Consider the following 53,028-nt stretch of genomic DNA (forward strand, 5'->3'; position numbering starts at 1 on the left):
TCGTCAAGGAGGACGGAACGACGTGCGCATCCTACTGGTCGAGGACAACGAAGCCCTGGCGGACGGCCTGTCCGCCATCCTCAAGGGCACGGGCCATGCGGTGGACGTGGTGCGTGACGGCACCTCCGCCGATGCCGCGATCGCGTCGGAAAACTTCGACCTCGTCATCCTCGACCTGACCCTGCCCGAGATGGACGGTCTCGACGTGCTGCGCGCCATGCGCGCCCGCAGCAGCAAGGCCGCGGTCCTGATCCTGACGGCCCGGGGCGCGCCGGAGGAGCGGGTGCGCGGCCTCGATCTCGGCGCCGACGACTACATGATAAAACCCTTCGACATTTCCGAGTTCGAGGCGCGCGTGCGCATGCTGCTGCGCCGGCAGGCGGGCCTGCGTTCTTCGGCCATCACCTTCGGCGGCGTCGCGCTCGACCTCAATTCGCGCACCTTCTCCGCCGAGGGCGCGCCGCTCGACATCCCGGCCCGCGAGCTCGGCCTATTGGAAATCCTCTTCATGCGCGCGGGCAAAGTGGTCGCCAAGGAGGCGATCATGCAGTCGCTCGCCGCCTTCGACGACGATCTTTCCGCCAACGCCATCGAGCAATATGTGAGCCGGCTCAGGAAGCGGCTGGCGCCGCACGGCCTTACCGTGCGCACCGCCCGCGGCATCGGCTACTATCTCGACAAGGCGAGCGCCGCTTGACCCTCTTTCCGACCTCCTCGCTCCGCCGGCGCCTCCTCCTCTGGCTGCTCGTCTCGACGGCGGTGATCGGCGTCGTCGCCCTCCTCGACACCTACAACGAGGCGGTGAAGACGGCGAACAACGTTTCCGACCGCGTGCTCGCCGGCTCCGCGCTCGCCATCGCCGAGCGCGTCGTGGTGACGGAAAACGGCGCCCTCGAGGTCGATATCCCCTATGTCGCCCTCGAAATGCTGACATCCGCCGCGCAGGACCGGGTCTTCTACCGCGTCGACGGGCCGCCCGGCGCGTTCATCACCGGCTACCAGACCCTGCCGACCATTGCCGACATGGCCGGCCGGCCGATCGGCTTTGCGGACGCGGTCTTCCGCGGCGAGCCGATCCGCATCGCCGTGCTGCAGCGCTCCGCCTCCACCGGCATCAATTCGGTGCCCTTCGCCGTGACGGTGGCCGAGACCACCATCGCCCGCCGCCAGCTGACGCAGACGATCCTGCTGCGCTCGGCGCTCCGTCTTGCGATGATGATCGCCGGCGCCGCCATCATCGTCTGGATCGCCGTCACGGTCTCGCTCCGCCCGCTCTATCGCCTGAGCGACGCCATCGCAGAGCGCAGCCCGAACGATCTCCACCCCATAGAGCAGCGCGTGCCGAGCGAGGTGCAGGGCCTCGTCGACACGGTCAATTCCTTCATGGTGCGCCTGCAATCGGCGCTCGATGCGCTGCGCCATTTTTCCGGCAATGCCAGCCATCAGCTGCGCACGCCGCTTGCCATCATCCGCACGCAGCTCGCGCTCGCCGGCCGGGCCGGCACGCTGGAGGAGGCGCAGGAGGCCGCCCGCAAGGGCGACGCCGCCGTCGCCCATGCCGAGCGCATCCTCGCCCAGCTGCTGCTCATGGCGAAGATCGACGCCGCCGGCTCCAGCGAGCCGCAGAAACCCGCCCCGATCGACATCGCGGCGCTCGCCCAGCAGTTCACCGCGGACCGCGTTCCCGCCGCCGCGGACGCCGGCATCGATCTCGGCTACGAGGGCGAGGGTCCGGCGCTCGCCCGTGCCGAACCGCTGCTCTTCGGCGAACTGTTGCGCAACCTCGTGGAAAATGCCCTTGCCTATGCCGGCCGGGGCGCGGAGGTGACGGTCAGCGCGCGCGATGCGGTGGACGCCGTGCTGCTCACCGTCGAGGACAACGGCCCCGGCATTCCGCCCGACCGGCGCGACCTCGTGCGACAGCGCTTTTCGCGCGGCGAGCATCGCGACGCGCCCGGCATGGGCCTCGGCCTGCCCATCGTCGAGGAGATCGCCGCCCTGTTCGACGCGACGATGACGCTGGAGAGCGGGGCGGGCGGGCGGGGTCTGCGCGTGACGATCCGCTTTCCTGCGGTCGAAGCCTCGGCTACGTGATCACCGGAAACGCAGGGAAGTGCCGCCGGTCTGGGCTAGGGCCGGCGCCAGCCGAGGAGCCCGGGCGCGGCGTGCCAGACGGCCTGCGCGGCAAAGCCCATGAAGAGGAGGCCCGACAGGCGCACGATCTTGAGCTCATGCCGGCGGTAGAAGCGGCGCACCATGCCTGCGCCGATGATGGCGATCAGGATGACATCCGCAAGGAGGAAGCCGAAGAAGGAGACGCCGAGAAGCGTCGGCAGCGCCTCGAAGTCCAGCGCATTCGAGGAGCTCGCCAGGAGCGCGGTGAAGGTCGCGAGCGCCACCGGATAGCCCTTGGGGTTGGTGAGGCCGAAGATCAGCCCGCGGCGCAGCGGCCGCTCGACCGTCATCACCGCCCCGCCGTCCGCGCGCGGTTTCGCCCTCAGCGCCGACCAGCCGATCCAGGCGAGATAGAAACCGCAGAGAAGGCCGAGCACGTCGAAGACCATGGTGCCGATGGTCCTCGCGCCGACGATCGCGACGAGCGCCAGCGCCGACCAGAGCAGGTCGCCGGCAAGATGCCCGCCCATGAACAGCGCGCCGGCCTTGCGCCCCTGCCCGGCGCCGATGCCGAGCAGGGCGAGGAACGCCGGGCCGGGGATGAGCACATAGAGAAGGGCGGCCATGAAAGCGCCGAACAGCATGGAGGCAGTCATCGGAAATCCCCGCGGAACTCTGGGCATTCCAGCGCCTGCGCCGGCACGCGTCAAGGTGGCGCCGGGGAGAATTTTGTCAATTCGCAAGGCAGTCATGCATTACGGCGGTAGCTTGGCGGTTGTCCATTCCGGCCGCACATAGTAAGCTAAGCTTATAATAAGCCCAGAAAGAGATCATGTCCCTTCGTCCCGATCCCGATGCCCTCGGTTTCGTCCTTATCGACGTTGCCCGCATGCTGCGCAGCGCCTTCGAGCGCCGCATCGCCACCGCCGGCCTCGGCCTCACGCCGGGCGAGGCCCGCACCCTCGTGCGCGTCGCCACGCTGGAAGGCAGCCGCCAGCTCGAGATCGCCCAGCGCATGGGCATCGAGCCGATGACGCTCTCCACCTATCTGGACCGCCTGCAGAGCCTCGGCTTCATCGAGCGCCGGCCGGACCCGGCCGACCGCCGCGCCAAGCTGATCTTCACCACACCGGCCGCCGAAGACCTCATCACGAACATTCGCATCGAGCAGATCCAGCTGATGCGAGAGGTGACGAGCGGCATTGGCGAGGCGGACCTGGAGCTGATGCGCGACCGGCTGAAGCGGCTGCGCGCCAACCTTTGCGCCATCGAGGAGGACGGTTCCGCGCTGGCGCTCGTCAAGGAGGCGGGGCAATGACCCGGCCGCGGATGAGCGAGCGCCGCACGAGCATCATCAGCGCCTTCCTCGTCGCGCTCGGCCCGATCTCCATGGCGCTCTACACGCCGGCCATGCCCGAGCTGGTGCATGCCTTCTCCTCCACGGAATCGGCGATCAAGCTGACGCTCTCGCTCTACTTTGCCGGCTTCGCGCTGTCCCAGCTCGTTTCCGGCACCATGTCGGACGTGCTCGGGCGGCGCAAGACGACGCTCGTCTTCATGATCATATACCTCGCCGGCAGCCTGATGGCGGCCTTCGCGCCCACAGCCGGCGTGCTGCTGGCAGGCCGCCTCGTGCAGGGCATCGGCGCCTCCGTCGGCATGACGGTCTCGCGCGCCATCGTGCGCGACCAGTTCACCGGCACCGAGGCCGCCCGCATCATGAACATGGTGGGCATGATGCTCGCCATCGGCCCGGCCGTCTCGCCGACGCTCGGCGGCTTCGCGCTCGGCCTTTTCGGCTGGCAGTCAATCTTCTTCCTGATGGTCGGCTTCGCGCTCACCGCCTGCGGCGCGGTCTATTTCTATATGGCCGAGACGACCACGCCCGACCCGGCCAAGGGCCATATCCGTCCGATCCTGCGCGGCTATCGCGAGCTGGCGGCGAGCAGCCGCTTCATCTCCGCCACGCTGGTCATGGCGGGCGCGGTCGGCGCACTCTACGGACAGGCGACCATGCTGCCCTTCGTGCTGATCGACAGGGTCGGCATGACGCCCACGCAGTTCGGCGTCGGCATGCTCATGCAGTCGGGCTTCTTCTTCGCCGGCACGGTCGCCATGCGGCTGCTGATGCGGACCTTCGCGCCAGCCCGTCTCGTCCTTCCCGGCCTCGGCTTCATCGGCGTCGCCAGCATCCTGATCGCACTGACCTCGCACCTGATGCAGCCGACCTTCCTCAGCGTCATGGGCCCGGTCGGCATCTATGCCTTCGGCATCGCCTTCGTCATGCCCTACATGATGACCGCCGCCATGGAGCCCTTCCCGCATATCGCCGGCTCGGCATCGGCCGCCATGGGCTTCATCCAGATGGGCGCGGGCTTCCTCGCCGGCCTCATCGCCGCTGCCATCGGCCTGCCTCTCTTCGCCTTCGGCACGATCATCCCCGCCATGGGCCTGATCGCCATCCTCTCCCACGCCTGGTATCGCGCGGTCTGCAGCCGCGACGCGCAGCTCGCGACGGAACCGGCGGAATGAAAAGGCCCGCCGCCGTCTCCGGCAGCAGGCCCTTTCATTTCAGATACGAACCGATCAGCCGCGCCGGTTGCGGGCGGCGAGCGTGCGCAGGCGCAGCGCGTTCAGCTTGATGAAGCCGGCGGCATCCTTCTGGTCGTAGGCACCCTGGTCGTCCTCGAAGGTGACGAGCTTGTCGGAATAGAGCGACTTCGCAGACTCGCGGCCGACGACCATGACATTGCCCTTGTAGAGCTTCAGCGTCACCTCGCCCTCGACATGCTCCTGGCTCCTGTCGATGAGGGCCTGCAGCATCTCGCGCTCCGGCGAGAACCAGAAGCCGTAGTAGATGAGCTCCGCATAGCGCGGCATCAGCTCGTCCTTCAGGTGCGCGGCGCCGCGGTCGAGCGTGATCGATTCGATGGCGCGGTGCGCGGCGAGCAGGATCGTGCCGCCGGGCGTCTCGTAGACGCCGCGCGACTTCATGCCGACGAAGCGGTTCTCCACGAGGTCGAGCCGGCCGATGCCGTTGTCGCGGCCGTAATTGTTGAGGGTGGCGAGCAGCGTCGCCGGCGTCATGCGCACGCCGTTGATCGAGACCGCGTCGCCGCGCTCGAAGCCCACCGTGATGACCGTCGCCTTGTCGGGCGCCGCTTCCGGCGAGATGGTGCGCATATGCACGTATTCCGGCGCTTCCACGGCCGGATCCTCCAGCACCTTGCCCTCGGAGGAGGAGTGCAGGAGGTTCGCGTCGACCGAGAACGGCGCTTCGCCCTTCTTGTCCTTGGCGACCGGAATCTGGTGCTGCTCGGCGAATTCGAGGAGCTGCGTGCGGCTCTTGAACGACCAGTCGCGCCACGGCGCGATGATCTTGATGTCCGGGTTCAGCGCATAGGCCGAAAGCTCGAAACGGACCTGGTCGTTGCCCTTGCCGGTCGCGCCGTGCGCGATGGCGTCGGCGCCGGTCTTGGCGGCGATCTCGATGAGGTGCTTGGAGATCAGCGGGCGGGCGATCGAGGTGCCGAGCAGGTAGACGCCCTCATAGACCGCATTCGCCCGGAACATCGGGAAGACGAAGTCGCGCACGAATTCCTCGCGCACGTCCTCGATGAAGATTTCCTTGATGCCCAGCATCTCGGCCTTCTTGCGCGCCGGCTCCAGCTCCTCGCCCTGGCCGAGGTCGGCCGTGAAGGTCACGACTTCCGCTCCGAGCTCGGTCTGGAGCCATTTCAGGATGATCGAGGTGTCGAGGCCGCCCGAATAGGCGAGCACGACTTTCTTCACGTCTTTATGTGATGCCATGATGATGAGGTCCGTTGCATGGAGGACCGCGGCAAACCCGCAAGGCCCGGTGTCGCGGCACTTTTAGCGAGATTGGCGCGTGACGCAAGGGCGAGACCGGAGGCTTGCCGGCGCAGACCGGATTTGACAGCGCCGAGCGGCAACCCATATTCGCTCAGTGGACCATTGAAGAGGTGATTCCATGACGAGCATCCGAGACATCATCAAGGAATCCAATGTCGCCGTCATCACCGGAGGCGCCTCGGGCATCGGCCTTGCCGCCGCCCGGCGCTTCGCCGAGGCCGGAATGTGCGTCGCCATCGCCGATCTCGATGTCGACAGGCTCGGCGAGGCCCGCGCCGAGCTCGAGGGCATCGCCGGCGAAGCCAATGTCATGGCCGTGGAAACGAACGTTGCGCACAGGCACGAGCTGGAAGCGCTGGAACGGGCGGTCCTCCAGCGTTTCGGGCGGGTGCATGTGCTGATGAACAATGCCGGCATCCAGCCCGACACCTCGATCTTCAGCGCCGAGGCGAACTGGGACCATATCCTTGCGGTCAACCTGATGGGCGTCATCCACGGCACGCAGACCTTCGGGCCCAACATGCTGGCCCACGGCGAGCCCGGCCTCATCATCAACACCGGCTCCAAGCAGGGCATCACCACGCCGCCCGGCAACCCGGCCTACAACGTCTCCAAGGCCGGCGTGAAGGTCTTCACCGAGGCGCTCCAGCACGAGCTGCGCAACACCGAGGGCGCGAAGGTCTCCGCCCACCTGCTGATCCCCGGCTTCGTCTTCACCGCGCTCACCAGGGGCGACCGCACGGAAAAGCCCGATGCCGCCTGGACGCCCGCCCAGACCGTCGAGTTCATGATGGAAAGCCTGGAGCGCGGCGACTTCTACATCCTCTGCCCGGACAACGAGGCTCCCCGCGCGCTCGACGAGCGCCGCATGGCCTGGGCGATCGGCGACATCATCGAGAACCGCCCGCCGCTCTCGCGCTGGCACAAGGATTATGCGGAAAAGTTCAGGGCCTTCGTCGAGCAGCCCTGACACGACCGCAGCGGGTATCGGGCAGGTCCCCGGCTCAAGGCCGGGATGCCGGCAGCGGGCGGGAAGCGTCGGCAGACACCGCCATGACAGCACATCATAGACTTTGATTGGTAATCTTGCGAAAGGCGGATTAGACATCTTCCATCTTCTCCGGCTTTTCGAGACATCGCCATGGATTTCCTGCCCACGCTCCCGACGCTTCTCGCCTTCACGGCCGCAAGCCTGCTGCTTGCCGCCACGCCCGGGCCGGACATGACGCTTTCGATCAGCCGGGCGCTCTCGCAGGGCCGCGGTCCGGCGCTTTTCGTGGTGGTCGGCACGAGTCTCGGCATTGTCGTGCACACGCTGCTCGTCGCCTTCGGCATCTCGGCGCTCATCACCGCCTCGCCGACCGCCTTCCTGGTCCTGAAGACGGGCGGCGCCGCCTACCTGCTCTGGCTCGCCGCCCAGGCGATCCGTTACGGCTCGAACTTCTCGGTCAAGACCGCGGCCGGCCCGCGCGGCACGGCGCTCGCGAACATCTCCACGGGCTTCTGGGTCAACCTCCTGAACCCGAAGGTCATCATCTTCTTCATGACCTTCCTGCCGCAGTTCATCTCGGCCGGCGACCCAGACGTCACCGGCAAGCTGATCTTCCTCGGCCTGTTCTTCATCGTCGTCGGCATGCCCGTAAACACGATTGTCATCCTGGCCGCAGACAAGCTCGCGGCCTGGCTGCAGCAGAACCCCAAGGTCCTGCGCGGCATCGACTACACTTTTGCCGGCGTGTTCTCCGTCTTCGCGATGAAGATCTTCTTCACGCAGGCGAAGTGACTACCCGATCAGGAGCGCGTCGTCGTCCAGCGTCTGGCCGCGCATCTTGCGGAACATGGCGATCAGGTCCTCGACCTCGAGGTTCTTGCGGTTGTCGCCGGCCACGTCCAGCACGATCTCGCCGCCGTGCAGCATCACGGTGCGGTGGCCGTAGTCGAGCGCCTGGCGCATCGAATGCGTCACCATCAGCGTCGTCAGCTTGCGCTCCGAGACGATCTTCTGCGTGAGGTTCATGATGAACTCCGCCATGCCCGGGTCGAGCGCCGCCGTATGCTCGTCGAGCAGCAGCACGTCGGAGCCGGCAAGCGTCGCCATGACGAGCGAGACCGCCTGACGCTGGCCGCCGGACAGGAGGTCCATGCGGTCGCGCATGCGGTTCTCGAGGCCGAGGTTCAGTTCGGCGATGCGCTCGCGGAAATGCGCGCGGCGCTGCGGGCCGAGGGCAGCCGCAAGGCCGCGCCGTTCGCCGCGGCGGGCCGCGAGCGCAAGGTTCTCCTCGATGGAGAGCGCCCCGCAGCTTCCCGTCAGCGGATCCTGGAAGACGCGGGCGACCCGGCCGGCACGCGCCGCCGTGCCCTGGCGGGTCACGTCCGTCGTGCCGATCCGCACCTGCCCCTCGGTGGCGATCACGTCGCCCGCCAGGACGCCGAGCAGCGTCGACTTGCCGGCGCCGTTCGAGCCGATGACGGTGACGAACTGGCCTTGCTCGATGGTGAGGCTGACGCCGGCGAGCGCCTGCTTCTGAAGCGGCGTGCCCTTGCCGAAGAAGACCTTGATATCGGAAACGGAGATCATCAGACGGCTCCCCCGCGGCGAAGGCGCGGCAGAACGAGCGCCACGGTGACGAGCAGCGCCGTCACGAAGTTGAGGTCGGAGGCCTGGAGGCCGAGCACGTCGGAAGAGAGCGCGAGCTGGATGGCGATGCGGTAGAGAATGGAGCCGAGCACGCAGCCGATCAGCGCGATCAGGATGCCGCGCGCGCCGAACAGCGTCTCGCCGATGATGACGGCCGCAAGGCCGACGACGATGGTGCCGACCCCGGAGGTCACGTCGGCAAAGCCGTTCGTCTGGGCGAAGAGCGCGCCGCCGAGCGCGACGAGCGCGTTGGAGAGCGCGATGCCGAGGTAGATCTGCCGGTTGGTGTCGACGCCCTGCGCGCGGGCCATGCGGGCATTCGCGCCCGTCGCGCGCATCGAAAGACCGGCATCGCTTTCCAGGAACCGCCAGACGAGAACGACGGCGACGGCCACCAGGATGCCGACGAAGAGCGGACGGACGTAGAAGTCGCGCAGGCCATGGCCGAAGAAGGGGCTGATCATCGTCTCGGCATTGATCAGCGCGACGTTCGGCTTGCCCATGACGCGCAGGTTGACCGAGAAGAGCGCGATCATCGTCAGGATCGAGGCGAGCAGGTTGAGGATGCGGAAGCGCACGTTCAGCATCGCCGTGACGAGGCCGGCGATGGCGCCCGCCACCATGGCGACGGCCGCGGCCAGCCAGGGGTTCACGCCCGCGATGATCAGCACGGCCGCGACGGCGGCGCCGAGCGGAAAGGACCCGTCCACGGTCAGGTCCGGAAAGTCCAGCACGCGGAAGGCAAGGTAGACGCCGATCGCGACGAAGGCATAGACCAGCCCCAGTTCGACGGCACCCCAGAAGGCAATCAGGCTCACGGCTCTTACGCTTTCTCTTTTCACCCGTTCCGCGGCGTCCGCGGGAAAGGTCTTTCTAACAGATCAACCGCTGCCGGGCGATCCGGCAGCGGTTGATTGCGGTTTCAGCTGTTCGGCGGTCGGCCGCTTATTCGATCACGCGGGTCGCGCGGCCGACGACGGCCTCCGGCAGGGTGACGCCCATCTTGGCGGCAGCGCCCTTGTTGACGACGAGGTCGGTGCCGGCGGCAACCTTCACGGCGATGTCGCCCGGGTTCTCGCCCTTGAGAATGCGCACGACGACCTCACCCGTCTGCCTGCCGACATCCTTGTAGTTGAAGCCGAGCGCTGCGATGGCCCCGCGTGCGACGGAATCCGTGTCGGCGGTGAAAAGCGGCAGCTTGGATTCTTCCGCGACGGCGACCGCGCCTTCCAGCGCCGAGATGATCGTGTTGTCGGTCGGGATGTAGATCGCGTCGGCGCGTCCGACGAGCGCGCGCGCGGCCCCCTGCACCTCGGCCGACTTGGTGGCGGCCGATTCGACGACCGTGAACCCCGCCTTCTCCGCCTCTTCCTTCAGCACGGCGAGCAGCGAGACGGAGTTCGCCTCACCCGAATTGTAGAGGTAGCCGATGGTCTTGGCTTCGGGGAGGATTTCCTTGATCAGGGCCAGGTGCTCGGCAACCGGCGACATGTCGGAAAGGCCGGTGACGTTGCCGCCGGGCTTGTCCATGTCCTTGACGAGCTGCGCGCCGAGCGGGTCGGAAACCGCCGTGAAGACCACCGGAATGTCCTTCGTCGCGGAAACGACGGCCTGCGCCGAGGGCGTGGAGATCGGCACGATGACGCTCGGGCCGTCGCCGGCGAACTGGCGGGCGATCTGCGCGGCCGTCGCGGGGTTGCCCTGCGCCGACTCGTAGAGGAACTTGAGGTTCTCGCCTTCCTTGTAGCCGGCCGCTTCCAGCGCTTCCTTGACCCCGTCGCGGGCGGCATCGAGCGCCGGATGTTCGACGATGGCGGTCACGGCAACCGTGACGTCTTGCGCCCTGGCGGGCAGCGAAATCGCGAGCGTTGCCGCGACGGCAAGCAGAATATGGCGCATGGATGGTCTCCCTAGAATGATTTTAGGCTGTTTCTAGGCAAAACGGCCCTTCAAATCAATTCTCGCAACCCGCTGCTCCAATCACATTTTCTGATGGGAGCGTGCGACAAAACGGCCGTCAGTCGTCCTCGCCGTGGCCGACGATCATCATCGCCTCGAAGGCCATGCGGTCGACCTTGCGCATGCGCTCGGATTCCGACTTGAGCTGGCCGCAGGCGGCGAGGATGTCGCGGCCGCGCGGCGTGCGGATCGGCGAGGCATAGCCGGCCTGGTTGATGAAGTCGGCGAAGCGCTCGATCTGCTCCCAGTCCGAACACTGGTAGTTCGTGCCCGGCCAGGGGTTGAAGGGGATGAGGTTGATCTTCGCGGGAATGCCCTTGAGCAGCTGGACGAGCAGCTTGGCGTCCTCCAGCGTGTCGTTGACGTCCTTCAGCATCACATATTCGAAGGTGATGCGGCGGGCGTTCGACAGGCTCGGATAGGCGCGGCAGGCGTCGAGCAGCTCCTTGAGGGGATACTTCCTGTTGATCGGCACCAGCATGTCGCGCAGGTCGTCGCGCACGGCATGCAGCGAGATGGCGAGCATGACGCCGATTTCGGAGCCCGTACGGTAGATTTCCGGCACGATGCCGGAGGTCGACAGCGTGACGCGACGCTTGGACAGCGACAGGCCGTCGCCGTCCGTCGCGATCAGGAGCGCCTGCTTGACGTTCTCGAAATTGTAGAGCGGCTCGCCCATGCCCATCATGACGATGTTGGAGACCTTGCGGCCCTCCGAGGGCACGATGGCGCCGGCCGGCGTGTCGCGGTCCGGGAAATCGCCGAGCCGGTCGCGGGCAAGGAGAAGCTGCGAGAGGATTTCCTCGGCCGTCAGGTTGCGCACCAGCTTCTGCGTGCCGGTGTGGCAGAAGGAACAGGTGAGCGTGCAGCCGACCTGGCTGGAAATGCACAGAGTGCCGCGCCCTTCCTCGGGAATGTAGACCGTCTCGATCTCGACCGGTCGGCCGGCCCCGCGCGGCGGGAAGCGCAGCAGCCACTTGCGCGTGCCGTCGCTGGAGACCTGCTCCTCGACGATCTCCGGCCGGGCGATGGTGAAATGCCTCTTCAGCATTTCGCGCATGTCCTTGGAGACGTTCGTCATGTCGTCGAAATCGGAGACGCCGCGCACGTAGAGCCAGTGCCACAGCTGGCTGACGCGCATCTTCACCTGCCGTTCCGGCACGCCCTTCTCGACGAGCGCGCGGCCCATGTCCTCGCGCGAAAGGCCGATCAGCGACGGCTTCTCGGCGGCCGGAATGTTGCGGACGACCGGCGCCTTGACGGGCGCGGCCGTGTTCAGGAAGTCCATGCTTGCCATCGGGCCATTCCTCAAGACCATGGGGCGCCGGCGCAGGCTTCTGCGCCGCAGGCGGTCCATGCTCGACTGAAGTTCATGCGGGGGCCAGGAGCGCCGATCGATGCGGCTTACGGCCCAGTCGCCGGCCCTTTAGCATTGTTCCGGCGCAAAGTCACCTGTCCCGGTCCGCACCCTCGAAACGGAAAGGCCGGCATCTCTGCCGGCCTCTTACCAGAATTACGGAACATGCCGGGTCAGCGGCAGCTTTCGATCTGCTTCAGCGCCGCCGAGATGCCCGACAGCGAATAGGAATAGGATGTGCCCGTGCCGCGGCGCGACTTCGCCTGGACCTGCATGTCCCTGCCGCCCTTCATGGCCGCCACGAGCGCCGGCTCTTCCGCGGCGTTTTCCACCCAAGCCGAATTGCCCTTGGTGAACATCACGAAGGTGCGGCCGTCGATGGTGACGTTGACCTTGGAGTTTTCCTGCAGCGGATAGCCCATCATCGCCTGCGGCTCGTAGCTGATGTTCTGGCCCGGACGCTGCGACACGAGGAAGAAGACATCGCCGTGGTCGACGCCGGCCGGGTTCTTCTCCTTCGGCACCGAGAGCACGTAGCAGACCTTGCCGCTGTTCGCCTGGTAGGAATAGGCGCCCCAGGCATTGAACTGCTGAATGCGCGTCGGCGTCTGTGCCGAGACCACGCCTGCGGTCGTCAGAACGAGGGCGAGTGCGGTTGCGAGCTTTCTTGCGAACATGTTTTCCTGCCGGTTGTCTTGCCATTGGTTTCCGGCCGAAGGCAAAGCCTTCGAAGCCGGTGTCGGCCACGCGTGATGACGATTTGATTTATTTTGACTTAATTCAGGTTACCAAACCGTCAACACACGATCATTTTACGAAGGTCTTCCGCGCCGCACCGGGACAAATCTGCGTCGAAATCCCGCCGCTGCCCATCATTAGGAAAAGCGGGCGTCCCCAGTCCCCATTTGGTGAGAATAGAACCCGTCGACGCCTTAAAGGCACAAGGAATAGGGCAAGAATTTGACCCGCATTCCCGCAGGTCCGGTCAGCGGAAGGCCTGGCCGGCCGGCTGCATGTCCGGCTCGTCTGCCATGGCCTTGTCGGCGGCCACATAGTGGTCTGGACGGATATGGCCGCGGATCGCGGCGAAGGCCGCCGTCAGCACGGCGATGTCGTCGGAAAAGCCGACGAGCGCGAAGAAATCCGGCACGCCGTCGAGCGGCAGCACGAAATAGGCAAGCGCTGCGAGCAGGATGCCGCGCACCTTCGTCGGCGTGCGGGGATCGAGCGCGCAATAGTAGGATGCGACGAGATCGCGGGAGAACGGCACCTGCCGCATGGCGCGCTTCAGAACCGGCCAGAACCGCTTCTTCACGCGCTGGCCCTGACGCTCCTGCTCGGCTTCGTCTCCCGGCAGAAGAATCTCGCCGATCTTCACATCGTCCATGCATGGCCTCCTTCAGGTGGCGATGCCGGCATAGCCCGGCGGGGAACATATGGGAATGCGTTCACGCGCCTTCAACTCTTCGTGCGAAGGGCGGCCGCCGCCTCCAACGCCCCCGCCAGCTTGAAGTCGAGTTCGGTGAGACCGCCGGCGTCGTGATTGGTGAGCCGCACGTCGACGCGGTTGTAGACGTTGGACCATTCGGGATGGTGGTTGAACTTCTCCGCCGCGAGCGCCCCTTCCGTCATGAAGCCGAAGGCCTCGCGGAAAGACTTGAACTTGTAGCGCTTCTCGATGGCGATGCCGTCGTCCGAGCGGGACCAGCCGTCGAGCGCCGCCAGTGCTTCGGATATGGCTTCCTCGCCCAATCGTTCCTGTTTCATGATTTCCTCTTTTCGAAGGGTGGCGCGCACCGTGCGTTCCCGAACGATAGCACACATGAAAACGGCGCCCGAAGGCGCCGTGTTCCGTTTCCTGAAAAATGATGCCTCAGACGAAGAACTGGCCGCCGTTCGCCGAGATCGTCGATCCGGTGATGAAGCCGGCGTCGTCCGAGGCGAGGAAGACGACGATGCGGGCGATCTCCTCCGGCTCGCCGAGCCGGCCGACGGGGATCTGCGGGATGATCCGTTCGTTCAGCACCTTTTCCGGGATGGCGCGCACCATTTCCGTGCCGATGTAGCCGGGGCAGATCGCGTTGACCGTGATGCCCTTGGCCGCCCCCTCCTGGGCAAGCGCCTTGGTGAAGCCGAGGTCGCCGGCCTTGGCGGCGGAATAGTTCGCCTGGCCCATCTGGCCCTTCTGGCCGTTGATGGACGAGATGTTGATGACGCGGCCGAAGCTGCGGTCGCGCATGCCCGACCAGACCGGATGGGTCATGTTGAAGAGGCCGGTCAGGTTCGTGTTGATGACCGCGCCCCACTGGTCGGGCGTCATCTTGTGGAACATCGCGTCGCGGGTGATGCCCGCGTTGTTGACGAGGATGTCCACCGGGCCGAGGTCCGCCTCGACCTTGCCTATTCCCTCGACACAGGACTCGTAGCTCGAAACGTCCCACTTGTAGACCGGAATCCCGGTTTCCGCCTTGAAGGCGTTGGCGGCCTCGTCGTTGCCGGCATAGTTCGCAGCCACCTTGTATCCGGCCGCCTTCAGCGCCACCGAAATGGCTGCGCCTATGCCCCGCGATCCTCCCGTCACCAATGCTACCCTGCTCATGCGGCTCACTCCCCTAAGGCTTGTTTTTGAGTCGACCCGTCGCCCTGCCGGCGGCAGGTCATGGCAAAGCAGCTTGCAAGCGGATGCTTACATGCGCTCAACGCACATCGCCACGCCCATGCCGCCGCCGATGCACAGCGTGGCGAGGCCCTTCGAAGCGCCGCGGCGCTTCATCTCGAAGAGGAGCGTGTTGAGGATGCGGGCGCCGGATGCGCCGATCGGGTGGCCGATGGCGATGGCTCCGCCATTGACGTTGACGATGGACGGATCCCAGCCGAGATCCTTGTTGACGGCGCAGGCCTGCGCGGCGAAGGCCTCGTTCGCCTCGACGAGGTCGAGGTCGCCGATCTTCCAGCCGGCCTTTTCCAGCGCCTTGCGCGAGGCCGGGATCGGGCCGGTGCCCATGATCTTCGGATCGACGCCGGCCGTCGCCCAGGAAACGATGCGGGCGAGCGGCTGGATGCCGCGGCGCGAGGCCTCCGCCTCGCTCATCAGCAATGCGGCAGCCGCACCGTCGTTGATGCCGGAGGCGTTGGCCGCGGTGACCGTGCCTTCCTTGTCGAAGGCCGGCCGGAGCTTGGCCATCGAATCGAGCGTCGCGCCGTGGCGGATGTATTCGTCCGCATCGACGGTGACGTCGCCCTTGCGGGTCTTGACGACGAAGGGGACGATCTCGTCCTTGAAGCGGCCCTCCTTCTGCGCCGCCTCGGCCTTGTTCTGCGAGGAAACGGCAAAGGCGTCCTGCTCGTCGCGGGAAAGCTGCCACTGCCGGGCGACGTTCTCGGCGGTGATGCCCATGTGGTAGCCGTAGAAGGCGTCGGTCAGGCCGTCCTTTATCATCGTGTCGATCAACTTGAAGTCGCCCATCTTCACGCCGCCGCGCAGATGCCCGCAGTGCGGTGCCATGGACATGGACTCCATGCCGCCGGCGACGATGATGCCGGCATCGCCCGTGGCGATCTGCTGCATGCCGAGCGCGACGGCGCGCAGGCCCGACCCGCAGAGCTGGTTCATGCCCCAGGCGGTCGCCTCCTGCGGCACGCCGGCCTTCATGGCGGCCTGGCGGGCGGGGTTCTGGCCCTCCCCGGCCGGCAGCACCTGGCCGAGGATCACCTCGTTCACCTCGTCCGCCGCAACGCCCGCGCGCTCCAGAACCGCCGAGATGACCGTCGCCCCGAGCTCATGGGCGGGCGTATTGGCGAAGGCGCCGTTGAAGGAGCCGACCGCGGTGCGGGCAGCGCTGGCGATGACGATGGAGGGGGTGCTCATTGGTGTGTTCCTCGCTTCTGCGACCTTGCGGCCGGCCTTGGAACCGGGCTTGGCGCGCGAACGGCGCGAGCCCGGCGGTTCTCCCGAAATCAAAACTGGCAAAGCGGAGGGGGAGAGTCAAACAGGATATCCGGCGCCGCTAAAATTTCACGGAAGGGGCGTGCAGCATGAAAATCCATGTTGCGCAGCATTCCTCGCCGCATCGCACAATTCGATTGTCAGCGCGCATCTTTTTGCCGATACTCGCCAGGACCAAAAAAGAAACAGGAACACGGGGATGAGGAGACCCTAATGGCCAGGAACGACGGTCAGATCGTCATCAAGAAATACGCGAACCGACGGCTCTACAACACGGGTACGAGCACCTATGTGACGCTCGACGATCTCGCGGTCATGGTGAAGAAGGGCGAGGACTTCACCGTGCAGGATGCCAAATCCGGCGAGGACATCACGCATTCGGTGCTGACGCAGATCATCTTCGAGCAGGAATCCAAGACCGGCAACACGCTGCTGCCGATCTCGTTCCTGCGACAGCTGATTTCCTATTACGGCGACCAGATGCAGATGGTCGTGCCGAGCTACCTCGAGCACTCCATGCAGGCTTTCGCCGAGCAGCAGGCGCAGATGCGCGAGCAGATCAACAAGACCTTCGGCGATACGCCCCTCGGCAAGAACCTGCAGGTGCCGATGCAGCTGGTCGAGGAGACGGTGCGGCGCAACACCGAAATGTTCCAGCAGGCGATGAAGATGTTCTCGCCCTTCACCAATCCGCCGCAGCCGAAGGAGACCCGCAAGGCGGACGCCAAGGATCTCGACGAGTTGAAGGAGCAGCTGCGCGCGCTCCAGACCAAGCTCGACAACCTGAGCTGAGAAGGCCGGGGCGGCGCCCCGTCAGAGCCCGATCGACAGGTCCCGGCTCGCCGTGCGGATCGAGACGGCAAAGCCCGCGATGACGTCGATGAAGCAGATCGTCATCAGGATGAAGAAGATCTGCGTCGCCGCCCCCTGCACCAGCAGGAACTCGACGAGGAACACCACGAACAGCACCATCGACAGCATGTGGTCGAGCAGCGCCCGCGAGCCGGGCCGCGTCGCCTTCAGGATCTCCACGAACAGCAGCACGAGCGCGATCAGGATGAGCAGGTCCCCGAAGGCCATCGTCCAGGTGGTGCCGGACAGCATGTTGATCGCCATCACCTCGCTGTCGAGCACGGCGACGCCGCCCCCGCCGAAGAGTCCGGCCATGGCGAGGTTGTAGAGGGCGAAGGGAATGATCAGCAGCGGTATGGCCAGAAGCATGGGCGGCGGTCTCCTGTGGCTGTGCCGGCATGGCCGGCCCTTCCGGCCTCTTATCCGAAGAATCGGCACAAGAAAATGTCGCGGGGGCGGCGGCCGGCAGGAACGGCCGCAAAGAAAAGGGCCGGTCGAGCCGGCCCCTGATCTCAGCTGATGCCGAAAACGCGGATTACGCGTTTTCCTTCGGCGTCAGGACCTGGCGGCCGCGGTACATGCCGGTCTTCAGGTCGATGTGGTGCGGGCGGCGCAGCTCGCCCGAGTTCTTGTCTTCGATGTAGGACGGAGCCTTCAGAGCGTCTGCGGAACGGCGCATACCGCGCTTCGACGGGCTCGTTTTTCTTTTCGGTACAGCCATTTCACTAACTCCACTTATGGGCAAACACATCATACGCCACCGGATGGGCGACAAGGACATGTCTTTGTCTCGGAAATTGGGCGGGCTTATACACAGCAAAACCCTGCTTGACCAGTCCCCGGACGGATTTTTTCGATTCTGCGGGCTCAGGCCTCGTCTTCGGGAACGATCCAGGGCTCCGCGATCGCCGCCGCCTGCCATTTGCGCCAGGCCGGATGCGCCTTCATGCGCGCCATATAGGCCAATACGGCCTCGTCCTGCGTCAGGCAATAGGCCTCCAGCCGGTTGACGACCGGCGCGTACATCGCATCCGCCGCGCAGAACGCGCCGAACAGGAACGGCCCGCCGGAGCGGGAAAGCGACTCCCTCCAGATCGTCTCGATCCGCGCGACGTCGTCCGTCACGCCGTCCGGAAGCTCGATCGCGCCCGGCTTGCGGCGGATGTTCATCGGGCAGGCGCCCCTGAGCGCCCGGAAGCCGGAGAGCATCTCCATCGAGATCGCCCGCGCCTCGGCGCGCGCGGCACGGTCCTGCGGCCAGATGCCGGCATCGGGAAAGAGCTCGGCGACATATTCGATGATGGCGAGCGATTCCCAGACCCGCACGTCGCCATGGTGCAGCACCGGCACCTTGCCCGTCGGCGAAATCTTCCGGAACTGCGGATTGCCGGCGGGAAAATCGAAAGGGATCACCTCGTCCTTAAAGGGCACGCCCGCCGTCTCCATGGCGATCCACGGCCGGAAGGACCAGGAGGAATAGTTCTTGTTGCCGACGTAAAGGATGAGATCCGGCATGTTTTCAATGCTCCTTGCGAGCATCGGACACTATGCACTCAAGCGGGCAAACGCCAATGAAAAGGCCTGAAGTCAGTCATAAAGACACTTGATATATTCACCGGATCCGCTGGCCCGCCGCTCAATGAGACGGGCGAGGCGCTGCAGGCCGCGCCCCGGCTTTCCGGCATTGCGCTCGTACGGATTGGGCAGGGAAACGGCCAGAAGAGCGGCCTGCCGGCGCGAGAGCTTGGAGGCGGACACGTTGAAATGATGCCGGGCGGCCGCCTCGGCGCCGTAGATGCCCGGCCCCCATTCGGCGACGTTGAGGTAGATTTCCATGAGGCGCCGCTTGCTCCAGACAAAGTCCGCCGTGACCGCCAGCGGCAGCTCCATCGCCTTGCGCACGAAGGACCGGCCATTCCAGAGGAAGAGGTTTTTTGCCGTCTGCATCGGGATCGTGCTCGCCCCGCGCGTCTGCTCGCCGGCGAGCGCCTCGTTGACCACGGCCCGCATCTCTCCCCAGTCGACGCCGGCGTGGCGGCAGAACTGCCCGTCCTCGGACATCATCACCGCCTGCACCAGATTGGGCGAGATATCGTCGAACTCGACCCATTGCCGATCATAGCCGCGCAGGAGCACGAGGTCGCGCAGCATCAGCGTCGACACCGGGCGGACGAACTCGACCGTATAGAGGAGGATCAGCACGTAGGGCAGCGCGACGAAGGCCAGCACGGCGAGGATGATGCGTCGCCACTTCCGGCGGAGCCGGCTCATCCAGCCGTCCTTCTCACCGGATTGCACCTCCATGTCTGCCCGTGTTTCCGGTACGATGTCCAAGAGCCGGCGTCCGTCCTTGCGTCATTGCGCCTTCATACCGTCACGGCTCTTCAAAAACCAGTCTGCGGCGCGATTCTTTGAAGCAGCCCCGGCATTCCCGTTGCTTCGCCGGGGAGCCCATGCCAAAGAGCGGCCATGAGCGAACGTTACCAGGAATTCCAGTCTCTTTTGAGGAGCAATGCCGACGCGGTGGAGGCGCTGCTCGCCGGCCTGCTCTCGGGCGACGTGCAGACGGACGAGATCGCCCGGCCCGAACGCCTCCTCGCCGCCATGCGCCATGGCGTCCTCAACGGCGGCAAGCGGCTGCGCCCCTTCCTCGTCATCGAGACGGCCGCCCTCTTCCCGGCGGTGGAACGGGAAACGGCGCTGCGCATCGGCGCCGCGCTCGAATGCATCCATTGCTATTCGCTCGTCCACGACGACCTGCCGGCCATGGACGACGACAGCCTTCGCCGCGGCCAGCCGACCGTCCACGTCGCCTTCGACGAGGCTGCGGCGATCCTAGCCGGCGACAGCCTGCTGACGCTCGCCTTCGACATCGTGGCCGCGCCCGAAACGCGCCTTCCCGACGCCACCAAGACGGCGCTGGTGCTGGCGCTCGCCCGTGCTGCCGGCGTCGGCGGCATGGCCGGCGGCCAGGCGCTCGACCTTGCGGCGGAAAAAGCCGCGCCGGACGAGGACGGCATCGTCACCCTCCAGAAGATGAAGACCGGCGCGCTCCTGCGCTTTGCCTGCGAGGCCGGCGCGATCGTCGCGGGCGCCTCGGACGGCGAGCGGCTGGCGCTGCGCCGCTACGGCGAAACCGTCGGCCTCGCCTTCCAGATCGCCGACGACCTGCTCGACCTCACCGCCGATGCGGCGACCATGGGCAAGGCGACCGGCAAGGATGCCGGGCGCGGCAAGGCGACGCTCGTTTCCCGGCGCGGCCAGGCATGGGCGCAAAGCCGCCTCCGCGAGCTCGTCGCCGAGGCCGAGACGCTGCTCGCCCCCTTCGGCCATCGGGCCAGCATCCTCATCGAGACCGCCCGTTTCATCGCAACCCGCAGGAACTGACGTCATGAGCAAATTCTGGTCGCCGATCGTCGGCACGCTCAAGCCCTATGTGGCCGGCGAGCAGCCGCGCATTCAGAACCTCGTCAAGCTCAACACCAACGAGAACCCCTACGGCCCCTCGCCGAAGGCGATCGCGGCGATGCAGGCGGCCGTCGCCGACAGCCTGAAGCTCTATCCCGACCCGACGGCGCTCCGGCTGCGCCAGTCGATCGCCCGCTTCTACGGCGTGGAGGCGGACGAGGTGTTCGTCGGCAACGGCTCGGACGAGGTCCTGGCGCACGCCTTCGTCGCGCTTCTCAAGCACGACAAGCCGCTCCTCTACCCGGACATCACCTACAGCTTCTATCCGACCTATTGCCGCCTCTTCGGCATCGAGGCCGCCGAAGTGCCGCTGAAGGACGATTTCACCGTCGACCTTGCCGGCTACGACCGCCCGTGCGGCGCGATCATCCTGCCGAACCCGAACGCCCCCACCGGCATCGGCCTGCCGCTCGCCGCGATCGAAAAGCTCGCCGCGGAGCACCCGGACCAGCCCGTGGTGATCGACGAGGCCTATATCGACTTCGGCGGCGAGAGCGCGATCCCGCTGACGAGGACATACGACAACCTGCTCGTCATCCACACGCTCTCCAAGTCGCGCTCGCTGGCGGGCCTGCGCGTCGGCTACGCCATCGGCCAGCGCCCGCTGATCGACGCGCTGGAACGCGTCAAGGACAGCTTCAACTCCTACCCGCTCGACCGCATCGCCCAGGCCGGCGCCACCGCCGCGATCGACGACCGGGAATGGTTCGACGAGACGCGCGGCAAGGTGATCGAATCGCGCGAGCGCGTCACCGGCGCGCTGCGCCAGCGCGGCTTCGAGGTCCTGCCCTCGCAGGCGAACTTCGTCTTCGCCCGCCACCCGGACCACAGCGGCGAGGCGCTGGCGAAGGGCCTGCGCGAACGCGCCGTGCTGGTGCGCCACTTCGCAAAGCCCCGCATCTCGGATTTCCTGCGCATCACCATCGGCACCCCGGAGGAATGCGACCGGCTGGTCGCGGCGCTCGAAGAGATCGTCTGATTCCGGAAAGCGGCCGGAGACCTACTCGGCCGCCGCCTGCCCCGCGCCGTAGCGCTTCTCGATATAGTCGTTGACGAGCGCCTCGAATTCGCCGGCGATGTTGGTGCCGCGCAGCGTCATCGCCTTCTTGCCGTCGACATAGACGGGCGCGATGGGAAGCTCGCCGGTGCCCGGCAGCGAGATGCCGATATCGGCATGCTTGCTCTCGCCCGGCCCGTTGACGATGCAGCCCATGACGGCGACCTTCAGCCCCTCGACGCCCGGATACTTCTCCCGCCAGACCGGCATGTTCTTGCGGATGTCGTCCTGGATCTTCTGCGCGAGTTCCTGGAAGACCGTCGAGGTCGTGCGCCCGCAGCCCGGACAGGCGGCGACGACCGGGATGAACTGGCGGAAGCCCATGACCTGCAGGAGTTCCTGCGCCACCTGCACCTCGCGGGTGCGGTCGCCGCCGGGCTCGGGCGTCAGCGAGATGCGGATCGTGTCGCCGATGCCCTGCTGGAGGAGGATGCCGAGCGAGGCGGAGGAGGCGACGACCCCCTTGGTGCCCATGCCGGCCTCGGTAAGGCCGAGATGCAGCGCATGGTCGGAGCGCGCCGACAGCATGGCATAGACGGCGATGAGGTCCTGCACGTTCGAGACCTTGGCGGAAAGGATGATGTGGTCGCGCGGCAGGCCGATCTCCTCCGCCATCTCCGCCGACAGCAGCGCCGACCGGCAGATCGCCTCGCGCATCACCTCCTGGGCCGTCAGCGGAAAGCCCGCCGCCTGGTTCTCGTCCATCAGCCGGGTCAGGAGTTCCTGGTCGAGCGAGCCCCAGTTGACGCCGATGCGCACCGGCTTGTCGTGGCGGATCGCCGTCTCGACGATCGCCGCGAACTGCCGGTCCTTCTTGTCCTTGAAGCCGACATTGCCGGGATTGATGCGGTATTTCGCGAGCGCCTCGGCGCAGGCCGGATGGTCGGCCAGAAGCTTGTGGCCGATATAGTGGAAGTCGCCGACGAGCGGCACGTCCATGCCGAGGCGCAGGAGGCGCTCGCGGATCTTCGGCACCGCCGCCGCGCTCTCGTCGCGGTCGACCGTGATGCGCACGATCTCGGACCCGGCGCGGAAGAGCGCGGCCACCTGCGCCACCGTCGCGTCCACGTCCGCCGTGTCCGTGTTCGTCATCGACTGCACGACGACCGGCGCGCCGCCGCCGACCAGGACGCCGCCGACATCGACGCCGACGGACTTTCGCCGCGGCTTCGGTTCAAAGTCGAAGGAAAAGGACATCTGGAGCCTCTTGCTCGAAAAGCGGCCGCGCGTGGCGTCAGGCGGCCCTTGCCCCTCAGGTGGATCAGGAAATGTGGCTTGTCAACTGCAAGGGGCGGCAGGCGCGACGATTTGATCGCCGCGCGCGTGCGCCGCGCTCAATGGCGGTCATGCACATCCGCATGCACCGCATGGTGCGAGAGAAGGAGCACCACGATGAACAGCACCGGCAGAAGCGTGAAGATGAGCGCAAAGCCCGTGTGCTCGGCGATGAAGCCGATGATCGAGGGCGCAAAGAGCGAACCCGAATAGCCCATCACCGTCGCCACCGAGAGCGCCACGCCCTGGGCGAAGCCGGGCAGGTTGCCGGCGGCGGAAAAGGCGATCGGCACCATGTTGGAAATGCCGATGCCGCAGAGCGCGAAGCCGACCATCGCCGCATAGGCGTTCGGCGCCGTGCCGGCCACCACCATGCCGATGATCGCCATGACGGTGCAGAAGCGCAGCGTCTTCACCGCGCCGAACCGGTCGCGCACATGGTCGCCGGCAAAGCGCATGATCGCCATGGTGAGCGAGAAGGCGCCGAAGGCGAAGCCGGACAGCGCCAGCGAGGCGCCGAGCTCCTCGCGCATGTAGAGCGCGCCCCAATCGAGGATCGAGCCTTCCGGCACCATGGAGAAGAGCGCCATGAGGCCGATCAGCCAGGGCAGCGGCGTCATCGGCAGGCGGGCCTTCTGGCGCTCCTCGCTCGGATGCGGCGCGTCGTGCAGCACGAACGGCCAGATGAGCAGGAGCATCGCCGCCCCGACGATGGTCAGCAGCACGGCATGGCCCATCACGCCGAGCGCCTCGATCAGGAAGCCGCCGGTCGTCGCGCCGATGAAGGCGCCGAGGCTCCAGAATGCGTGGCAGGAGGACATGATCGCCCGGCGCATGGATTTTTCCACCTCCACGGCATTGCCGTTCATCGCCACGTCCATCGCGCCGAGGAGCCCGCCGAAGAGGAAGATGGCGACGACGCCGAACGGGACGGTCGGCGCCATCGAGAGCAGCAGCATGGTCGACAGGAACAGCAACGTCGCCCCCTTGACCGTGCGCGTCGAGCCGAAATGGGCGATCAGGACGCCGGCGATCGGCATCAGCACCAGCGAGCCGATGCCGAAGCACATGATCATCAGGCCGAGCGCGGATTCGGAGAGCCCCAGGCGGCTCGCGAATTCCGGGATCTTCGGCGCCCAGGCGCCGGCGAAGATGCCGTTGAGAAGGAAGAGACCGGAGACGGCGAGCCGTGCCGGCGGAAAGTAGGCCTTGGCGAAGGATTTGCCGGCAAGGGCGTTTTCGGGCGTCGTCATGGAAGATCCGTTCGGAAGTTTATGGGCCGGCGCTCAGCCGGCGCGGAGGGTTTCGATGCCGGCCGCCGTCAACGCGGCGGCCTCCGTTTCGTCCGCATCCGCCTCGATGACGGCGCGCGCCACGCGCGAGAGCGGCACGACCGAATAGGGGGCGGCGGTGGAAAGCTTGTCGTTGGTCAGGACGACCGTCACGGTCCTGCTGCGCGAGGCGATGAAGCGCTTGAACTCCGCCTCCTCGAAGCTCTCGGCGGTGACGCCCGCTTCGCGGTCGATGCCGCAGACCCCGAGCACGAGGATGTCCGGACGCAGCGCTTCGGCATCGCGCATCGCCTTGGCGCCGATCGCCGCCCCCGAGCGGGCGTCGATCAGCCCGCCGAGCTGGATCGTCGCGATGTCGCGCTCGAGCAGGGCCGCCGCGATGACCGGCGCATTGGTCGCGACGGTGAGGCCGGCGCCGGCGGGCAGCGCGCGGGCGAGCGCCAGGTTGGTGCTGCCCGCATCGAGGAAGAGCGTGCTTTTCGACGGGATGAGCCCGACGGCCGCACGCGCCAGCGCCGCCTTGCGCTCGCCGCCGACGGCCATGCGCTCGTTGAGCGAGGTCTGCGTCTGGGAAATGCGCAAGGCTCCGCCATAGACCCGGCGGCAGAGGCCGGAGGCCGCCATCTCGCGCAAATCCCGCCGGATCGTGTCTTCCGACACGCCGAGCTCCTGCGCCAACTCCGCCGCGATGACCCGCCCCGAAAGGTCGAGCCGCGCGCGGATAAGCTCCTGCCGTTCCCCGAGAAGAAGGTCGTGCGCCGTCATCGTTCAAACCAAACCATGCATGATTGGATGACAATGCGCACAAATCGGCAGAAACGTCAATGAACGGGAGCGATCACATTTGGTTGCGGCCCGCCGGGCAAACAAAAACCCCGCCGTCTCCGGCGGGGTCCTTGCGATCGGCCTTCCGGCTGCCCGCTTACTCGCGGTTGCCGAGGAAGCGCAGCAGGAACAGGAAGAGGTTGATGAAGTCGAGGTAGAGCGTCAGCGCGCCCATGATGGCCTTGCGGCCGGCCACGGCGACGTCGTCGGCCTCGAAGTACATTTCCTTGATCTTCTGCGTGTCCCAGGCGGTCAGGCCGGCGAAGACGAGGACGCCGATCGCGGAGATGGCGAAGTCGAGCGCCGAGGACTGCAGGAACAGGTTGACGAGCATCGCGATGATCAGGCCGAAGAGGCCCATGATCAGGAACGAGCCCATCGCGGACAGGTCCCGCTTCGTCGTATAGCCGAACAGCGACAGCGCGCCGAAGGCGGCGGCGGAGACGAAGAAGGTCTGGACGATGCTGGCGCCCGTATAGATCAGGAAGATCGACGACAGCGACAGGCCCATGAGGCCGGCATAGACCCAGAAGGTCGCCTGCGCGGCGGCGACGCTCATCGTGTGGATGCGGAAGCTCAGGAAGAAGACCAGCGCGAGCGGGGCGAGCATCACGACCCACTTCAGCGGGCTTACGTAGATCGCCTGGCCGAAGGCGGTAAGCTGTCCGCCGGCAAAGGCCGCCTGCGAGGCGAAGAACGCCACGAGGCCCGTGATCGCAAGACCCAGGGCCATCAGGTTGTAGACCCGCAGCATATAGGCGCGCAGGCCCTCGTCGATGACGGCGCCGGCCTGAGCGCCAGCGTTCGCCGTTCGGGTCTGGTAGTTGCGAAGATCAGCCATGTTGTCCTCTTGGTTCAAGCCCCTTGTGGTGTACGGTGTCGGGCACCGGCTTGTTCGCTCCGGTGGCCGGAACGTTTCGGGCGCCCGGGCAGCCGCTGCGGGGCTCCAGCTTGCCTGCGGTAAATATGAGCATGAATTGTGTCTCGCACAAGACCCGCAGCCCCTGCGGGAGCCGCGGCCTTGCCGATTTCAAAGTTCGCGCAGCACCGGCGCGGCCTTCTGCCCCAGAATGCGCCAGGTTCCGGCAAGGCCGATGCCGACGGTCATGATGAGCGCGGTCGCGACGGTCGTTACCGCCACGTCCGGCAGGAAGCTCGACGGCAGCGTCATGATGCGGCTGACCACGAACCAAGCCGCCACCCCGCCGGCGAACAGCGCGAAGACCGCGGTCGCCAGCCCCAGCATCATGTATTCGTAGCTGAAGGCGCGCATCAGCGTCGCCCGCGTGGCCCCGAGCGTCTTCAGCACCACGGCGTCGTGCACGCGCGCCCGGTTGCCGGCCGCAAGCGCGCCGGCGAGCACGAGGATCGAGGCGACGAGCGCGACCGCCGCCGCCGCGCGGATCGCCGTGGCAAGCTGGCCGACCAGCTCGTTGATCACGTCGAGCGCATCCTTGACGCGCACGCTGGTGATCGTCGGATAGGCGTTGGTGACGGCCTTCAGCGTCGCCGCCTCCTCTGCCGCCGTGGCGTCCGGATCGATCATCGTCGCGAGCCAGGCATGCGGCGCGCCGGCGAAGGTATTCGGCGAGAAGACCATGACGAAGTTGATCGACAGCGATTCCCACTCGACGTTGCGGAAGTTGGCGATGCGCGCCGTGATGTTGCGGCCGAGCACGTTGACCGTCACCGTGTCGCCGATCTTCAGGCCGAGCTCGCGGCCCTCCTCCGCCGAGAAGGAGACGAGCGGCTCGCCGGAATAGTCCTCCGGCCACCATTCGCCCTCCGACAGGGTCGAGTTCTCCGGAACGCGCCTGGCATAGGTGATGCCGCGGTCGCCGCGCAGCACCCACTGGCCTTCCGGAGGCACCTTCACCTTGGCGACGTCCACGCCGTTGAGCTCCATGACGCGGCCGCGCAGCATCGGCACCTCGACGATCTTGCCGTCCGGCATGTTCGCCTTCAGGACGTCGCGGAAGCCGTCGAGCTCGCTGCCCTGGATGTCGACGAAGAAGAAGTTCGGCGCCCGTTCCGGCAGGTTGCCCGTCAGCTCGCGGCGCAGGTTCCCGTCGATCAGCGTCAGCGTGACGAGAAGGGCAAGGCCGAGCCCGAGCGAGAGCACGACGGAGGGCGTCAGCGCCCCCGGCCGGTGGATGTTGCCGACCGCCAGCCTGAGCGACGGCGAGCTGACGCGTGGGACTCGCCTGGCGAGCGCCGTGATCAGGAAGGCGACGGCGCGCAGCACGACGAAGGCGAAAGCGATCGCGCCGAGGAAGACGACGGCGATATAGCGGTCATAGGCCGTCAGGATCGCCAGCCCCGCCAGCGCGGCAAGGAAGACGGCGGCACCGAGCACATAGGGCCAGCTCGGCAGGCGGCCCGCCTCGAAACCCTGTTCGCGGAAGAGCGCCGTCGCCGGCACCTCGCGGGCATGGCCGAGCGGCATGACGGCGAAGGCGAGCGCCGTCAGAAGGCCGAAGACCGCCGCAAGCAGCAGCGCGGACGGATAGAGCTCCGCTTCGGCCGGCACCGGCAGCACGCCTTCGAGGAACTGCATCGCCACCACCGGCATCAGCGCGCCGGCGACAAGACCGACGGCGATGCCGACCGCCGCGATCAGCGCGATCTGCGTGAGATAGACTAGCGCCACCAGCGAGGCCGGCGCGCCGAGGCACTTGAAGGTGGCGATGACCGAGCGCTTGGAATCGAGATAGGCGCGCACGGCGTTGGCGACGCCCACGCCGCCGACGATCAGCGCCGTCAGGCCGACGAGCGTCAGGAACTGCGAGAAGCGGGTGATGTTGGCGGTGAGCGAGGGCGCCGCGCTGTCCGCCGTGCGGATCGACCAGCCGGCGGCCGGAAAGGCCTTGTTGGCCTCGGCCCGGATGGTCGAAAGCGACACGTCGGGATTGGTGATGCGGATCCGGTAGGCGTTCTCCACAAGGCTCCCGGTCTGCACGAGGCCGCTCGCCTGCAGGGCCTCCTCCGACAGCATCAGGCGCGGCGCGAAACCGAACCCTTCCGAAACCGCGTCGGGCTCGCGCATGAGCGTCGCCGTCACCTTCAGCTTCGCCGTGCCGAGCAGGATCTCGTCGCCGAGGGCGATGCCGAGCCGGTCGAGCAGCAGCGGCGCCACGACCGTGCCGTACGTTTCGCCCTCCTTTGCGAACAGAGCCGCCGCAGGCTTTTGCGGCTCGCTCTCCAGGGTGCCGTAGAGCGGATAGGCGCCGTCGACGCCCCTCGCCTCCACCAGCGTCTGGTCGGCGCCGTCCGGCAGGCGCGCCATGGAGCGCAGGCCCGTCGAGAGCGAGACGTCGCCGAGGCTCCAGAAATATGCCAGCTCCTCCGGCGTCGCGAACCGGTTGTTGAACTCGAAGCGCACGTCGCCGGCCAGCAGGGTCTGGCCCTGGGAGGCGATCGCCTGGGTGATGGCGCTCGACACGGAATTGACGCCGGCGATCGCCGCGGTGCCGAGCGCGATGCAGGCGAGGAAGATGTAGAAACCCTTGAGGCCGCCGCGCATCTCGCGCAGCGCCAGGCGAAGGGCCAGCGGCACCTGTTTCAGGACCGTGCCGATCCTCATGCCGGAACCGCCTCGGCAAGCGTCGCCCGCAGGGGCGCGGCGCCGGAGACGATCTCGCCGGAGCGCATGGCGACCTGCCGGCTGCAACGCGCCGCGAGGGCGGGATCGTGCGTCACCAGCACCAGCGTCGTGCCGCGCTCGGCCTGCTTGGAGAAGAGGAGGTCCGCGATCTGCCGGCCGGTCTCGGTGTCGAGGTTGCCGGTCGGCTCGTCGGCGATCAGGAGCTTCGGCGACGGCGCGAGCGCGCGGGCAATCGCCACGCGCTGCTGCTCGCCGCCGGAAAGCTGGCCGGGATAGTGCGACAGGCGCTCGCCGAGCCCGACGGCCGTCAGCTCGCGCCGTGCGATCTCGAAGGCGTCCCGCACGCTGGCGAGCTCCAGCGGCACCGCGACGTTCTCCAGCGCCGTCATGTTGGGAATGAGGTGGAAGGACTGGAAGACGATGCCGATGTTGCGGCCGCGGAAATCGGCCACCTGGTCCTCGGTCATCGTATGCAGGCCCGCGCCGTCGATGTGGATCTCGCCGCTGTCCAGCCGTTCGAGGCCGGCGAGCACCATCAGCAGCGTCGACTTTCCGGACCCCGACGGGCCGACGATGCCGACCGATTCACCCGCATCGATCGACAGGTCGATCCCCTTCAGCACATGGACGGAGACGGCCGCCTGCCCCAGGGTGAGATCGGCTTTTTTGAGATCGATGATGGTTTTGGCCAAGGAATTCTGCCCTATATGTAGCGGGAACAACTGGAATGGCAGCAATCTAGGATCACCGATATGTCGTTTAAAGCGGCGCTTGGATTTTTCGCCTCACTTGCGATCACAGCTTTGTTATCCTCCGGTATCGCAAGGGCCGAGCCCGTGAAGCTCGTCGGCTTCGGCGACAGCCTGATGGCCGGCTACCAGCTTCCCGCCTCCGACGCCTTTCCGGTGAAGCTGGAGGCGGCGCTTCGGGCGAAAGGCCATGAGGTCGAGATCGCCAATGCCGGCGTTTCCGGCGACACGACCTCGGGCGGCCTTGCCCGGCTCGACTGGTCGATCCCCGAGGGCACCGAAGGCGTGATCCTCGAGCTCGGCGCCAACGATGCGCTGCGCGGCATTGCGCCCGAACAGACCGAGAAGAACCTCGACGCCATGGTAGCGCGGCTCAAGGAGCGCGGTATCGCCGTGCTTCTCGCCGGCATGCTGGCCCCGCCGAACATGGGCCCCGAATACGCTGAGCGCTTCAACGGCATCTACAAGCGTCTCGCGGAGAAGCACGGCGTGCCGCTCTACCCGTTCTTCCTCGACGGCGTCGTGACGAAGGCAAACCTCCAGCTCGACGACGGCATGCATCCGAACACGGAAGGCGTGGACGTGATGGTCCGGTCGATCCTCCCGGCGGCGGAGAGCTTCCTGGCCGCAATTAAGTCAGGGGAGTAGTTTTCGCGGGTGCGAAATAAGGGTTGCGCAAAAAACCTTTGCGTGATTCGCTGACAGTACATTCCAGCAGGGGGAACTCGCCATGCCGAGACTATTCGTCGCCCTCGAAGTGCCGCGCAATGCGGCGATGAGCCTCTCGCTCCTGAGGGGCGGACTTCCCGGAGCCCGCTGGATCGATGTCGAGAACTTCCACATCACGCTGCGCTTCATCGGCGACATCGACGGCCGCACCGCCGACGAGGTGGTCGACAGGCTCGACCGCATCGAGCGCCCCGAATTCCAGCTCGCCCTTTCCGGAATGGGCTCCTTCGGCTCGAAGAAACCCCATTCGGTCTTCGCCGGGGTGACGCAGGCGCCGGAAATGTACGCCCTCCAGGCGGAGATCGAGCGCATCTGTCAGCGCCTCGGCCTTCCCGCGGACCCGCGCAAGTTCACGCCCCATGTCACGCTCGCCCGGCTGCGCAACGCCCGCACCGAGGACGTCGCCCACTATCTTACCGGCCGCGGCAACTTCCACACCGCCCCCTTCACCGTGAACCGCTTCGTGCTGATGTCCTCGAAGGAATCGGTCGGCGGCGGACCCTACCTCACCGAAGAGGTTTTCCCCCTCTACGAGGCCGCCGGCGGCTGGGACGGGGCGGACCTGCGCGACCATCCGGTTTGACGGGCCGGCCGCAGCCGGCCCTATGCAGGTCGGCAGCGATCCGTTGAACCTAACCGGGCATCGTGAAATCCAGATTGGTCGGCTTACTGGGCAGAGGCTTCCGCTCCGAGGCCTGTGGCGCCATTTCGGTCGTCCGGGTGCCTTGCGCGACGGTCTCAAGACGGAAGTTTCGTGCCCAGACCTTGCCGTAGCCCTTCAGGAAGAAACCGAAATGGATACTAGTCGCCTCTTCGGGAACGTCCAGAATGACCGAGCGCTCGATCCAACCGGATGTGCCGTAAATCGCTCCGTTCTCCGTACGCGACAGCATATTGTCGAAACGCAGGGTCGAGCCCGGCTCTCCGTCGATGCGCATCCAGATGGTTCCGACATTCGCGTCCTCAGCCCTGATGCTGGCCGCCAAGCTGATCGTGGCACCGCGGTAACTGTCGGCCTCGATACTCTGCATCAGGCAAGCGAAGCGTTCCCTTCCCAGATCGGTCTGCCTGCTCACGACGCACTCGATCAGGGCGCAACCGGGCGAGGTCGGGTCGAGACCGATCCGGTATCGCTGGGTATCAGTAAAACCGGTCGGAAACCAGCCCGCAGGCAAAGGCAAAGGCTCCAGCTTCGACTTGGCCGTTTCGATCTGCGCTGAAAGCATATTCCAGTCGGCAAGCCCGAATTGCCGCGCGACTAGTTCGAGGCATTCGCTATGGGAGATTTCAACATTCCGCTCCGCCAGGGACTGGCGCAGTGCTTTCGCCATGGCTTTCGATTCAAGAAAGCTCTTCATCGGTTAATCCTTACCCGGGCGACTCCGAAAGAGGTCAGTGCTCGCGTTGCTGATGAATCGCCGGGGCGGATCAGACCATGAATTCGGTTATGCGTTCACCATTCCACGACGGGAGCGAGCGGCAGGCCGCATAAGCCTGATTCGAAGACTAGCAGGCGCGATTCACGCGTCAAGCGGCTTGAAGGGCTGAACGAAGCCTCTTGAAGACTAGCACCTTGATCCGATTCAACATTTCGTAGCCACCAGGCGAATCCCTCCAATCCGTTGTGGTGAACAAACCCTGAATCGCTTCGAGTCAGCGATTCGTCTCCGATTCGTTCGCAGCCTGTTCCATGAGGCGGCAAGGCACCTCCAAAACCGCCGCATTTCGCCTGCCCCCTTGCCATCGGCCACCCCGATGGGCATCTGTTGCCTGCCGGACGCTTCCGGACGAAATCGAAACCTGCCGGGACACGTCTTGTCGCAAGCACCCATGATCTTGAGCGGCCGCGGGGTCACCGCGGTGCTCGGCCCGACCAATACGGGCAAGACCCACTACGCAATCGAACGCATGGTGGCACACGAGTCGGGCATCATCGGCCTGCCTCTGCGCCTTCTGGCGCGCGAGGTCTACACGCGCCTCGTCGAGAAGGTCGGCCAGCACAACGTCGCCCTCGTCACCGGCGAGGAGAAGATCACGCCGCATATGGCGCGCTTTTCGGTCTGCACGGTGGAGGCGATGCCGCGCGAGACGCGCGCCGCCTTCGTCGCCATCGACGAGGTGCAGCTTGCCGGCGACCTCGAGCGCGGCCACATCTTCACCGACCGGGTGCTGCACCTCAGAGGCCGCGACGAGACGCTGCTGCTGGGCGCCGCCACGATGAAGCCGATCCTCGAGCAGTTGCTGCCGGGCCTGACGGTCGTCGAGCGCCCGCGCCTGTCGCAGCTCTTCTATTCCGGCTCGAAGAAGATCACCCGCCTGCCGCAGCGCAGCGCCATCGTCGCCTTCTCGGCAGACGAGGTCTATGCCATCGCCGAGCTCATCCGCCGCCAGCGCGGCGGGGCCGCGGTCGTGCTCGGCGCGCTCTCGCCCCGCACCCGCAACGCCCAGGTCGCGCTCTACCAGGAGGGCGACGTCGAATATCTCGTCGCCACCGACGCCATCGGCATGGGCCTCAACCTCGACGTCGACCACGTGGCCTTCGCGCAGGACCGCAAGTTCGACGGCTACCAGTTCCGCAATCTGAACCCCGCCGAGCTCGCCCAGATCGCCGGCCGCGCCGGCCGGCACCTGCGCGACGGCACCTTCGGCGTGACGGGCCGCGTCGATCCCTTCGACGACGAGCTGGTCAGGCGCATCGAGACCCACCAATTCGATCCCGTCCGCGTCCTGCAATGGCGCACGACCCGCTTCGACTATTCCTCGCTGCAGGCGCTCCGCCGCTCGCTCGACGCCCCGCCACCCGTAGGCGGGCTGACGCGGGCGCTGCCGGCCGTCGACCAGCAGGCGCTCGAACACCTCTCGCGCTATCCGGACGTGCGCGACCTCGCCACCGCCCCCGAGCGCGTCGAAAAGCTCTGGGAGGCCTGCGCGCTGCCCGACTATCGCCGCATCACCCCCGCCCAGCACGCCGACCTCATCTCGACGCTCTACGCGGACCTCGTCAGGCGCGGCACGGTCAACGAGGACTTCATTGCGGACCAGGTGCGCCGCGCCGATCGAACCGACGGCGAAATCGACACGCTTTCGGCGCGAATCGCACAGATAAGGACCTGGACCTATGTGTCGAATCGGCCCGGATGGCTTGCCGATCCGACACACTGGCAGGAAAAGACGCGGGAAATCGAAGACCGATTGTCCGATGCGCTACATGAACGGTTGACGAAACGCTTTGTTGATCGCAGGACATCTGTGCTCATGAAGCGCCTGAGAGAGAATGCGATGCTGGAAGCTGAAATCAGTGTGAATGGCGATGTCTTCGTGGAAGGACATCATGTCGGGCAGTTGGCCGGTTTCCGGTTCACGCTGGCCTCCGGGACGGAAGGACCCGATGCGAAGGCCGTGCAGGCGGCTGCGCAGAAGGCGCTTGCGCTGGAGTTCGAGGCCCGCGCCGCGCGCCTGCATGCCGCCGGCAACGCCGATCTCGCGCTCGGCTCGGACGGCACCGTGCGCTGGCTCGGCGATCCCGTCGCGCGCCTTGCCGCTTCCGACCACGTCATGCGCCCGCGCGTCATCCTGCTCTCCGACGAGCAGCTGACCGGCAATGCGCGCGACCACGTCGCAGCCCGCATCGAGCGCTTCGTCAACCATCACATCGCCACGGTCCTCAAACCCCTCGACGACCTGTCGCGCGCCGAGGACCTGCAGGGCCTTGCCAAGGGCCTCGCCTTCCAGCTCGTCGAGAACCTCGGCGTGCTCTTCCGCCGCGACGTGGCCGAGGAGGTGAAGTCGCTCGACCAGGACGCCCGCGCCTCCATGCGCAAGCACGGCATCCGCTTCGGCGCCTACCACATCTTCATGCCGGCGCTGCTGAAGCCCGCGCCGGCCGAGCTCATCACCCTGCTCTGGGCGCTGAAGAACGACGGCCTCGACAAGCCCGGCTACGGCGACCTCATCCCGGTGCTCGCCGCCGGCCGCACCTCGGTCGTCACCGACCCGGGCTACGAGCGCGCCTTCTACAAGCTCGCCGGCTTCCGGTTCCTCGGAAAGCGCGCCGTGCGCATCGACATCCTGGAGCGCCTCGCCGACCTCATCCGCCCGCTGCTCCAGTGGAAGCCCGGCACGCCGCGCCCGGAGGGCGCCTATGACGGCCGCCGCTTCATGGCGACCACCGCCATGCTCTCCATCCTCGGCGCCACGCCGGACGACATGGAGGAGATCCTCAAGGGCCTCGGCTACCGCGCCGACAGCATGAAGGCCGAGGAGGTCGCCGCCTTCCTCGCCGCCCAGGCCCCGGCCGATACCGCAGGAGAGGCGCCGGCCGAGGCTGCTGCCGAGACCCCGGCAGAATCGGCCGCCGAAGCCGCCGACGAGCACGACGCCGATGCGGCCGATGGCGAAAGCGAAGCCCCGGCCGCGGCCGCAGGAGAGGCAGAGGCGACGCAAACCGCCGAAGCCCCGGCTGAAGGCGAGGCGGCGGGCGAGGCCGAGCCGGTCGAGGTCAAGCCCGTGCTGCTCTGGCGCCCGGGCTCGCGCCACGACAATCAGCGCCAAGGCCATCGCCAGGGCGACCGTCAGGGACAGGGCGAGCGCCGCGGCGGCGAACGCCATCGCGGCCAGCCTGCCGGCGAACGCGGCGAACGGCGTGAAAACCGCGGCGGCCGCCCGGAGCAGGGCAAGGGCCGCGACGGAAAGCCGCAGGGGGGCAACCGCCCGGATCGCGGCGAGCGCAACGAACGCGGCGGCAAGCCGCAGCAAGCGAAGTTCGAGGCCCGGCCGCCCCGCAAGGAAAAGCCGATCGACCCGGATTCGCCCTTCGCCAAGCTTGCGGCGCTCAAGGAGCAGCTGAAGAAGTAGGACGATGACGCGCGAGGAGGAACAGCAGGCAGGTCAGGCGCGCCAGCGCATCGACAAGTGGCTGTTCTTCGCACGGCTGCGCAAGTCGCGCTCGCTCGCGGCGAAGTCCGTGGAAGCGGGCGATGTCAGCGTCAACGGCGTGAACGTCCGCCAGCCCGCGCACATGGTGCGGCCGGGAGACGTCGTCCTGCTTTCGCTCGACCGGCACGACATGGTCGTGAAGGTCCTCCAGCCCGGCGTGCGCCGCGGCCCCTACGAGGAGGCACGGCTTCTCTACAGCGACATGACGCCGCCCCCGCCGCCGCGCGGGGAGCGCAATCTTTTTGCGCAGGCGACGCGCGAACGGGGTGCCGGCCGCCCGACGAAGCGGGAACGGCGGGCGACCGACCGGCTGCAGGGTTTCCCCGGCGAAGACGAGGATTAGAATTCTATACCTCGCACGCGCTTGCCGGCGCATGTATTACGCTTGCAAAGCGCCTGCAAAGCCTTTACCTCAGCCACCGGACAGCCTGCGTGCGCGCGGCCCTCTCCTGTCCGGCAAGCCGATGCGTGACGGGTTCTGCGGTGATGGACGACCCCGCTGTCGCCCGCTTTATGACGATTCTGGAGTGAATCATGACGTATGTCGTGACCGACAACTGCATCCGCTGCAAGTACACGGACTGCGTGGAAGTGTGCCCCGTCGACTGCTTCTACGAAGGCGAGAACTTCCTGGTCATCCATCCCGACGAGTGCATCGACTGCGGCGTTTGCGAACCGGAATGTCCTGCCGAGGCGATCAAGCCGGATACCGAGCCCGGCCTCGACAAGTGGTTGAAGGTCAACGCGGAATACGCCTCGATCTGGCCGAACATCACGGTCAAGCGGGATGCGATGCCGGAGGCGAAGGAAATGGACGGCGTGGAAGGCAAGTTCGAGCTGTACTTCTCGCCCAATCCCGGCCAGGGCGACTAAGCCGTTGCAGCCGGGCGGAAATCGCCGGGCGGCAGACAGCACCATGGAACGGCAGTCCGCCCAAGCGGGGCGCTCGCCGCCCTCCCGCCGGCACGGCGGCCGAACCTGGGGAAAAAAGCTTGGCTTCGCCGAAAGGCGATGGGACAGGCTTGATGACCCATGCGAAGCAAATTATTGATTTCGGCACTTTTTTGTGATAGGGTCGCAATACTGATCCAAATCGCGGCATTTTGCGTGCCCGAACACCACCACGAAAGCAAACGATCCCTCGACGTCGCTCACCTCCCATAGGCAACTCCGGTTGCTCAAATGTGATCGCGTCGCAAGGGACCTTTTTTGCGCATGGCGGACGGACCAGAGTGGTGACACCGCAAGGGTGCCCCCCGTCTTTCCCGGGTCCCCGGACCCGCCCCGGCCGTCGCCGGGGAGTGTAACAGGGAGTATTTGAACAGAATGACGACCCAGCAGAAGAAATCTTCCACGCGCCAGGGCTTCAAGACCGGCGAGTCGATCGTCTATCCCGCGCACGGCGTCGGCCAGATCGTCGCCATCGAGGAGCAGGAAGTCGCCGGCATGAAGCTCGAGCTCTTTGTCATCGATTTCGAGAAGGACAAGATGCGTCTCAAGGTGCCGGTTGCCAAAGCCGTTTCGATCGGCATGCGCAAGCTGTCGGAGACCGATTTCGTCGAGCGCGCGCTGAAGGTTGTCCAGGGCAAGGCCCGCGTGAAGCGCACCATGTGGTCGCGCCGCGCACAGGAATACGATGCGAAGATCAATTCGGGCGACCTGATTTCGATCGCCGAAGTGGTTCGCGACCTCTACCGTGCGGAAAACCAGCCGGAACAGTCCTATTCCGAGCGCCAGCTCTATGAAGCCGCCCTCGACCGCATGGCCCGCGAGATCGCAGCCGTCAACAAGATGTCGGAAACCGAAGCGGTCCGCCTCGTCGAGACGAACCTCGCCAAGGGTCCGAAGCGCGGCAAGACCATCGAAGAGGACGACTCCCAGGACGAAGCCGCCTGATTTAGGGCACCTCTTCCAGATTTAAAGCCCGGCCGGAAACGGCCGGGTTTTTTCATGGAACTTTTTTGCGGCGCACCCGTTTGTGCACCGAGGACGACCGGCTTCGGGCGGCCGCGGGGGTGGCGCAACCACTTTATCGCCTCGAAAGACAATTTCGTGCGATCCATCGGCTCATCTGAAACGTCATCGTCAAGCAGGCGCAAGGCAATGCATCTTGCGCCGGTTCGGATCACGTGGAGAGACCCGCCATGGCTACTACGACCGCAGACCGCCGCATGATCAAGCTCGCCATGTCCGCCCCCTATCTGGAAAGGGACGAGGAACAGGCGCTGGCCCAGGCCTGGAAGGACAACAAGGATCAGGAAGCCCGCAACCGGATCGCCATGGCTCACATGCGGCTCGTCGTTTCGATGGCAGGAAAGTTCCGCAACTTCGGCCTTCCACTCAGCGACCTCGTGCAGGAGGGCTATATCGGGCTGCTCGAGGCCGCAGCCCGCTTCGAGCCCGAACGGCAGGTCCGTTTCTCCACCTATGCCAGCTGGTGGATCCGCGCCTCGATCCAGGACTATGTGCTGCGCAACTGGTCGATCGTGCGCGGCGGCACCAGCTCCGCCCAGAAGGCGCTCTTCTTCAATCTCCGGCGCCTGCGCGCCCGGCTCGCCCGCGGCGACACGTACCTGACCAGCGAGGCCATGCACCAGGAGATCGCCGCCGCGCTCGGCGTCAGCACCGCGGACGTGCGCACCATGGACGCCCGCCTGTCCGCCTCCGACGTTTCGCTCCAGGCGCCGATCTCGTCCGCCGAAGGGGAAGGCTCGAACCGCCTTGAATTCCTCACCAGCGATGCGCCCCTGCCGGACGAGCAGGCCGAGGGCAGCATCGACGGCGAGCGCCGCCGCCATTGGCTGCACTCCGCGCTCGGCCAGCTCAACGAGCGCGAGATGAAGATCATCCGCGCCCGCCGCCTCGCCGAAAACGGCGCGACGCTCGAAGAGCTCGGCGCCCTCCTCGGCATTTCCAAGGAGCGGGTGCGCCAGATCGAGAACCGGGCGCTGGAAAAGCTGAAGGCGGTGCTGATCAGCAAGACGACGGATTTTGCCTACGCGTGAGGCCGGCGCCCCTACGGCGCCTTGCCCTCTTCCGCCGGCTCGATTGCATGGCGCATGATCAGCGGCATCTGCGAGAGCGTGAAGAGGATCGTGATGGGCATCGTGCCCCAGACCTTGAAGGCCACCCAGAAATCCGTCGAGAAGCTGCGCCAGACCACTTCGTTGAGCACCGCGAGGAAGACGAAGAACAGCCCCCAGCGCAGCGTCAGCTTGCGCCAGCCCTCGTCGGTCAGCTTGAAGGCGGCGTGGAAGACGTAGCCGAGCAGGGATTTTCCGAAGAGAAGCCCGCCGAGCAGGATGGCGCCGAACAGCGAATTGACGATGGTCGGCTTCATCTTGATGAAGGTATCGTTCTGCAGCCAGAGCGTCAGCGCGCCGAAGACGAAGACGACGATGCCGGAAATCAGCGGCATCATCGGCAGGGTGCGGGTGAGCATCCAGGACACGACGAGCGCGATGGCCGTCGCCGCCATGAAGAGGCCGGTCGCGATGAAGATCGGCCCGCCCATCTCCGCCAGCAGCGGAAAATGCGAGGCCAGCCACTCCCCGCGCGAATTGGCGAAGAAAAAGACGACGAGGGGTCCGAGCTCCAGCACCATCTTCAGGAGGGGGCTCACCTTCTCCTCCGTCTTGGCCGGTGCTTCCAGCGTTGCCTTGCTCATGCCTCAACTCCTGCGATCGCTTGCGCGAAATCCCTGGCCTCGAAGGGTTCGAGATCGTCGATCCCTTCTCCGACGCCGATGAAATAGACCGGCAGCTTGTGCTTGGCGGCAATCGCCACAAGGATGCCGCCGCGGGCCGTACCGTCCAATTTTGTCATGATCAGGCCCGTGACACCCGCCACGTTGCGGAAAATCTCGACCTGGTTCATCGCATTCTGCCCGGTGGTCGCGTCGAGCGTCTGGAGCACCGTGTGCGGCGCGTCCGGATCGAGCTTGCCGAGCACGCGCACGATCTTTTCGAGCTCGGCCATCAGTTCCGCCTTGTTCTGCAGGCGGCCGGCCGTGTCGACGATCAGGACGTCGCTCTTCTTCAGCTTGGCCTGCTCGTAGGCCTCGTAGGCAAGGCCCGCCGCGTCGGCGCCGAGCTTGGAGGAGACGATGTCGGAGCCGGTGCGCTCGGCCCAGATCTTCAATTGTTCAATTGCCGCCGCGCGGAACGTGTCGCCGGCGGCGAGCATGACCTTGAGGCCGGCGCCCGAAAGCTTTGCCGCAAGCTTGCCGATCGTCGTCGTCTTGCCCGTGCCGTTGACGCCGACGACGAGGATGACGTGCGGCTTGTGGCTGAGGTCGAGCTCCAGCGGTTTGGCGACCGGTGCGAGGACCTTGGTTATCTCGCTCGCCATGATGCGCGAGACGTCGGCGCCGGTGACGTCCTTGCCGTAGCGCTCCGAGGCGAGCGTGTCGGTGATGCGCAGCGCGGTCTCGACGCCGAGGTCGGCCTGGATCAGGAGGTCTTCGAGATCCTGCAGCGTCTCGTCGTCGAGCTTGCGCTTGGTGAAGAGGCTGGTGATCTGGCCGGTGAGCTGCGAGGAGGTCCGGGCAAGCCCCTCGCGCAGGCGCTGGAACCAGGTGCGCCGGGGCTGGCTCTCCGGCACGGCCGCCTCGGCAGGCACGCTTTCGGCCGTGGCGAAGCCCTTCGGCAGGACAGGCGTTCCGGCCGGCTGCTCGGCGCGGATGGCCTCGTCGAGAACGGGATCGTCGATTTCGGCAGGGGCCGCCTCTTCCGGCGCTGCCTCCTCGGCCGGAACGGCGGCCTCTTGCGCCGAGGCGGCCGGCTCTTCCCCGGCGGCCTCCTCTATCGGCTCCGGCTCCGCAGCGTCGTCGCTGGCCGGTCCGCCCGCGGTCTCCATTTCGGCCGGCGCGACCGGATCTTCGGCAACCGGCAGGCCCGGTGCGTGCGGAAGCGGATAGATCTCCGGCTCGACATCCTCGGGGATATGATAGTCGGCTTCCGGATTGGCGGCCTCCGCCTCGTCGAGCAGGGGATCGCGCTCCTCTTCGATGGATACGTCCGGCGGCGCGACGGCCTCGGGCGCGGGCTCGGCGGCCTGCGGCTCGGCAACGGGGGCCTCCGCCTGCGGCTTCGGCTCGGCAGCGGTGTCTTTTCCGAATGTGAAGATCTTCTTGATGAAGCCGAGAGCCATGAAAGGTATCCGCTAGTTGCGAAGGGGGTCGATGCCGGGCCGCATCGTCAGGTGTTTTCCATTGTGTCCGGTGATCGTCACCGGCACAAGGTCGCGGGGTTTCAGGCCGCCGGCATCGACGAGCGTGAAGTTTTCCGTATGGGCGAGGCCGTTGTTTTCGACGAGGATCATTTCCTGTCTCCCGATCATGGAATCCAGATGGGCCTCGTGCAGCCGTTTTCCAGTCTCGCGCAGGCGCGCGGCGCGTTCCTTGACGAGCGCGCGGTCGAGCTGCGGCATGCGCGCCGCCGGCGTTCCGGGACGCGGGCTGTAGGGAAAGACGTGCAGATGGGCGATGCCGCAGTCTTCCGCATGCCGCACCGCGTTGGCGAACATCTCTTCCGTCTCCGTCGGGAAGCCGGCGATCATGTCGGCGCCGAAGCTGGCATCCGGCCGCAAGGCCCGCACGCGCGCGCAGAAGGCGCGTGCGTCGGCGCTCGAATGGCGCCGCTTCATGCGCTTGAGGATCAGGTCGTCGCCGTGCTGCAGCGAAAGGTGCAGGTGCGGCATGAAGCGCGGCTCGTCGGCGATCAGGTCCCAGAGGTGTTCGTCCGCCTCGATGCCGTCGATGGAGGAGAGGCGCAGGCGGCGGATCTCCCGCACCTGCTTCAACAGCGTCTTGGCGAGATAGCCGAGGCTCGGCCTGCCCGGCAGGTCGGCGCCGTAGCTGGTGGCGTCGACGCCGGTCAGCACGATCTCGCAATAGCCGCCCCCGGCCAGTTTGCGCGCCTGGTCGACCACCGCGCCCATCGGCACGGAACGGGAATTGCCGCGGCCGTACGGGATGATGCAGAAGGTGCAGCGGTGGTCGCAGCCGTTCTGCACCTGCACGAAGGCCCGCACATGGCCGTCGATCAGCCTGACCATCTGCGGGGCGGTCTCCCGCACGCTCATGATGTCGTTGACACGCAATTTCTCTTCCGCCGAGACGCCGAAATCCGGAAGCCGGCGGTAGGAGGCGCCCTTCAGCTTCTCCTCGTTGCCGAGCACGGCGTCGACCTCCGGCATGGCGGCGAAGGTCCGCTTTTCCGTCTGTGCCGCGCAGCCGGTGACGATGATGCGGGCATGCGGATTGTCGCGGCGGGCGCGGCGGATCGCCTGGCGGGCCTGGCGCACGGCCTCGCCCGTCACGGCGCAGGTGTTCACCAGCACGGCATTGTTGAGCCCCGCCTTCTCGGCCTCGGCGCGCATCACTTCCGATTCGTACGTGTTGAGCCGACAGCCGAAGTTTATGACCGTGACGCCGCTCAAAGGGCGGCCGCCCCGGCTTCGTCCCGGCGGAAGGCACCGGTCGAAGGATCGAGCGTGCCCGACCATTCCCACTCGGCAGGCCCCGTCATGACGACGTGGTCGTCTCCGCGCCACTCGACCGTCAGCGTGCCGCGGTTCGGGCTGCTGGCGACGGTGACGGCGACCTTGCGGCCGGTCCGGCTGGTGCGCGCGCCGCTGACGGCGGCCGCACAGGCGGCCGAGCCGCAGGCGAGCGTCAGGCCCGCGCCGCGCTCCCAGGTGCGCGTCGTCATGGCGGAGGGGGAGGTCACCTGCGCCAGCGTGATGTTCGCCTTCTCCGGGAACATCGGGTGGTTTTCGAGCAGCGGGCCGAAACGGTCGAGGTCGAACGTCATCGGGTCACGGTCGACCCAGAACACGGCGTGCGGGTTGCCCATCGACATTACGGCGGGCGAGTGCAGCACCGGCGCGTCGATCGGCCCGATCTGCAGTTCGATGCGGCTCGTGTCGTAGAATTCCTCGGCGAGCGGGATGCGGTTCCATTCGAAGACCGGCCTGCCCATGTCGACGGAGATCGTGCCGTCCTCATGCTCCACGGCGTTGAGGATGCCCGCGACAGTCTGGAAGGTAAAAACCTTCCTGCCGGTCTCGGCGGCGAGCGCCTGCACGACGCAGCGCGTGCCGTTGCCGCAGGCCTGCGCCTTGGACCCGTCGGAATTGAGGATGTCGATGAAGGCGTCGGTGCCCTCGGCCCTCGGGTCGTGGATCGCCATGATCTGGTCGAAGCGGGTGGCGGGGTCGGCGTTGAGGGCGATGGCCGCCACCGGCGTCACGACATCGCCGCGGCCGCGCATGTCCACGACCAGGATCATGTTCCCCAGCCCGTTCATCTTCGCGAAGTCGACCGTCTTTGTCATCACGCCCTGCCCGTTTGGGCCGTATATGGCGGAAAAGCCCGCGGATTTCCAGTGTCTTGCTCAGGCCTTGGCGGCGGGGACCTCGAAGACCTCGCCGGGCCGCAGCGCCCGGAAGCGCTCACGGGCGATGCCGACCGTATCGAGCGAGGCCTCCAGCGCGGCCAGCGGCTCGTCTATGCCCTCGTTCGTCAGCCGGAACGTACCCCAATGATGGCCGGCGACATGCGCCGCGCCGCAGGCCAGCATGCCCTCGACCGCCTCCTGCGGGTTCTGGTGCTGCGGACGCATGAACCAGCGCGGCTCGTAGGCGCCGAAGGGAAGGTTGGCGAGGCGGATCGCACCGTGTTTCTCGCGGACCGCCCGGTAGTTGATGCCCTTGTGAAAACCCGTGTCGCCGACGTGGTAGATGTTGCCGCCCGGCGTCTCGATCAGGAAAGCCGACCAGAGTGCCATGCGCCGGTCGCCGAGGCCGCGCGCCGACCAGTGATGGCAGGGTTCGCAATGGAGCACCACCCCGTCCGCCAGGGCCACGGCGCCGCCCCAGTCCATCACCGTCACCTGCGCCTTTCCGACCGCCGGCATGATGATCCTGTCGTTGCCGAGCGGCGCGACGATGCGGCAGCCGTCCCGCTGCGCAAGAACCTTCAGCGTCGCGAGGTCGAGATGGTCGTAGTGGTTGTGCGTGACGAGCACGACATCGATCTTCGGCAGGTCGGCGAGGCGGATGCCGGGCGGGTTGACGCGCTTCGGGCCGGCGAAGGCGAGCGGGCTCGCCCGTTCGCTCCAGACCGGATCGGTGAGGATGTTGAGGCCCGCGGTCTGGATGAGCAGCGCCGCGTGCCCCGCCATGGTCACGACGAGACGGTCGCCGGCGATGCGCGCCTCCGGCACGGCGGGCGGAAAGGGGCTCGGCCAGTCGAGCGGCCAGGCGGCGCGGCCGCCGCCCAGCTGCCAGCGCAGGAGATCGAAGAAGCCGTTCGGCTCCTCGCCGCCCGGATTGAAGAAGTGCCTGCCGTCGAAATGGTCGCTGACCGGCCCGTCATAATAGCGGTTGGCGGCAAGGCTGCGGCTCGCGAACGTGCCGCCGGCCAGCGTCGCCAGCACGCCGAGGCTCGACCATTTGAGAAACTTCCGACGGTTCATTGACAAAAGATAAGCTGCGCCCCGCCGCGCCGCAATGCGCCGCCGCGGCCTCGCAAAAATGTTATGCGGGCGGCGGGATCGGCCGCCGTCCTTGACTTTCCGGCTCCTTTCCTGTTTAAGCCGCGCATCCGCGACAAGTGACGAGACTTGGAACGACGCCGACCGGGACCCATCGAGGTATAAACAGATCCCGGAGGTCAACACCCGACAGCGCGATGCGCCCTCGGGTGCTTTTCGGCTTTGCGTCTTGTTTTTGTCATGGGTAGCACCGACGTTTCCGCCAGAAGCGGAAACAAGAAGGAAGACGTGATGTTTGAAACACTCCAGGACCGCCTTGGCTCCATCCTGAATGGATTGACAGGCCGTGGCGCGCTTTCCGAGGCGGATGTCTCGGCGGCGTTGCGCGAGGTCCGCCGTGCGCTTCTGGAAGCGGACGTGGCGCTGGAAGTGGTGCGTTCCTTCACCGATGCGGTGCGCGAGAAGGCCGTCGGTGCCGAGATCGTCAAGTCGATCAAGCCCGGCCAGATGGTCGTGAAGATCGTGCATGACGAGCTCGTCGCCATGCTCGGCTCCGAGGGCGTGTCGATCGACCTCAACGCGGCCGCGCCTGTCGTCATCATGATGGTTGGCCTGCAGGGCTCGGGCAAGACGACCACCACGGGCAAGATCGCCAACCGGCTGAAGACGCGCGACAAGAAGAAGGTCCTGATGGCCTCGCTCGACACGCGCCGCCCGGCCGCGCAGGAGCAGCTGCGCCAGCTTGGGCAGCAGACCGGCGTCGACACCCTGCCGATCGTCGCCGGCCAGTCGCCGACCGACATCGCCGCCCGCGCCGTGCAGGCCGCGAAGCTGGGCGGCCACGACGTCGTCATCCTCGACACCGCCGGCCGCACCCATATCGACGAGCCGCTGATGATCGAGATGGCGGAGATCAAGCGGAAGTCGAACCCGCACGAGATCCTGCTCGTCGCCGACGCGCTGACCGGCCAGGACGCCGTCAACCTCGCCCGCAACTTCGACGACCGCGTGGGCATCACCGGCCTCGTCCTCACCCGCATGGACGGCGACGGCCGCGGCGGTGCGGCGCTCTCCATGCGCGCCGTCACCGGCAAGCCGATCAAGCTGATCGGCGTCGGCGAGAAGATGGGCGAGCTGGAGGAATTCCACCCCCGGCGCGTCGCTGACCGCATCCTCGGCATGGGCGACATCGTCTCGCTCGTCGAGAAGGCGGCGGAGAACATCGACGCCGAGAAGGCGAAGGCCATGGCCGAGAAGATGGCCAAGGGCAAGTTCGACCTCGACGACCTCGCCGATCAACTGCGCCAGATGCAGAAGATGGGCGGCATGGGCGGCATCATGGGCCTGATGCCCGGCATGGCCGGCATGAAGGACAAGATGGCCGCCGCCGGCCTCGACGACCGCCTGTTCAAGCGCCAGCTCGCCATCATCTCCTCGATGACCAGGGCCGAGCGCGCCAATCCGGACATCCTCAAGCACTCCCGCAAGAAGCGCATCGCCGCCGGCTCCGGCACCGATGCCGCCGACATCAACAAGCTCCTGAAGATGCACCGCCAGATGGCGGACATGATGAAGGCGATGGGCGGCAAGAAGGGCGGCGGCCTGATGAAGCAGATGATGGGCGGCCTTGCCGGCAAGATGGGCCTCGGCGGCGGCATGGGCGGCATGCCGGACCTGTCGAAGATGGATCCCAAGCAGCTCGAAGCGCTCGCCAAGCAGGCCGAAGCCGCCGGCATCAAGCCGGGCAGCCTGCCGGGCCTCGGCGGCAGCGGCGGTCTTCCGGGTCTCGGCGGGGGGCGCCTGCCCGGCCTCGGCGGCCTGCCGGGCCTTCCCGGCCTGCCGAAGAAGAAGTGAGGGAACGCGGCATGACGATCGATCCGAAGGTCAGGCAGCAATTGGGAGAATACCGGCAGTCGATCGACAATATCGACGCTGCCCTTGTGCATATGCTCGCCGAGCGCTTCCGCTGCACCCAGGCGGTCGGGGTCCTGAAGGCGACGCATGATCTGCCGCCGGCCGATCCGGCGCGCGAGGAATACCAGATCGAGCGCCTCCGCCGCCTGGCGAAGGACGCCAATCTGGATCCGGATTTCGCGGAGAAGTTCCTGAACTTCATCATCCGCGAGGTGATCCGGCACCATGAAGCCATTGCCGCCGAACACAGCGGCGCAAACCAGAATACCGCTTGAAGAAGCGGTCCCTACATCTCAAGGAGAAATGACATGGCATTGAAAATTCGTCTCGCCCGCGGCGGCTCCAAGAAGCGTCCGTACTACCAGATCGTCGTCGCCGACGCCCGTTCGCCGCGTGACGGCCGCTTCCTGGAGAAGCTCGGTTCCTGGAACCCGATGCTCGGCAAGGACGACGCGAGCCGCGTGCAGATCGACGCCGACCGCGCCAAGGAATGGCTCGCCAAGGGCGCCCAGCCGACCGACCGCATCGCCCGCTTCCTCGACGAGGCCGGCGTCCTGAAGCGCGAATCCCGCAACAACCCGGAAAAGGCAAAGCCGGGCAAGAAGGCGCTCGAGCGCGCCGCCGAGAAGAAGCAGAAGGAAGAAGAAGCCGCTGCTGCCGCCGGCGAATAATCTGCCGCGAAAGCCTTGCCTCACCCACCGACGTCGTCCTCGGCCTTGAGGCGAGGATCCACGTCTCACCCGCAGCGGGTGGATGCCCGGGTCAAGCCCGAGCATGATAGAGGAGAGGGACGAGGAGCCTGTCACCAAGCTTGCGGGCGGCATTTCATGCCGCCCGTTTTCGTTTGGAGCCTTGCACGGAACATCGTAAGAGGCTTTGCGAGACCACACGGAACCGAACCATGGCGAAACTGGAAAATCCCGTCCTCATGGGCACCGTCGGCGCGGCGCAGGGGCTGCGCGGCGAGGTCCGCGTGAAATCCTACACCATCGATCCGACCGCCATCGGTGACTACGGGCACCTGCACACGGAGGACGGCCGGTCCTTCGAGGTGCTGGAGGTGCGCGAGGCGAAGAACCTGGTGATCGTGCGCTTCCGCGGCATCAACGACCGCACCGCCGCCGAGGCATTGAATGGCCTCGACCTCTATATCGAGCGCGACAACCTGCCGGACGAGGAGCTGGACGAGGACGAGTTCTTCTATGCCGACCTCGAGGGGCTGGAGGCGGTCGACACGACCGGCCGCAGCCACGGCAAGGTGACGGGCATCTTCGATTTCGGCGCCGGCGACCTGCTCGAGCTCAAGGGTCCGGGCCGGCGCCCGGTGCTCATTCCCTTCTCCGAGGCCGCCGTGCTGGAGATCGACCTCGAAGGCGGGCGACTGCTGATCGATGCCGTCGCCGCCGGCCTGGAGGAGGAAAAGGACGGCCCCGGCAGCCGGCGCCGCCGCCCGCCGCCGGGCGAGGAGGAATGACGTGGCTTTCCGCGCCACCGTCCTGACGCTCTATCCGGAGATGTTTCCGGGCTTCCTCGGCCAGTCGCTCTCCGGCAAGGCGCTCGCCCGCGGCGACTGGTCGCTCGACTGCGTGCAGATCCGCGACTTCACCACCGACCGCCACCGCACCGTCGACGACACGCCGGCCGGCGGCGGGGCAGGCATGGTGCTGAAGCCGGACGTGCTCGCCCGCGCCATCGACCATGCCTCCGAAGGCGACAATCGCCCGCGCCTGCTGATGAGCCCGCGCGGCCGGCCGCTGACGCAGAAGCGCGTGCGCGAGCTTGCGGCCGGCGAGGGCGCCATCATCGTCTGCGGCCGTTTCGAGGGCGTGGACCAGCGCGTCATCGACGGGCGCCAGCTCGAAGAGGTCTCGATCGGCGACTATATCCTCTCCGGCGGCGAGCCGGCGGCGATGATCCTCATCGACGCCGTCGTGCGCATCCTGCCGGGCGTGATGGGCAATGCGCTGTCCGGCGAGCACGAGAGCTTCGAGAGCGGGCTCCTGGAGCATCCGCACTATACGCGCCCGCAGGTCTGGGAGGGGCAGGAAATCCCCGGCGTGCTCACTTCCGGCCATCACGCGGCCATCGAGAAGTGGCGGCGCGAAGAGGCCGAGAAACTGACCCGCGAGCGCCGGCCGGACCTGCTCGCCGCTCAGCCCGTCACGAAGTAATAGACCGTCAGCGCAAGGCCGACCGCGACCACCAGGCCGCGGATCACCGGCTGCGGCACGCGCCGCGCCGCCCAGACGCCGGAATAGCCGCCGATCGCGCCCGCCGGCACCATGACCGCCGCCTGCGGCCAGCCGACCACGCCGCCGCTGGCAAAGACGACGATCGCCATGGCGGCGATGACCACGGCGACGAAGTTCTTCAGCGCGTTCAGCCGGTGATAGTCGCCGCCCTTGGTAAGGCCCAGCACGGCCAGCGTCATGATGCCCATGCCGGCGCCGAAGAAGCCGCCGTAGATCGAGGTCACGAACTGGCCGGCAAGACCGAGCGGCGAAATCGGCTTTTCCGGGCTCAGCGTCTTCGGCTTGAGATAGGGTCCGGCCGCGAAGATCGCCGTCGCGGCGAGCAGGAGCCAGGGCACGAGAGCGCGGAACGACGGATTGGAGAGCGAAAGCAGCAGCAGCGCGCCGGCAAGCCCGCCGACGAGCGACAGGACGCCGAGCAGGGCCGCCTCCTTCCAGTCGGCGCGGATCTCCCTGGCATAGGCGAGCGTCGACGTGACGTAGCCGGGAAACTGCGTGATCGAGGAGGTGGCGTTGGCGACGATCGGCGGCAGGCCGGTCAGTGTCATCGCACCGAAGGTGAGGAAGGTGCCCCCGCCGGCAATGGCGTTCACCACGCCGGACAGAAAGCCCGCGACGAAAAGAAAGACGGCATCGGCAAGCGACATGATATTCCCCCGGGCGACGGCCGGAAGCCGCGCTTTCCCCCTCAACGCCGTGATAGCGTGGCGCCGGAGGGCCGGCAAGGCCCGAAGATCCGCCGCTCCGGCGCCGATTCTTTTGCCGCCGGGGGATGACAAGCCGGTCCGATTGGTGTATTGGCCCGCACGGTTCGGGATTGTCCCGCCGACCTGCAAGCAAAGAATGGCGAATCCGCTCCGCCCGGCAACGGGCTACCCTTCGAGGCTGCGGCCCACAAGGAAAACGTCGAGCGCTCTGGCTGTTTCAGAAGAACCGAAGGTTAGACCGATGAACATCATCCAGCAGCTCGAAGCCGAACAGGCCGCGAAGATCGAAGCCAAGCGCACCCTCCCGGAATTCTCCCCGGGCGACACCGTCCGCGTCAACGTGCGCGTCACGGAAGGTTCGCGCACCCGCGTCCAGGCCTATGAAGGCGTCTGCATCGCCCGTTCCGGCGGCGGCCTCAACGAGAGCTTCACCGTCCGCAAGATTTCCTACGGCGAAGGCGTCGAGCGCGTCTTCCCGGTCTACTCGCCGCTCGTCGAGAGCGTCGAGGTCGTGCGCCGCGGCAAGGTCCGCCGCGCCAAGCTCTACTACCTGCGCGACCGCCGCGGCAAGTCGGCCCGTATCGTCGAGAACACCGGCACGCGCGCCCGCAAGCTGAACGACGCCGAGCGTCAGGCCGTTGCCGAGGAGAAGGCACGCCTCGAAGCCGAGAAGGTCGCAGCCGCCCAGGCGCTCGCGGCTGAAAAGGCTGCGGCGGAAGCCGCAGAAAAAGCTGCGGCCGACGAAGCTGCAAAGGCCCAGGAAGCCGCCGCCGAATAAGCGGCCGCCGTTTCCCATCGATCCAAGCCGTCGGCCCTGGCCGGCGGCTTTTGTTTTATGGAAATGCGTTTGCGCGCAACCGGCATGCTTGCCTGCCGGCCAGAACCTGTGACAGTGTTCCGCCGCCACGATTTCAGGAGCATGTTTTGATGTTTTCCCGCCGCGCCGTTCTTGCAGGCCTTGCCGCCGCTGCCCTCATGCCCGCCGTCGCGCTCGCCGCCGACCTTCCCGATCTCGGCGGCAGGACCGTCGTCGTCGTGACGGAGAACGCCTATCCGCCGCTGCAATTCGTCGACCCCAAGACCGGCGAGCAGATCGGCTGGGAATACGACGCGATGAACGAGATCGCCAAGCGCCTCAACTTCAAGGTCGAGTACCAGAACACCAGCTGGGATGCGATGATCCAGGCCGTCTCCGACAACCAGTACAACATCGGCATGACCGGCATCACCATCAAGGACGACCGCAAGGAGAAGGTCGACTTCTCCGACCCCTACATGCGCTCCCAGCAGTTCATGCTGGTGCGCGCCGACGAGACGCGCTTTACGGACGCAAAATCCTTCGCCGCCTTCACGGACGGCCTGATCGCCGCCCAGCCCGGCACCTCGCCCTTCTACACGGCCGTCTACGAGATCCTCGACGGCAACGAGCAGAACCCGCGCATCAAGCTGTTCGAGACCTTCGGCGCGACGGTGCAGGCGCTACAGGCCGGCGACGTCGACCTCGTGCTGACCGACAGCGTCGCGGCCAACGGCTATGTCCAGGCCTCGGGCGGCAAGCTCAAGGTGATCGGCGAGCCGCTCGGCACGGAGGATTTCGGCTTCATCTTCCCCAAGGGCTCGGACCTCGTCGCCCCGGTCAACGCCGCGATCGCGGCGCTGAAGGCGGACGGCACGCTGGACGCGCTCAACAAGAAGTGGTTCCTGGACTACAAGATGGGTGAGTGACGGGCAGCCATGGCGCCCGTTTCCCGCCACGCGGCGAAGGACGACTATCCCTGGTGGCTGGTCGCGCTCGGCGCGATCGCGCTGGCGCTTGCCGGCGTCATCGCCGCGAACGACCTCTATGCGCAGGTGTTCGGCGTCGTCCTGAAGGGGCTGTGGGTCACAGTCTTCGTGACCCTCGTCGCCTTCCTGCTCGCCACCCTGCTCGGCCTCGGCATCGCGCTGATGGCGCTCTCGCAGAGCAAGGTCCTGCGCCAGACCGCGCGCTTCTACACGGAGGTGATCCGGGGCGTGCCGATCCTCGTTCTCCTCTTCTACATCGCCTTCGTCGGTGCGCCGGCGCTGGTGGCTGTCGTCAATTTTGTCATCGGCCCGCTCGTTGCCGCCGGCACGGTGGAGCCCGTGCAGGTGCGCGACCTGTCCTTGATGTGGCGGGCGATCATCGCGCTGATGATAGGCTATTCGGCCTTCATCGCCGAGGTCTTCCGCGCCGGCATCCAGTCGGTCGACAAGGGGCAGATCGAGGCGGCCAAGGCCCTCGGCCTGTCGCGCGTCCAGCGCTTCCGCCTCGTCGTCTTCCCGCAGGCGGTCCGCGTCATCCTGCCGCCGCTCGGCAACGACTTCGTGGCGATGGTGAAGGACTCCTCGCTCGTCTCGGTGCTCGGCGTCGCCGACATCACGCAGATGGGCAAGGTCTATGCCTCCGGCTCCTTCCGCTTCTTCGAGACCTACTCCATCGTCGCCTATGTCTATCTCATCCTGACCATCGGCCTGTCGCTGGCGCTGCGGGCGCTGGAACGGCGGCTGCGCCGCGGCGCCGGCCACTGATTCTTGGCAATTGCCGAAACCCGCAAAAATCGTTATATGCGGGAACATGGAATCCAAGTTCGGATGCACGGAAAAGCATGTCGTCGTGCTGCAGGATCACAAGCGCCTGCCGGCACGCTTCTTTGCGCGTGTCTTCGGGGCGCTCACCAGCCGCCTATCCTGATCGCCCGTTGATTTCGCGCGGTCCCGCCAGCCACGTGCTGCGGATTTCCAGAACCCCTACACATGCCCAGCGGATGAAGAGCCATGAGTGCACCCCGTACCCTCTATGACAAGATTTTCGACGACCATATCGTCAGCCAGCAGGAAGACGGCACCTGTCTTCTCTACATCGACCGTCACCTCGTCCACGAAGTGACGTCGCCCCAGGCCTTCGAGGGCCTGCGCATGGCCGGCCGCAAGGTTCGCGCGCCGGAAAAGACGCTCGCCGTCGTCGACCACAACGTTCCCACCTCGCCGGACCGCCACCAGGGCATCAAGAACGAGGAAAGCCGCATCCAGGTCGAGGCGCTGGCGAAGAACGCCGCCGACTTCGGCGTCGAATACTATTCGGAAAGGGACGTGCGCCAGGGCATCGTGCACATCGTCGGCCCCGAACAGGGCTTCACCCTGCCGGGCATGACGATCGTCTGCGGCGACAGCCACACTTCCACGCACGGCGCCTTCGGCGCGCTGGCGCACGGCATCGGCACCTCGGAAGTGGAACATGTCCTCGCCACCCAGACGCTGATCCAGAAGAAGGCGAAGAACATGCTGGTGCGCGTCGACGGGACGCTTCCCGGAGGCGTCACCGCCAAGGACATCATCCTCGCCATCATCGGCGAGATCGGCACGGCCGGCGGCACCGGCCACGTCATCGAGTTCGCCGGCGAGGCGATCCGCTCGCTGTCGATGGAAGGCCGCATGACGATCTGCAACATGACGATCGAAGGCGGCGCCCGCGCCGGCCTCATCGCCCCGGACGAAACGACCTTCGAATACATCAAGGACAAGCCCCGCGCGCCGAAGGGCAAGGCGCTGGAGATGGCGCTGGAATACTGGAAGACGCTGCACACGGACGAGGGCGCGCATTTCGACCGCGTCGTCGTGCTCGACGCCGCGAACCTGCCGCCGATCGTCTCCTGGGGCTCCTCGCCGGAAGACGTCGTCTCCGTGCAGGGCGTCGTGCCGAACCCGGACGACATCGAGGACGAGACGAAGCGCTCGTCCAAGTGGCGCGCGCTCGACTACATGGGCCTGAAGCCCGGCACGAAGATGACCGACATCGCCATCGATCGCGTCTTCATCGGCTCGTGCACCAACGGCCGCATCGAGGACCTGCGCGCCGTCGCCAAGGTCGTCGAGGGCAGGAAGGTGGCCTCCACCGTCAGCGCCATGATCGTCCCGGGCTCCGGCCTCGTGAAGGAACAGGCGGAGAGGGAAGGTCTCGACAGGATCTTCAAGGAGGCCGGCTTCGACTGGCGCGAGCCGGGCTGCTCCATGTGCCTTGCGATGAACGACGACCGCCTGAAGCCGGGCGAGCGCTGCGCGTCCACCTCGAACCGCAACTTCGAGGGCCGCCAGGGCTTCAAGGGCCGCACGCATCTCGTGTCGCCCGCCATGGCCGCCGCCGCCGCGATCGCCGGCCACTTCGTGGACATCCGCGAGTGGCGGTAGGCCGGGCGCTTGCCGACAGCGTAAAAGGCCGGGAGCGATCTCCCGGCCTTTCCGTTTGAGGAGTTCCCATGAAACGGCTTTTCCTGCTGCGCCACGCCAAATCCGCCTGGCCCGACGGCGTCGAGGACCACGACCGCCCCCTCGCCGACCGCGGCCGCCGCGATGCTCCCCGCATGGGCGCCCACATGGCCGAGGCGGGCCTGCAGCCGGATTTCGCGCTGGTCTCCTCCGCCCGGCGCACGCAGGAGACCTGGGCTCTCGTCGCCCCCGAACTTGAGCCCTGTCCCTGCCGCACCGTCTCCGCGATCTACGAGGCCGAACCGGAAGCCATCCTGGCGGCGATCCGCGACGCACCGCAAGGAAGCGGCAGGTTGCTCGTCATCGGCCACAATCCCGGCTTCGAGGACCTGGCCAGGCTGCTTGCACCGGCCGGAGAGACCGATGCGATTAGCCGGCTAAGGACGAAATATCCAACGGCTGGCCTCGCCGTGATTGCGCTCGCCATCGGCCGCTGGAGCGAAGCCGCGCCCGGCACGGGCCGGCTCGAAGCCTTCATCACGCCAAGGACGCTACCCTGAAGGATGCCGTCTTCGACGTGATTAAAAGGGCGGCCAAACCACCGACAGCAACCCGATAGCCACCAGATGGCAACTCGATTTGCGCACATCATACCCCCACTCTCTATGTCACCCGCCGCGGATGGATCCTCGGGTCAAGCAACCGTGGAGTTATGGTTTGAAGGCTGGGTCTGTTCTTGCGATGGCGTTTAGGATCGTG

The 53,028-nt window shown here is 66.5% G+C and carries 54 protein-coding genes; 26 read left to right on the forward strand and 28 right to left on the reverse strand.

Features of this window, described 5'->3' with window-relative positions; all coding sequences use genetic code 11:
- Nucleotides 1–22 precede the first annotated feature (22 nt).
- Both ACIIOY_RS20045 and ACIIOY_RS20050 read left to right on the forward strand, forming a co-directional pair.
- A complete protein-coding gene (locus ACIIOY_RS20045) occupies nucleotides 23–697 on the forward strand; it encodes a response regulator (RefSeq protein WP_411036445.1) in 675 nt (224 codons plus the stop codon).
- Nucleotides 694–2,094, forward strand: a complete 1,401-nt coding sequence (locus tag ACIIOY_RS20050) for a sensor histidine kinase (protein ID WP_411036446.1) — start codon at nucleotides 694–696, stop codon at nucleotides 2,092–2,094. The genes ACIIOY_RS20045 and ACIIOY_RS20050 overlap by 4 nt, the downstream gene beginning before the upstream one ends.
- A gap of 35 nt (nucleotides 2,095–2,129) precedes the next feature.
- On the opposite strand, the gene ACIIOY_RS20055 is transcribed toward ACIIOY_RS20050, so the two are convergent.
- Nucleotides 2,130–2,771, reverse strand: a complete 642-nt coding sequence (locus ACIIOY_RS20055; protein WP_411036447.1) for a LysE family translocator — start codon at nucleotides 2,769–2,771, stop codon at nucleotides 2,130–2,132.
- A gap of 176 nt (nucleotides 2,772–2,947) precedes the next feature.
- On the opposite strand from ACIIOY_RS20055, the gene ACIIOY_RS20060 reads away from it, so the two are divergent.
- Nucleotides 2,948–3,433: a MarR family winged helix-turn-helix transcriptional regulator gene (locus ACIIOY_RS20060; protein WP_411036448.1), complete on the forward strand. Its 486-nt coding sequence runs from the start codon at nucleotides 2,948–2,950 to the stop codon at nucleotides 3,431–3,433.
- Nucleotides 3,430–4,647 (forward strand): multidrug effflux MFS transporter, encoded by a 1,218-nt coding sequence (locus ACIIOY_RS20065; RefSeq protein WP_411036449.1) that lies wholly within the window; start codon nucleotides 3,430–3,432, stop codon nucleotides 4,645–4,647. The genes ACIIOY_RS20060 and ACIIOY_RS20065 overlap by 4 nt, the downstream gene beginning before the upstream one ends.
- Nucleotides 4,648–4,701: 54 nt before the next feature.
- Here the strand turns inward: ACIIOY_RS20065 and ACIIOY_RS20070 are convergent, their stop codons facing one another.
- Nucleotides 4,702–5,925, reverse strand: coding sequence for an argininosuccinate synthase (locus tag ACIIOY_RS20070; RefSeq protein WP_411036450.1), 1,224 nt, complete (start codon nucleotides 5,923–5,925; stop codon nucleotides 4,702–4,704).
- Nucleotides 5,926–6,106: 181 nt separating this feature from the next.
- Between ACIIOY_RS20070 and ACIIOY_RS20075 the strand changes: the two genes are divergently transcribed.
- Together ACIIOY_RS20075 and ACIIOY_RS20080 are read left to right on the forward strand one after the other, a co-directional pair.
- Complete coding sequence (locus ACIIOY_RS20075) at nucleotides 6,107–6,958, forward strand: SDR family NAD(P)-dependent oxidoreductase (RefSeq protein WP_411036451.1); 852 nt, start codon at nucleotides 6,107–6,109, stop codon at nucleotides 6,956–6,958.
- Nucleotides 6,959–7,129: 171 nt separating this feature from the next.
- The gene (locus tag ACIIOY_RS20080; protein WP_411036452.1) at nucleotides 7,130–7,771 is read left to right on the forward strand and encodes a LysE family translocator; all 642 of its coding nucleotides are present in this window, start codon (nucleotides 7,130–7,132) and stop codon (nucleotides 7,769–7,771) included.
- Here the strand turns inward: ACIIOY_RS20080 and ACIIOY_RS20085 are convergent, their stop codons facing one another.
- From ACIIOY_RS20085 to ACIIOY_RS20125, 9 genes are all read right to left on the reverse strand, one after another.
- Nucleotides 7,772–8,566 (reverse strand): ABC transporter ATP-binding protein, encoded by a 795-nt coding sequence (locus ACIIOY_RS20085; protein ID WP_411036453.1) that lies wholly within the window; start codon nucleotides 8,564–8,566, stop codon nucleotides 7,772–7,774.
- Nucleotides 8,566–9,444: an ABC transporter permease gene (locus ACIIOY_RS20090; RefSeq protein WP_411036454.1), complete on the reverse strand. Its 879-nt coding sequence runs from the start codon at nucleotides 9,442–9,444 to the stop codon at nucleotides 8,566–8,568. The genes ACIIOY_RS20085 and ACIIOY_RS20090 overlap by 1 nt, the downstream gene beginning before the upstream one ends.
- Before the next feature lie 127 nt (nucleotides 9,445–9,571).
- On the reverse strand, nucleotides 9,572–10,525 hold the full coding sequence (locus ACIIOY_RS20095; protein ID WP_411036455.1) for an ABC transporter substrate-binding protein: 954 nt from the start codon (nucleotides 10,523–10,525) through the stop codon (nucleotides 9,572–9,574).
- 118 nt (nucleotides 10,526–10,643) lie between these two features.
- Nucleotides 10,644–11,873 carry a dual-specificity RNA methyltransferase RlmN gene (gene rlmN, locus ACIIOY_RS20100; RefSeq protein WP_411036497.1) on the reverse strand — a complete coding sequence of 410 codons (1,230 nt, stop codon included), beginning with the start codon at nucleotides 11,871–11,873 and terminating at the stop codon, nucleotides 10,644–10,646.
- Between the two features lie 242 nt (nucleotides 11,874–12,115).
- Nucleotides 12,116–12,619 carry an invasion associated locus B family protein gene (locus ACIIOY_RS20105; RefSeq protein ID WP_411036456.1) on the reverse strand — a complete coding sequence of 168 codons (504 nt, stop codon included), beginning with the start codon at nucleotides 12,617–12,619 and terminating at the stop codon, nucleotides 12,116–12,118.
- A gap of 308 nt (nucleotides 12,620–12,927) precedes the next feature.
- A complete protein-coding gene (locus tag ACIIOY_RS20110) occupies nucleotides 12,928–13,329 on the reverse strand; it encodes a YkvA family protein (protein WP_411036457.1) in 402 nt (133 codons plus the stop codon).
- A 71-nt stretch (nucleotides 13,330–13,400) separates the two neighbouring features.
- Nucleotides 13,401–13,709 carry a 4a-hydroxytetrahydrobiopterin dehydratase gene (locus ACIIOY_RS20115; RefSeq protein ID WP_411036458.1) on the reverse strand — a complete coding sequence of 103 codons (309 nt, stop codon included), beginning with the start codon at nucleotides 13,707–13,709 and terminating at the stop codon, nucleotides 13,401–13,403.
- A gap of 106 nt (nucleotides 13,710–13,815) precedes the next feature.
- Nucleotides 13,816–14,541, reverse strand: coding sequence for a beta-ketoacyl-ACP reductase (locus ACIIOY_RS20120; protein WP_411036459.1), 726 nt, complete (start codon nucleotides 14,539–14,541; stop codon nucleotides 13,816–13,818).
- An 87-nt stretch (nucleotides 14,542–14,628) separates the two neighbouring features.
- Entirely contained in the window at nucleotides 14,629–15,810 is a 1,182-nt protein-coding gene (locus ACIIOY_RS20125) for an acetyl-CoA C-acetyltransferase (protein WP_411036460.1), read from the reverse strand.
- A gap of 291 nt (nucleotides 15,811–16,101) precedes the next feature.
- Between ACIIOY_RS20125 and phaR the strand changes: the two genes are divergently transcribed.
- Nucleotides 16,102–16,680 carry a polyhydroxyalkanoate synthesis repressor PhaR gene (gene phaR / locus ACIIOY_RS20130; protein ID WP_411036461.1) on the forward strand — a complete coding sequence of 193 codons (579 nt, stop codon included), beginning with the start codon at nucleotides 16,102–16,104 and terminating at the stop codon, nucleotides 16,678–16,680.
- 21 nt (nucleotides 16,681–16,701) lie between these two features.
- Here the strand turns inward: phaR and ACIIOY_RS20135 are convergent, their stop codons facing one another.
- The 4 genes from ACIIOY_RS20135 to mtgA form a co-directional block, all read right to left on the reverse strand.
- Nucleotides 16,702–17,109, reverse strand: a complete 408-nt coding sequence (locus ACIIOY_RS20135) for a hypothetical protein (RefSeq protein ID WP_411036462.1) — start codon at nucleotides 17,107–17,109, stop codon at nucleotides 16,702–16,704.
- 166 nt (nucleotides 17,110–17,275) lie between these two features.
- Nucleotides 17,276–17,461 (reverse strand): 50S ribosomal protein L32, encoded by a 186-nt coding sequence (gene rpmF / locus ACIIOY_RS20140; RefSeq protein ID WP_257314862.1) that lies wholly within the window; start codon nucleotides 17,459–17,461, stop codon nucleotides 17,276–17,278.
- 146 nt (nucleotides 17,462–17,607) lie between these two features.
- Nucleotides 17,608–18,255 (reverse strand): glutathione S-transferase family protein, encoded by a 648-nt coding sequence (locus tag ACIIOY_RS20145; protein WP_411036463.1) that lies wholly within the window; start codon nucleotides 18,253–18,255, stop codon nucleotides 17,608–17,610.
- A 72-nt stretch (nucleotides 18,256–18,327) separates the two neighbouring features.
- Entirely contained in the window at nucleotides 18,328–19,074 is a 747-nt protein-coding gene (mtgA, locus tag ACIIOY_RS20150) for a monofunctional biosynthetic peptidoglycan transglycosylase (RefSeq protein WP_411036464.1), read from the reverse strand.
- A 135-nt stretch (nucleotides 19,075–19,209) separates the two neighbouring features.
- On the opposite strand from mtgA, the gene ACIIOY_RS20155 reads away from it, so the two are divergent.
- Nucleotides 19,210–20,127 carry a polyprenyl synthetase family protein gene (locus tag ACIIOY_RS20155; protein ID WP_411036465.1) on the forward strand — a complete coding sequence of 306 codons (918 nt, stop codon included), beginning with the start codon at nucleotides 19,210–19,212 and terminating at the stop codon, nucleotides 20,125–20,127.
- A 4-nt stretch (nucleotides 20,128–20,131) separates the two neighbouring features.
- A complete protein-coding gene (gene hisC / locus ACIIOY_RS20160) occupies nucleotides 20,132–21,187 on the forward strand; it encodes a histidinol-phosphate transaminase (RefSeq protein ID WP_411036466.1) in 1,056 nt (351 codons plus the stop codon).
- 21 nt (nucleotides 21,188–21,208) lie between these two features.
- On the opposite strand, the gene ispG is transcribed toward hisC, so the two are convergent.
- The 6 genes from ispG to ACIIOY_RS20190 all read right to left on the reverse strand — a co-directional run bounded on the left by ispG (nucleotide 21,209) and on the right by ACIIOY_RS20190 (nucleotide 28,953).
- Nucleotides 21,209–22,462 (reverse strand): flavodoxin-dependent (E)-4-hydroxy-3-methylbut-2-enyl-diphosphate synthase, encoded by a 1,254-nt coding sequence (ispG, locus tag ACIIOY_RS20165; protein WP_411036467.1) that lies wholly within the window; start codon nucleotides 22,460–22,462, stop codon nucleotides 21,209–21,211.
- A 137-nt stretch (nucleotides 22,463–22,599) separates the two neighbouring features.
- Nucleotides 22,600–23,793: an MFS transporter gene (locus tag ACIIOY_RS20170; protein WP_411036468.1), complete on the reverse strand. Its 1,194-nt coding sequence runs from the start codon at nucleotides 23,791–23,793 to the stop codon at nucleotides 22,600–22,602.
- 33 nt (nucleotides 23,794–23,826) lie between these two features.
- The gene (locus ACIIOY_RS20175) at nucleotides 23,827–24,597 is read right to left on the reverse strand and encodes a DeoR/GlpR family DNA-binding transcription regulator (protein WP_411036469.1); all 771 of its coding nucleotides are present in this window, start codon (nucleotides 24,595–24,597) and stop codon (nucleotides 23,827–23,829) included.
- 157 nt (nucleotides 24,598–24,754) lie between these two features.
- The gene (locus tag ACIIOY_RS20180) at nucleotides 24,755–25,498 is read right to left on the reverse strand and encodes a Bax inhibitor-1/YccA family protein (RefSeq protein WP_411036470.1); all 744 of its coding nucleotides are present in this window, start codon (nucleotides 25,496–25,498) and stop codon (nucleotides 24,755–24,757) included.
- A 189-nt stretch (nucleotides 25,499–25,687) separates the two neighbouring features.
- Nucleotides 25,688–28,240, reverse strand: coding sequence for an ABC transporter permease (locus ACIIOY_RS20185; RefSeq protein ID WP_411036471.1), 2,553 nt, complete (start codon nucleotides 28,238–28,240; stop codon nucleotides 25,688–25,690).
- On the reverse strand, nucleotides 28,237–28,953 hold the full coding sequence (locus ACIIOY_RS20190; protein ID WP_411036472.1) for an ABC transporter ATP-binding protein: 717 nt from the start codon (nucleotides 28,951–28,953) through the stop codon (nucleotides 28,237–28,239). The genes ACIIOY_RS20185 and ACIIOY_RS20190 overlap by 4 nt, the downstream gene beginning before the upstream one ends.
- Before the next feature lie 60 nt (nucleotides 28,954–29,013).
- On the opposite strand from ACIIOY_RS20190, the gene ACIIOY_RS20195 reads away from it, so the two are divergent.
- Both ACIIOY_RS20195 and thpR read left to right on the forward strand, forming a co-directional pair.
- On the forward strand, nucleotides 29,014–29,658 hold the full coding sequence (locus tag ACIIOY_RS20195; protein ID WP_411036473.1) for an arylesterase: 645 nt from the start codon (nucleotides 29,014–29,016) through the stop codon (nucleotides 29,656–29,658).
- 82 nt (nucleotides 29,659–29,740) lie between these two features.
- Nucleotides 29,741–30,322 carry an RNA 2',3'-cyclic phosphodiesterase gene (thpR, locus tag ACIIOY_RS20200; protein ID WP_411036474.1) on the forward strand — a complete coding sequence of 194 codons (582 nt, stop codon included), beginning with the start codon at nucleotides 29,741–29,743 and terminating at the stop codon, nucleotides 30,320–30,322.
- A gap of 49 nt (nucleotides 30,323–30,371) precedes the next feature.
- On the opposite strand, the gene ACIIOY_RS20205 is transcribed toward thpR, so the two are convergent.
- Nucleotides 30,372–31,097, reverse strand: a complete 726-nt coding sequence (locus ACIIOY_RS20205; RefSeq protein ID WP_411036475.1) for a glyoxalase superfamily protein — start codon at nucleotides 31,095–31,097, stop codon at nucleotides 30,372–30,374.
- Between the two features lie 472 nt (nucleotides 31,098–31,569).
- Between ACIIOY_RS20205 and ACIIOY_RS20210 the strand changes: the two genes are divergently transcribed.
- The 5 genes from ACIIOY_RS20210 (at nucleotide 31,570) to ACIIOY_RS20230 (ending at nucleotide 37,679) form a co-directional block, all read left to right on the forward strand.
- Nucleotides 31,570–34,593, forward strand: a complete 3,024-nt coding sequence (locus tag ACIIOY_RS20210; RefSeq protein ID WP_411036476.1) for a helicase-related protein — start codon at nucleotides 31,570–31,572, stop codon at nucleotides 34,591–34,593.
- A 4-nt stretch (nucleotides 34,594–34,597) separates the two neighbouring features.
- On the forward strand, nucleotides 34,598–35,017 hold the full coding sequence (locus ACIIOY_RS20215) for an RNA-binding S4 domain-containing protein (protein WP_411036477.1): 420 nt from the start codon (nucleotides 34,598–34,600) through the stop codon (nucleotides 35,015–35,017).
- A 191-nt stretch (nucleotides 35,018–35,208) separates the two neighbouring features.
- Nucleotides 35,209–35,547 carry a ferredoxin FdxA gene (fdxA, locus tag ACIIOY_RS20220; RefSeq protein WP_411036478.1) on the forward strand — a complete coding sequence of 113 codons (339 nt, stop codon included), beginning with the start codon at nucleotides 35,209–35,211 and terminating at the stop codon, nucleotides 35,545–35,547.
- Nucleotides 35,548–36,000: 453 nt separating this feature from the next.
- Nucleotides 36,001–36,570, forward strand: a complete 570-nt coding sequence (locus tag ACIIOY_RS20225; RefSeq protein WP_160787166.1) for a CarD family transcriptional regulator — start codon at nucleotides 36,001–36,003, stop codon at nucleotides 36,568–36,570.
- 248 nt (nucleotides 36,571–36,818) lie between these two features.
- Nucleotides 36,819–37,679: an RNA polymerase factor sigma-32 gene (locus tag ACIIOY_RS20230; RefSeq protein WP_411036479.1), complete on the forward strand. Its 861-nt coding sequence runs from the start codon at nucleotides 36,819–36,821 to the stop codon at nucleotides 37,677–37,679.
- 11 nt (nucleotides 37,680–37,690) lie between these two features.
- Here the strand turns inward: ACIIOY_RS20230 and ACIIOY_RS20235 are convergent, their stop codons facing one another.
- Genes ACIIOY_RS20235 through ACIIOY_RS20255 form a run of 5 tightly spaced genes read right to left on the reverse strand, consistent with a single transcriptional unit; the run spans nucleotide 37,691 to nucleotide 43,154 of the window.
- Nucleotides 37,691–38,341, reverse strand: coding sequence for a septation protein A (locus ACIIOY_RS20235; RefSeq protein WP_411036480.1), 651 nt, complete (start codon nucleotides 38,339–38,341; stop codon nucleotides 37,691–37,693).
- Nucleotides 38,338–39,825: a signal recognition particle-docking protein FtsY gene (ftsY, locus tag ACIIOY_RS20240; RefSeq protein WP_411036481.1), complete on the reverse strand. Its 1,488-nt coding sequence runs from the start codon at nucleotides 39,823–39,825 to the stop codon at nucleotides 38,338–38,340. Before ftsY ends, ACIIOY_RS20235 begins: the two co-directional genes overlap by 4 nt.
- A 12-nt stretch (nucleotides 39,826–39,837) precedes the next feature.
- Nucleotides 39,838–41,115, reverse strand: a complete 1,278-nt coding sequence (mtaB, locus tag ACIIOY_RS20245) for a tRNA (N(6)-L-threonylcarbamoyladenosine(37)-C(2))-methylthiotransferase MtaB (protein WP_411036482.1) — start codon at nucleotides 41,113–41,115, stop codon at nucleotides 39,838–39,840.
- Nucleotides 41,112–42,011, reverse strand: a complete 900-nt coding sequence (gene dapF / locus ACIIOY_RS20250; protein WP_411036483.1) for a diaminopimelate epimerase — start codon at nucleotides 42,009–42,011, stop codon at nucleotides 41,112–41,114. The genes mtaB and dapF overlap by 4 nt, the downstream gene beginning before the upstream one ends.
- Nucleotides 42,012–42,071: 60 nt before the next feature.
- Complete coding sequence (locus tag ACIIOY_RS20255; RefSeq protein ID WP_411036484.1) at nucleotides 42,072–43,154, reverse strand: MBL fold metallo-hydrolase; 1,083 nt, start codon at nucleotides 43,152–43,154, stop codon at nucleotides 42,072–42,074.
- A gap of 309 nt (nucleotides 43,155–43,463) precedes the next feature.
- Between ACIIOY_RS20255 and ffh the strand changes: the two genes are divergently transcribed.
- From ffh to trmD, 5 genes are all read left to right on the forward strand, one after another.
- The gene (gene ffh / locus ACIIOY_RS20260; protein ID WP_411036485.1) at nucleotides 43,464–45,026 is read left to right on the forward strand and encodes a signal recognition particle protein; all 1,563 of its coding nucleotides are present in this window, start codon (nucleotides 43,464–43,466) and stop codon (nucleotides 45,024–45,026) included.
- 11 nt (nucleotides 45,027–45,037) lie between these two features.
- Nucleotides 45,038–45,361, forward strand: a complete 324-nt coding sequence (locus ACIIOY_RS20265; protein WP_411036486.1) for a chorismate mutase — start codon at nucleotides 45,038–45,040, stop codon at nucleotides 45,359–45,361.
- A gap of 33 nt (nucleotides 45,362–45,394) precedes the next feature.
- Nucleotides 45,395–45,757, forward strand: a complete 363-nt coding sequence (gene rpsP / locus ACIIOY_RS20270; RefSeq protein ID WP_411036487.1) for a 30S ribosomal protein S16 — start codon at nucleotides 45,395–45,397, stop codon at nucleotides 45,755–45,757.
- A 230-nt stretch (nucleotides 45,758–45,987) separates the two neighbouring features.
- Complete coding sequence (gene rimM / locus ACIIOY_RS20275; protein ID WP_411036488.1) at nucleotides 45,988–46,560, forward strand: ribosome maturation factor RimM; 573 nt, start codon at nucleotides 45,988–45,990, stop codon at nucleotides 46,558–46,560.
- 1 nt (nucleotide 46,561) lies between these two features.
- The gene (gene trmD / locus ACIIOY_RS20280) at nucleotides 46,562–47,257 is read left to right on the forward strand and encodes a tRNA (guanosine(37)-N1)-methyltransferase TrmD (RefSeq protein ID WP_411036489.1); all 696 of its coding nucleotides are present in this window, start codon (nucleotides 46,562–46,564) and stop codon (nucleotides 47,255–47,257) included.
- Here trmD and ACIIOY_RS20285 read toward each other — a convergent pair.
- Complete coding sequence (locus ACIIOY_RS20285; RefSeq protein ID WP_411036490.1) at nucleotides 47,239–47,985, reverse strand: sulfite exporter TauE/SafE family protein; 747 nt, start codon at nucleotides 47,983–47,985, stop codon at nucleotides 47,239–47,241. The two genes, trmD and ACIIOY_RS20285, sit on opposite strands and share 19 nt — an antisense overlap.
- 301 nt (nucleotides 47,986–48,286) lie before the next feature.
- Here ACIIOY_RS20285 and rplS point away from each other — a divergent pair, with 301 nt between their 5' ends.
- The 5 genes from rplS to ACIIOY_RS20310 all read left to right on the forward strand — a co-directional run bounded on the left by rplS (nucleotide 48,287) and on the right by ACIIOY_RS20310 (nucleotide 52,829).
- The gene (gene rplS / locus ACIIOY_RS20290) at nucleotides 48,287–48,823 is read left to right on the forward strand and encodes a 50S ribosomal protein L19 (RefSeq protein ID WP_411036491.1); all 537 of its coding nucleotides are present in this window, start codon (nucleotides 48,287–48,289) and stop codon (nucleotides 48,821–48,823) included.
- Nucleotides 48,824–48,972: 149 nt separating this feature from the next.
- A complete protein-coding gene (locus ACIIOY_RS20295; RefSeq protein ID WP_411036492.1) occupies nucleotides 48,973–49,770 on the forward strand; it encodes a basic amino acid ABC transporter substrate-binding protein in 798 nt (265 codons plus the stop codon).
- 9 nt (nucleotides 49,771–49,779) lie between these two features.
- Nucleotides 49,780–50,595 (forward strand): amino acid ABC transporter permease, encoded by an 816-nt coding sequence (locus tag ACIIOY_RS20300; protein ID WP_411036493.1) that lies wholly within the window; start codon nucleotides 49,780–49,782, stop codon nucleotides 50,593–50,595.
- Between the two features lie 246 nt (nucleotides 50,596–50,841).
- Complete coding sequence (gene leuC, locus ACIIOY_RS20305; RefSeq protein WP_411036494.1) at nucleotides 50,842–52,251, forward strand: 3-isopropylmalate dehydratase large subunit; 1,410 nt, start codon at nucleotides 50,842–50,844, stop codon at nucleotides 52,249–52,251.
- Between the two features lie 68 nt (nucleotides 52,252–52,319).
- A complete protein-coding gene (locus tag ACIIOY_RS20310; protein WP_411036495.1) occupies nucleotides 52,320–52,829 on the forward strand; it encodes a SixA phosphatase family protein in 510 nt (169 codons plus the stop codon).
- The last annotated feature ends 199 nt before the right edge of the window (nucleotides 52,830–53,028 follow it).

Source organism: Shinella agrisoli (assembly GCF_046557955.1).
GTDB lineage: Bacteria > Pseudomonadota > Alphaproteobacteria > Rhizobiales > Rhizobiaceae > Shinella.

What these genes read in the sequence shown, in the direction of transcription:
- ACIIOY_RS20070 (WP_411036450.1), bottom strand. Translation starts at nt 5,925, where the DNA reads ATGGCATCACATAAAGACGTGAAGAAAGTCGTGCTCGCCTATTCGGGC.
- ffh (WP_411036485.1), top strand. Translation starts at nt 43,464, where the DNA reads ATGTTTGAAACACTCCAGGACCGCCTTGGCTCCATCCTGAATGGATTG.
- dapF (WP_411036483.1), bottom strand. Translation starts at nt 42,011, where the DNA reads ATGACAAAGACGGTCGACTTCGCGAAGATGAACGGGCTGGGGAACATG.
- rpsP (WP_411036487.1), top strand. Translation starts at nt 45,395, where the DNA reads ATGGCATTGAAAATTCGTCTCGCCCGCGGCGGCTCCAAGAAGCGTCCG.
- ACIIOY_RS20105 (WP_411036456.1), bottom strand. Translation starts at nt 12,619, where the DNA reads ATGTTCGCAAGAAAGCTCGCAACCGCACTCGCCCTCGTTCTGACGACC.
- thpR (WP_411036474.1), top strand. Translation starts at nt 29,741, where the DNA reads ATGCCGAGACTATTCGTCGCCCTCGAAGTGCCGCGCAATGCGGCGATG.
- ACIIOY_RS20055 (WP_411036447.1), bottom strand. Translation starts at nt 2,771, where the DNA reads ATGACTGCCTCCATGCTGTTCGGCGCTTTCATGGCCGCCCTTCTCTAT.
- ACIIOY_RS20180 (WP_411036470.1), bottom strand. Translation starts at nt 25,498, where the DNA reads ATGGCTGATCTTCGCAACTACCAGACCCGAACGGCGAACGCTGGCGCT.
- ACIIOY_RS20080 (WP_411036452.1), top strand. Translation starts at nt 7,130, where the DNA reads ATGGATTTCCTGCCCACGCTCCCGACGCTTCTCGCCTTCACGGCCGCA.
- rpmF (WP_257314862.1), bottom strand. Translation starts at nt 17,461, where the DNA reads ATGGCTGTACCGAAAAGAAAAACGAGCCCGTCGAAGCGCGGTATGCGC.
- ACIIOY_RS20170 (WP_411036468.1), bottom strand. Translation starts at nt 23,793, where the DNA reads ATGACGACGCCCGAAAACGCCCTTGCCGGCAAATCCTTCGCCAAGGCC.
- fdxA (WP_411036478.1), top strand. Translation starts at nt 35,209, where the DNA reads ATGACGTATGTCGTGACCGACAACTGCATCCGCTGCAAGTACACGGAC.
- ACIIOY_RS20295 (WP_411036492.1), top strand. Translation starts at nt 48,973, where the DNA reads ATGTTTTCCCGCCGCGCCGTTCTTGCAGGCCTTGCCGCCGCTGCCCTC.
- ACIIOY_RS20255 (WP_411036484.1), bottom strand. Translation starts at nt 43,154, where the DNA reads ATGAACCGTCGGAAGTTTCTCAAATGGTCGAGCCTCGGCGTGCTGGCG.
- ACIIOY_RS20135 (WP_411036462.1), bottom strand. Translation starts at nt 17,109, where the DNA reads ATGCTTCTGGCCATACCGCTGCTGATCATTCCCTTCGCCCTCTACAAC.
- ACIIOY_RS20085 (WP_411036453.1), bottom strand. Translation starts at nt 8,566, where the DNA reads ATGATCTCCGTTTCCGATATCAAGGTCTTCTTCGGCAAGGGCACGCCG.
- ACIIOY_RS20125 (WP_411036460.1), bottom strand. Translation starts at nt 15,810, where the DNA reads ATGAGCACCCCCTCCATCGTCATCGCCAGCGCTGCCCGCACCGCGGTC.
- ACIIOY_RS20060 (WP_411036448.1), top strand. Translation starts at nt 2,948, where the DNA reads ATGTCCCTTCGTCCCGATCCCGATGCCCTCGGTTTCGTCCTTATCGAC.
- leuC (WP_411036494.1), top strand. Translation starts at nt 50,842, where the DNA reads ATGAGTGCACCCCGTACCCTCTATGACAAGATTTTCGACGACCATATC.
- rimM (WP_411036488.1), top strand. Translation starts at nt 45,988, where the DNA reads ATGGCGAAACTGGAAAATCCCGTCCTCATGGGCACCGTCGGCGCGGCG.
- ACIIOY_RS20185 (WP_411036471.1), bottom strand. Translation starts at nt 28,240, where the DNA reads ATGAGGATCGGCACGGTCCTGAAACAGGTGCCGCTGGCCCTTCGCCTG.
- ACIIOY_RS20230 (WP_411036479.1), top strand. Translation starts at nt 36,819, where the DNA reads ATGGCTACTACGACCGCAGACCGCCGCATGATCAAGCTCGCCATGTCC.
- ACIIOY_RS20110 (WP_411036457.1), bottom strand. Translation starts at nt 13,329, where the DNA reads ATGGACGATGTGAAGATCGGCGAGATTCTTCTGCCGGGAGACGAAGCC.
- ACIIOY_RS20285 (WP_411036490.1), bottom strand. Translation starts at nt 47,985, where the DNA reads ATGTCGCTTGCCGATGCCGTCTTTCTTTTCGTCGCGGGCTTTCTGTCC.
- ACIIOY_RS20265 (WP_411036486.1), top strand. Translation starts at nt 45,038, where the DNA reads ATGACGATCGATCCGAAGGTCAGGCAGCAATTGGGAGAATACCGGCAG.
- ACIIOY_RS20210 (WP_411036476.1), top strand. Translation starts at nt 31,570, where the DNA reads ATGATCTTGAGCGGCCGCGGGGTCACCGCGGTGCTCGGCCCGACCAAT.
- ACIIOY_RS20155 (WP_411036465.1), top strand. Translation starts at nt 19,210, where the DNA reads ATGAGCGAACGTTACCAGGAATTCCAGTCTCTTTTGAGGAGCAATGCC.
- ACIIOY_RS20235 (WP_411036480.1), bottom strand. Translation starts at nt 38,341, where the DNA reads ATGAGCAAGGCAACGCTGGAAGCACCGGCCAAGACGGAGGAGAAGGTG.
- ACIIOY_RS20300 (WP_411036493.1), top strand. Translation starts at nt 49,780, where the DNA reads ATGGCGCCCGTTTCCCGCCACGCGGCGAAGGACGACTATCCCTGGTGG.
- ispG (WP_411036467.1), bottom strand. Translation starts at nt 22,462, where the DNA reads ATGTCCTTTTCCTTCGACTTTGAACCGAAGCCGCGGCGAAAGTCCGTC.
- ACIIOY_RS20095 (WP_411036455.1), bottom strand. Translation starts at nt 10,525, where the DNA reads ATGCGCCATATTCTGCTTGCCGTCGCGGCAACGCTCGCGATTTCGCTG.
- ACIIOY_RS20195 (WP_411036473.1), top strand. Translation starts at nt 29,014, where the DNA reads ATGTCGTTTAAAGCGGCGCTTGGATTTTTCGCCTCACTTGCGATCACA.
- rplS (WP_411036491.1), top strand. Translation starts at nt 48,287, where the DNA reads ATGAACATCATCCAGCAGCTCGAAGCCGAACAGGCCGCGAAGATCGAA.
- ACIIOY_RS20115 (WP_411036458.1), bottom strand. Translation starts at nt 13,709, where the DNA reads ATGAAACAGGAACGATTGGGCGAGGAAGCCATATCCGAAGCACTGGCG.
- rlmN (WP_411036497.1), bottom strand. Translation starts at nt 11,873, where the DNA reads ATGGACTTCCTGAACACGGCCGCGCCCGTCAAGGCGCCGGTCGTCCGC.
- ACIIOY_RS20175 (WP_411036469.1), bottom strand. Translation starts at nt 24,597, where the DNA reads ATGACGGCGCACGACCTTCTTCTCGGGGAACGGCAGGAGCTTATCCGC.
- ACIIOY_RS20145 (WP_411036463.1), bottom strand. Translation starts at nt 18,255, where the DNA reads ATGCCGGATCTCATCCTTTACGTCGGCAACAAGAACTATTCCTCCTGG.
- ACIIOY_RS20215 (WP_411036477.1), top strand. Translation starts at nt 34,598, where the DNA reads ATGACGCGCGAGGAGGAACAGCAGGCAGGTCAGGCGCGCCAGCGCATC.
- phaR (WP_411036461.1), top strand. Translation starts at nt 16,102, where the DNA reads ATGGCCAGGAACGACGGTCAGATCGTCATCAAGAAATACGCGAACCGA.
- ACIIOY_RS20205 (WP_411036475.1), bottom strand. Translation starts at nt 31,097, where the DNA reads ATGAAGAGCTTTCTTGAATCGAAAGCCATGGCGAAAGCACTGCGCCAG.
- ACIIOY_RS20225 (WP_160787166.1), top strand. Translation starts at nt 36,001, where the DNA reads ATGACGACCCAGCAGAAGAAATCTTCCACGCGCCAGGGCTTCAAGACC.
- ACIIOY_RS20075 (WP_411036451.1), top strand. Translation starts at nt 6,107, where the DNA reads ATGACGAGCATCCGAGACATCATCAAGGAATCCAATGTCGCCGTCATC.
- ACIIOY_RS20120 (WP_411036459.1), bottom strand. Translation starts at nt 14,541, where the DNA reads ATGAGCAGGGTAGCATTGGTGACGGGAGGATCGCGGGGCATAGGCGCA.
- hisC (WP_411036466.1), top strand. Translation starts at nt 20,132, where the DNA reads ATGAGCAAATTCTGGTCGCCGATCGTCGGCACGCTCAAGCCCTATGTG.
- ftsY (WP_411036481.1), bottom strand. Translation starts at nt 39,825, where the DNA reads ATGGCTCTCGGCTTCATCAAGAAGATCTTCACATTCGGAAAAGACACC.
- ACIIOY_RS20065 (WP_411036449.1), top strand. Translation starts at nt 3,430, where the DNA reads ATGACCCGGCCGCGGATGAGCGAGCGCCGCACGAGCATCATCAGCGCC.
- ACIIOY_RS20310 (WP_411036495.1), top strand. Translation starts at nt 52,320, where the DNA reads ATGAAACGGCTTTTCCTGCTGCGCCACGCCAAATCCGCCTGGCCCGAC.